Consider the following 57,671-nt stretch of genomic DNA (forward strand, 5'->3'; position numbering starts at 1 on the left):
TCTCCATTCCAAGGGATTTTCAACTGGGAACTATACGAAGATGCTTATGATTCAGAAATTTTAGCATATGCTTCAAATGTGATTTTTGAAACAGATGGAAACTTCCTTGTTACAGACAAAGGTATTGCTAAATTAGATGTTGATCCAGAAGCAAAAACAGCTACTGTCACAATTCAAGGTGATTATAAATGGTCAGATGGTACACCTTTAACAGCTGATGATTTAATTTTCCCATATGAATTAATTGGTCACCCAGATTATACAGGTGTTCGCTATGATGATGATTTCAAAAATATTGTTGGTGCAGAAGAGTACCATAATGGTAAAGCAGATACAATTTCAGGTATTACAAAAGTTGATGATAAGAGCATTAAAATCCAATTAAAGAAAGTTTCACCAGCAATTTACTCAATTGGTGATGGTTTATGGGCATATGCAGAGCCTAAACATCAATTAGAATCTATTCCAGTGAAAGATTTACTTGCTTCAGATGCAGTACGTAAAAACCCAGTTACACTTGGAGCATTTAAAATTGATAAAGTTGTAAATGGTGAGTCTGTGCAATTTGTCGCAAACGAACATTATTTCAAAGGTAAGCCAAAAGTAGATAAAGTTGTACTTGAGGTTGTTCCACCAACTTCAATTGGCGAAGCATTACGTACTGGAAAATATGATGTTGCAACATCATACCCAACTAATCAGTATGATAGCATTAAAGATTTACAAAACTTATCTATATTAGGTCGACCAGAATTATCATATTCTTATATCGGCTTTAAATTAGGGAAATATGATACAACAAACAAGGTAAACGTGTTTGATGAAAAATCAAAAATGAATAATGTGGAATTACGTCAAGCTGTTGCTTTTGCAATGGATGTTGAAGGCGTTGCTGAAAAATTCTATCAAGGATTACGTGAGCGTGGAAATTCTTTAATTCCACCAGTATTTTCATCATATTATGATTCAACATTAGAAGGGTATAAATATGATCCTGAAAAAGCAAAAGAATTATTAGATAAAGCAGGCTTTAAAGATGTTGATGGTGATGGCATTCGTGAAGATAAAGATGGAAAAAAATTCTCGATTCGTTTAGCTTCAATGCAAGGATCAGAAACGGACGAAGCGATTGTTGAATACTTCCGTCAAAATTGGAAGGAAGTAGGTTTAGATGTACAATTAGCTACTGGTCGTCTTATCGAATTTAATGCTTTCTATGATAAAGTACAAGCAGATGATCCAGAAATCGATATGTATCAAGCTGCATGGGGAACTGGAACAAATCCATCTCCTAAAGGTTTATATGGAGAAGGAGCTGAGTTTAACTTTAGCCGTTATGTATCTCCGGAATTAACAAAATTATTAGATTCTATTGATTCAGAAGAGGCTATGGATCAAGATACTCGTACAAAAGCTTTCCGTGCGTGGCAAGAATATATGAGTGAAAAAGCAATGGTAGTACCGACTTTCTTCCGTACAGAAGTTATTCCTGTTAATAAACGCGTGAAAAACTGGAATGCATCTTATGAAAATGATACTAATAGTAATCTCCAAACGGTAGAATTATTAGCTGATCAACCTATAAAATAGTTTATGTTTAAGCTAAAAACAGCTTTTCTTCATAGATGAAAAGCTGTTTTTTTAATCAGGTACGGTAATGACAGTTTTGTGAGAAGCATTCAAAGCAAAAACAACAGCCTAATTTTGTAGGCTGTTGTCTAAAAATAATAATTAGTTAAGGTCTTTCTAAGCAAGGCGCTTAGGCCCATATATAGAGGCGATACACTGCCTGCTGAGGACGTAATCGGACTTGTTCCACAATAAAAGCAATTAGACAAAAAGCAGAAATAATCGTTTTAATACTTTTTATTATATGTTCTATTACTCCTTTATAGGTATTAATAACATAATAAGGAATAAAAGAGGATTTTTTAGAATATATTAATAAAAAGCTATACATATAGGATTTTATATCCTACTAGCTTATGAATTGTGGAAGTTAATGAGAGTTTTAAAAAGCAAAAAACTCCCATCACAGTAGTTATACTGTTGATAGGAGTTAAAGCTTTTATCGATCAGCAACCCAAGTTTTTACTAAATCAGCCGTACCATAAACATAATGTTGTTGGCCTACTTCATGGTAAGATGCACTTTCGTCAACCTCTGTATGCTTGTATTGAATACGTTGACGGCGCTTCTCTGACATTGGATCAGGAAGTGGGATAGCTGATAATAAAGACTTTGTATACGGATGAACAGGGTGATTATAAATATCATCTGCTTTACCGATTTCCATGATTTTCCCACGGTACATAACAGCAATACGGTCACTGATGTATTTTACCATGGAAAGGTCATGGGCAATGAAAAGATAGGTTAAGCCACGTTCTTTTTGTAATTCTTTTAATAAGTTAACAACTTGTGCTTGGATCGATACGTCAAGCGCAGAAATAGGCTCATCAGCAATGATGAATTTAGGATCTAGGCTTAATGCACGGGCAATTCCGATACGTTGACGTTGACCACCAGAGAATTCATGTGCGTAACGATTTGCGTGCTCTTTATTTAAACCGACAGCTTCAAGTAACTCTTGAATTTTCGCACGACGTTCCTTTTTATCCTTGTAAAGACCATGAATATCAAAGGCTTCACCAATGATTTCACCAGCTGTCATACGAGGATTTAATGAAGCGTAAGGATCTTGGAAAATCATTTGCATTTGACGGTTAAATTTCTTTAAATCAGTTTTTGATTTTTTTCCATGGACATTTTCACCATCGAAAACAATTTCGCCACCTGTAATGTCATATAATCGAATGATCGAACGACCAGTTGTTGACTTACCACAACCTGATTCACCCACAAGACCAAGTGTTTCACCTTCGTAAACATCGAAGCTAATACCATCTACGGCTTTGATAGGATTACTTGGTGAACCAAAATGCTGCTTTAAATTTTTGATTTCAAGAATTTTTTTCGCACCAGTTTTAGTCATTTTCTTGTGCCTCCTTTGCTAAATACCCTTCAATACGTTTAGCAACCGCATCTGGAAGAGGGATTTTTGGTGCATCAGGATGCAACAACCAAGTTTTTGCAAAATGCGTTTCACTTACTTGGAACATTGGTGGCTCTTGTTCGTAGTCAATTGCCATTGCGAATTCGTTACGAGCAGCAAATGCATCACCTTTAGGTGGATTCGTAAGATCCGGTGGTGAACCTGGAATTGTGCGTAATAGTTCATCAGTGTCATTGTCTAAATCAGGCATTGAACCTAGTAGACCCCATGTATATGGGTGCTTCGGATTATAGAAAATATCATTAACAGTACCATATTCTACGATTTGTCCAGCGTACATTACTGCTACACGGTCAGCAATATTCGCAACAACACCTAAATCGTGTGTAATGAAAATGATAGATGTTTTCGAATTTTTCTGGATTTCTTTCATTAGCTCTAAAATTTGCGCTTGAATTGTAACGTCTAGGGCTGTAGTCGGCTCATCGGCAATTAATAGCTTAGGATCAGCTGCTAGGGCAATAGCGATTACAACACGCTGACGCATACCACCTGAAAACTCATGTGGGTATTGGTTATAGCGTTTCTCAGGGAAGGGGATACCTACCTGTGTTAAAAGCTCAATAGCACGTTTTTTTGCATCAGTCTTGGAAACTTTTTTGTGTTGTAAAATTACTTCAGTTATTTGACGTCCGACCTTCATAGTTGGATTCAAACTTGTCATTGGATCTTGGAAAATCATTGCAATTTCATTTCCGCGTACTTTTGACATTGCCTTATCAGTTAACGGAACTAAATCACGGCCATTAAATAAAATTTGTCCTGACTCATAAATACCAGGTGGCTGTGGAATTAGTTTCATTAAAGCATTACTCGTAACACTTTTACCAGAACCCGATTCACCTACTATAGCGAGTGTTTCACCCTCTTTTAAATCAAAGTTAACACCACGTACAGCACGGACAAGCCCTGCATATGTTTTAAAGTTAATTCTTAAATCTTTTACTTCTAGAATTGTTTTACTCATTTCGGCCACCTCCTTATTTACGTAGTTTTGGATCTAGAGCATCACGTAAGCCATCACCAACTGCGTTAAACGCAAAAATTGTTAGTGAGATAAATACCGCTGGGAAAATCAAGCGCCATGGAGCATTAGCAATAGCTTTATTTCCGTCTGAAGCCATTGTACCCCAAGAAGCTGTTGGAGCAGGAACCCCAAGACCAAGGTAACTTAGGAATGATTCAGTGAAAATAGCAGATGGAATTGTTAAAGTCATCGTTACTAAAATGGCACCAAGAGCATTTGGAACTAAGTGTTTAATAATTAAGTGACCTGTACTAGCACCTAATGTACGAGCAGCAAGAACATATTCTTGGTTTTTAATAGATAATACTTCACCACGGACAATACGTGCCATATTAATCCATCCAGTGATGGAGAGAGCGATAATCATCGGGATTAAGCCAGGTTGCATAACAACTAAAAGCACGATTACTACTAAAAGGTAAGGTACAGCTGTTAAAACGTCAGCAATACGCATCATGATGTTATCAACGCGACCGCCTGCTAAGCCTGAAATACTTCCCCATAAAACACCGATAATTAAGTCAATAATCGCTGCAGCTATTCCGATAAATAGGGAAATACGCGCACCTTCCCAAATACGAACGAAAATATCACGACCAAGGTCATCTGTCCCAAACCAAAATTGTGCAGATGGTGGTGCATTGTAAACGCCAAGTTGATCACTTGCTTTGTATTGAGAAAACATTGGTACGAAAGTTGCCATTAAAATAACAATGATTAAAATAATTATCCCAATAATGGCTAATTTATTATGAGAGAAACGGAGAAATACTTCTTTCCAAAAGGAGACTGATTTATCAGCTAATTTTTCCGTTGCTTCATGATTTCCACCAACAATTTTAAACTTATCTTTTTCAATTTGTTGCTGTGTCATTATTTTTTCGCTCCTTTCAGTTTAATACGCGGATCAATCACGCTATAAAGAATATCAACGATTAATACCGCAAATAAAAGGATGATGGAATAGAACACTGTCGTACCCATGATAACTGTATAGTCACGGTTTGTAATACTTTGTACAAAGTGTTTCCCAAGTCCAGGAATAGCGAAAATTTGCTCAACAATGAAACTACCTGTTACAACACCAGCTGTTAATGGTCCAAGGTATGTTACGACTGGTAGGAGGGCATTACGTAAAGTGTGACGGAAAACGATCGTCCATTTACCAATACCTTTCGCACGAGCCATTTTTACATAATCACTATTGTTTTGTTCAAGCATACTTGAACGTGTTAATTTTGCGATAAAGCCCATATGTGAGAAAGCGATTGCAAGGGCTGGTAATATACTATAAACAAAGCCCTTCCACCCACTGATTGGGAACCAACCTAGCTTAAAGGCTAAGAAATACTGCATTAAACCCGCTAATATAAATGAAGGTACTGAAATACCTAACACCGCAAAGGACGTTGCCAAATAATCCGGGAACTTATTATGATATAGCGCGGAAACTACGCCAATTAAAACTCCGAATCCAACTGCTAATAGCATAGCTTCAATCCCTAATGTTAAAGAAACAGGGAAACTTTCAGAAATCATATCATTTGTAGAACGCGCTTTATATTTCATTGACTCACCGAAATTGAAAGTGGCCGTATCGATTAAATAATCTTTATATTGTATATACCAAGGGTTATTTAATCCATACGTTTCGTTTAACTTCTCCTCGATTTGAGGTGGGAAATTACGTTCACTCGCGAAAGGACTACCAGGAGCGAGACGCATTAAGAAAAACGTAACCGTTACGATGACGAAAAGCGCGAGAAGTATATACATCAGCCTTTTCAAAATATATTTAATCACATAAAACTCCTCCTTCTATTTGTCAATTTTCAGACAAATATATGCCTTCGTATTTTAAAAAGAGCTGACTCGCGCCGTAGTGGCTACGAGGCAGCTCTTCGCTGTAGAGCTAAATAAGCGAAATGATGTTGATTATTTCTCTTCTACTACAACCTCTTTAAGAGAGATGTTACCAAGGATGTCTGCCTTCATGTTTTTCACGTTATCATGTACTACAGAAAGGTTCGTGTAGTAGTAGATTGGAATAACTGGGAAATCAGAAACAGCCACTTTTTCAGCTTGTTTTAAAAGCTCAAGACGTTTAGCTGGATCTGCTTCTGTATTAGATTGATCTAATAATTTTTTGTATTCTGCACTTTCCCAACCAGTATCGTTGTTACCGTTTGCAGCAGTGTCATACATTTCTAGGAATGTATAAGCATCGTTGTAGTCACCAACCCAGCCCATACGTCCAACTTGGTAATCTAATTGGTTAAGTTTCTCTAAGTAAACTTGCCATTCAGAGTTATCTAGACCTACAGTGATACCAAGGTTTTTAGCCCAACCTTCTTGAACGTATTGAGCGATAGCAGCGTGTGCTTCACTAGTGTTGTAAGAAAGGTTAATTTTAATATCTGCTGGGTTTGTAATACCAAGTTCTTTCATACCAGCTTCAAGTGCTGCTTTAGCACCTTCGATATCATTGTCTTTGTAGTAACCGCGGTCTTCTTCAAAACCGTGAACTGCGATAGGAACCATACCTAATGCAGGTTTTTGCTCACCTTTAGTAATGTTGTCAATTAAACCTTGACGATCAATAGATAATGCTAACGCTTTACGGATGTTAGCGTTTCCAGTGATTTTATCTTTTGTATTTAGCTTGTACCAATATACAGAAGCTTGGTCATTGATATTTAATGAACCATCAGCTTTAAATCCATCGATTGAGTCAAGTGCAACAGATTGGAATGGTGCACCTAAGTAGTCAATTTCACCAGCTTTAAAGCTTGTAGCTGCAGTTGCTTCAGATTCAACCATACCGATATTAACAGTTTCTAAAGAAACTTTATCAGCATCCCAGTACTCTGGGTTTTTCTTTAATACGACTGCATCGTTGTGTCTCCATTCAGCTAAAGTGAATGGTCCGTTAGTTACATAGTTTTCACCAGCATCTGCATACCACTCATCATTACCTTCAACTACTTTTTGGTTTAATGGTGCATATGTTTTGAATGCTGTTAATTCTAAGAAGTAAGGTGTTGGGTTTTCTAAAGTTACTACTAATGTTTTGTCATCTTCAGCTTTAACGCCTACATCATCAGCAGAACCTTCACCATTGTTGTATGCTGCAGCACCTTTAATTGAGTAAAGGATTGAAGCATATTCAGAAAGATTGTCTGGGTTTAATGCCCATTTCCAAGCGTATTCGAAGTCACCAGCAACTACTGGATCTCCGTTTGACCATTTAGCATCACGTATTTTGAACGTGTATGTTTTTAGGTCTTCGCTAACTTCCCAGCTTTCAGCCGCAGCTGCAACTGGTCTAGCGTCTGCATCAAGTGTTGTTAATCCTTCAAAAGTATTTGTAAGAATAACACCAGAAGTTGTGTCTGTTGCTAATGCAGGATGAAGTGATGGTGGTTCAGAAGCTACGACTACATTTAATTCGCCACCTGATGAAGCTGTTTCAGATGAACCAGAATCTTTTCCGCCGTCTTTTGATTTTTCAGACGAATCTCCACCGAAGCCACATGCAGCAAGTACTAAAGAAAATACTGCAAGGACTGTAAGTAATAAAAACTTTTTGTTTTTATTCATGTGAATCCCCCTTATACAATTTTTAAGCCTTTTGTGAAGCTCCTATTTAATATACCAAAAAAATCATTGTGCACAAAATAAAAAAGATTCAAATTTATATAGTATTATCTGACATTTAATAGAGTGATAATTTTTTCTGATTTATCACTCTAATGAAAGAAAGTGTTTATATGATAATATTTTGATAATTATCTATTTTGAATATCAAAAATAAATCAAAAATAAAAAAATGATTTACTATATAGAAAATTCCTATTTTTTTGATAATATTATCGATATTTGAAAAATGAGTCAAAAGTCACGGATGTAATACCTTGAGGAATTTGTATAGATTTGTAGAAAATCTAAGTAAAACTCAGTGAATTAGTTTCTTTTCTAGGTAATTTCTTGTAATTTATGATCGCAAAACATGAATATTTTTATCTAATAATGATATATAAGAAACTTGTTTTGTATTTTTCTAGGATTATCCAATTGTGGATATAGAAAAGAAAAAGTAGAGTAATTGTATGAAAAAGGTACCCATTCTAAGGAGAAATTGGATATTGTGAGAAATCAGTTTAGTAAATTATATTTTTTTGAAATAACTTCCGGGTTTGTTGTATATACATGCATATATGCATTTGCATTCTGATTTATTCATCAATCCAATGAGGAAGGGAATGCTTAATGAAAGTCCATGTTCTTCCAAACTAACGCGCTTTGACAACATTGTTTTTTTGAGGATGTCATTTGTCTTACTGACGAGGATTGATTATGCAGATAATTACTAAAAATCTGATTATTAACCTATTGAAAACACCAACAGTAGCTAGTAAGAGAGATAGTAATCCGAATTCTAAGGGGTATTGTGTGAGAAATGAATAAAAAACAGTGCATTCATAATATAAAATGCACTGTTTTATTCGTTAAAGTTTAAAATGATTGATTTGGTTCTGTAAATCTAAGGACTTTTCGCTTAAATCTGAGGCAACTTGATTTACTTGTTGCATCGTTATAGATTGTTCTCTGCTTGCTGTAGCTACGATTTGTGTATTCTCCGAGCTAGTCGAAGCGCCGTGAGCGATTTCTGCGACAGAGGCAGCTACTTGTTCTGCGCTAGCTGAAATTTCTTCAGAAGTCGCGGAGATATCTTCTATTTGATCCGTCATGGTATTGATCGCTTTAACAATCGCTTCAAATGCTTGTCCAGCATTATCGATAATTTTCACACCTTCTGTGACAGAATGAAGACCGTCTAAAACAGCAGTCTCTACATTGTGTGTATCTTCTTGAATCTCACGTGTTAATTCTACAATTTGATTAGCTGATAACTTAGACTCTTCTGCTAGCTTACGTACTTCATCTGCGACAACCGCAAATCCTTTACCGTGCTCCCCTGCACGTGCCGCTTCAATGGCTGCATTAAGTGCCAATAAATTTGTTTGATCCGTAATTGCGGTAATGACGGCCGTGATCTGACTAATTTCTTCTGATTGTTTACTTAATTTCTGCACAAGATGATTGATCACTTGTGTTGATTCTTGAATCACATTCATTTGTTGTTGAGCTTCTTCTACTGTACCGTTACCATTTGTCGCTAAGTCAGATGTTGTAACAGCATTGTGATGAAGTTGTTGAGTTGCTTCCGCTATACGTTGAACACCAACTGCAGTTTCATCCATTGCGTGTGCACTTTCATTGGCTGCAATTGTAGCAGCTACAGAGGCAGTAGCTGTTTCGTTAATACGTATTGTTATCTCATCAGTAGAGGCAGTAATTTCTTCGGTAGAGGCGGAAAGCTCCTCTACTGAAGCCGTTAAATGTTCTGCATTATCCTGTATATGCGTTAACAAATTTTTCAGGTTCCCTTTCATGTCATTAAAGGCAATTGAAAGTTGACCGATTTCATCTTTAGATTGGTGTGTAATATCTTGATGATATAATTCACCGTTTGCAATATTGTTAGCCGCTTGTACTACCGATTTCAAAGGGCGTGTGATCGTTCGCTGTATATAAATCATCAAGAAAATACCAAGGATGACACCGATAATAATGGCGATAATTGAAATAACTTGAGAATTAAAAACTGCTTGTTTAGAATCTTGAGAGACTGCTTCAAGTTGTTCCTTTTGGTAGTTTACAATTTTATCAGAAACATCTTGTATGCCTTTATTTGCTTGTTGCACTTCGCCATTAACCTTTTGTAGAGCTTCATCTAGCTTACCTGCTTCAAAAAATGCCAACGCTTCTGTAGCTGATTTATTAAATGCGTCATTATATGTAGTTAAGTCTTTTGCATATGTTTCCATTTTAGAGGAATTAGATTTTTCCGTGATTTCTACAACATGCTCATCAAGCATATTTGCATATTTTGTAAAGCTTTCTTTGTTAGCAGGATTGTCTTCGATAATAATGGCACGTATGAAAAGACCTTGCATGGCCATTTCAAATTGAATATTATCTGCTAATTCTACAAGTGCAACATGATCACCCAATGCGTTTTCTATCTTTTTTTCAATGTGTGAAAACAGCATGAACATAATCATCAATGAAATGATTAGCGTGAGAATAATAGAAAAGAAACCAAAGCTTAATTTTTTGCCTACAGACATATAGATACGTCCTTTCTGATGCAATTCAAATTTTATATTTAAATATTGCTTTTCTGAAAGGAAGAAGTCAATAACTGTTGTAAGAAACAGTTCAGATTATTCATGTGTTTTTTAAACGATAATATAATAAGGAAGATTGTCTGTAATAATCAATCAATATAGGGCTGTTTTCATCGTATTATAGTACGGATTACGTGCTCATATTGTAAAAAAAGAAGAAACCGAGAAGATTTGTCTCGGTTTCTATCTTTATGACTGTTTTTTTAACTGTAAAATGATTGCTTCGTCAGGGTCAATATACAGTGTTTTTTGTTCAAAGTAAATCACAAAACCAGGTTTTGCACCATTTGGTTTTTTTACCTGACGAATTTCTGTGTAATCTACTGGCACAGAAGAAGATTCTCTTGCCTTAGAGAAATAGGCAGCTAGTGTGGCCGCTTCTCGTAATGTCGTTTCATCAGGTTCACTTGAATGGATGACAACGTGAGATCCTGGAATATCCTTTGTGTGTAACCAAATATCTGTACGTTTTGCTAATTTAAATGTCAGCATATCATTTTGTTTATTATTTTTACCAACAGAAATCATTACACCAGTAGAAGAAACAAAGCGCTCTGGGTCAGGCTTCGTTTGTTTTTTCTTTTTCTTAGCATGGCGTAGTTTTAAGTAACCTTGTTCTGCTAGCTCTTCGCGAATTTCCTCAATATCTCTCGGGGAAGCTTGTTGAACTTGTTGTGCCAGCATTTCAAAGTAGCCAATTTCTTCTGTCGTTTTTTCAAGTTGTTCTTGAACCATAATCAATGCATTTTTAGCCTTTGTATATTTCGTATAATAGCTTTGAGCATTTTCAATTGGTGTTTTACGTTCACTTACCGGAATCGTAATCTCTTCGCCAGTTTCACTATAATAGTTTGTGACTGTTACTTCCTTGACACCTTTTTCAAAGGCATAAATATTCGCCATTAATAGCTCGCCATACAGTTGAAATTGATCGAGCTTTGAGGCACGTTCATAGTCTTTCGTTAGCTTTTTTGTCTTTAAAGATAGTTTATCAATTTCATTTTGTAGCCATCGTTCCAAATCACCTGCTTGTTGTTTCACACGGTCCCGCTCTGCGCGTGCAAAGAATACGCGATCGAGAAGTTCGTGAACATTAGGGTAGATTGTTACTTCTCCCTGCATGTGACTTAACTCAATAGGTGAAAAGTACGTTTTGTTATTAGAAAGTACAAACATTTGCTTTATGCCACCGTTTGCAAAGGATGCCATAAATTCCTTGAAACAAGTTAGTGTATTCGATGTTGTTGTTATGCGGTACAATAATTCTTCTGCGTGAAGAGGTGAGAAACCGGCGAACTGTGTTACTACCTCTTTAGTAGTTTTTGCTTCAGTGAAAAACGTTGTTAGCTCTTCGTCTGTAACCGTTAAAGGGTGCCATTTATTTTGCGCAGGTGGCGCAATATATGGCTGACCAGGTAAGACAGTACGGAAACTATTTACGGATGGAGGTAAATGCTTTAAGCTATCAATAATTTTTCCTTGTTCTTGATCAATCAAAAGTAGATTACTATGTCTACCCATAATTTCAGCATGTATTTCCCTTACAATAGGATCACCAATTTCATTTTTGCTTTGAATTTCTACTATTATAATACGATCAAAATCACGCTGTTTAATGGATGAAATAAAACCTCCCTCTAAATGTTTACGCAAAAGCATACAAAACATAGGAGGCTCTGCTGGATTTTCAATTGCATGCTCCGTAATGTGGACACGTGCATAAGAAGAATGGATCGAAAATAGTAATTTGTGATTCTTTCCGTTTGCCCGCACATGTAACACAACTTCTTGCGTATTAGGTTGATGTATTTTGGTAATCCGACCAGTGACAAGCTGTTGTAGGTCGGCAGTTACTGAATAAGTAAATAAGCCATCAAATGCCATATGAATTCCTCTTTCCAATGATAACAAGCATCTTGGTACTTTCGTATTTTTTCATGATGTATTTGCTCACGCTGTTTTCAAGCAGCTCCTGCAAATACACTTTTTGTATGTTTATCATAGCATTTTTTAGGTGAATATTAAAATATAGCTTCAATTGTGGTAGAATTAGCTTTTACTCTATCCAATTTTTTTTGGAGAGTCGTCATAATCGACAGAGCTTATGTTATAATAATCCCAGTATGCAAAGAAAGGTGTGACGAACCTTGGTGCGTAGTATGACTGGTTTTGGCAGAGGTGTCACAACAACTAGAGACTTTCAATTAACCGTGGAAATGCGCTCGGTCAACCATCGTTTTTTAGAAATTAACGCAAAATTTCCGAAAGAATGGCTTGAAGCAGAAATTTTTGCAAAGAAACTAATTTCTAAAGCCTTGTCACGTGGCAAAATTGATGTGATGGTATATGTGAAGGACTTAGAGAATGTAGAGCAATCTATTGAGATTAATTGGTCATTAATTGAAGCGTATCGTAAGGCAAAAGAGCAATTAGCAAGTAAAGTACCACTCGAAGAAAAATGGACGATGCAAGAGCTTTTATCGTTAGAGCAAGCACTTGTACAAGAAAAGCCACAGCTTACACCAGAGGACTTGCTCAGTGCTGTTGAACAGGCGATTTCACAAGCTATTGAACAGCTAGTACAAATGCGTGAGCGTGAAGGGCAAGAATTGCAAGAAGTTGTTGTACAATATAAAGAACAGTTAATGGAACAAGTGAATCAGATTCGTTTGTGCTCTTCTCTTGCTGTTGAAAAATATCGTACACGATTAATAGAACGGATTGCTGAAGTTGCAGATGGAACATTTTTAGAAGATCGTTTACTAGCAGAGGTCGCGATTTTTGCAGAACGAGTAGACATTTCCGAAGAACTAGACAGATTAGATAGTCACTTTAATCAGCTGGAGGAAACATTACTTGAAACGATTTCAGTTGGACGTAAATTAGACTTTTTAATGCAGGAAATACATCGTGAGATCAATACAATTGGTTCAAAAAATCAATCTACAGAAGCAGCTGTTGCCGTTGTTCAGGCGAAAACAATTTTAGAAAAGATGCGTGAGCAAGTACAAAATATCGAATAACTTGCGCGTGTCTGTTATAAATTAAGGGAGATATAGAGAATAAATGATAAAAGAACGTGGATTATTAATTGTTCTGTCTGGCCCATCTGGTGTAGGTAAAGGGACAGTGCGAAAAGAATTATTTTCTCAGCCGAATACGAATTATGAGTATTCCATCTCGATGACAACACGAAATCCTCGCGAAGGTGAAGTAGATGGTGTAGACTATTTTTTCAAGACACGTGAAGAATTTGAAACGTTAATTGAACAGGGTGGCTTATTAGAGCACGCTGAATTTGTCAGTAACTATTATGGAACACCACTAGCCTATGTGAATGAAACACTGGATGCAGGTCGTGATGTTTTTTTAGAAATCGAAGTGCAGGGTGCAGCACAAATTCGTAAAAAGGCACCAGATGCCTTATTTATTTTCTTAGCCCCTCCAAGTTTAACGGAATTAAAAGATCGTTTAGTTGGACGCGGGACAGAAACAGAGGAGATCATTGCGAAACGCATTGCTACTGCAAGTGAAGAGCTTGAAATGATGAGCTTGTATGATTATGTTGTGGAGAATGATGAAGTGACGAATGCCTGTGATCGTATTAATGCGATTATAAAAGCCGAGCATTGTCGTAGAGAACGTGTTGAAAAAAGATATTTGTCAATGTTGAGAGGAGAATAAAACAATGCTATACCCATCCGTAGATGCTTTAAAAAAAGAAATCGATTCAAAATATTCATTAGTGAGCCTTGCCTCTAAACGTGCTCGCCAAATGCAAGAGGAACAAGACACAGAACGCTTACACAAATACGTTTCCCATAAATACGTAGGAAAAGCACTTGAAGAAGTAGCGGCAGGTGTACTGACGAAAGTATCACAGGATGAATCAACTGTGTATGAAGACGAAATCTAACATTTTTGTAAAGCACTTCGCTTACATGAATGCTAGTCAGCAGTAGATTTTGATTATACAGAATGCCGAGAGCTCCCAGGGAATCCTTCTTTGGGAGCTTATCATTTGAAAGGACGACTCCTAGTATGAATAAAAATATTTTACTATGTGTTTCAGGTGGGATTGCCGTATATAAGGCTGTTGCTCTCGTTAGCAAGCTATCACAAGCAGGAGCAAATGTAAAAGTCATTATGACAACCTCTGCTAGACAGTTTGTGAATCCATTAAGTTTTCAAGTGATGTCCAAAAATGATGTTTATTTTGACACGTTTGATGAAAAAGAATCAAGTGTGATTGCTCATATCGACTTAGCGGACTGGGCCGATTTGATTTTAGTTGCACCTGCTACGGCAAATATTATTGGAAAAATAGCCAATGGCATCGCGGATGATATGGTTACGACGACTTTGCTTGCTACTACGGCACCTGTTTGGATTGCACCAGCTATGAATGTGCATATGTACGACCATCCAGCAGTAAAACGTAATTTAGATAGATTAGCAACAGATGGGTACCAATTCATTGAGCCTTCAGAAGGATTTTTAGCATGTGGTTATGTTGGTAAGGGACGTTTAGAGGAACCTGAAAAAATAACGGCACTTGTAACGGCGTTTTTTTCACAACAAGTCAAACCACTAATAGGTAGAACAGTTATAGTGACAGTAGGTGCCTTGCATGTACCATTGGATGATCAACATATTATTAGTCCGCAGGCAAATGGTGCCATTGGACAAGCTCTAGCGAATGAGGCAAGGATGCTTGGAGCACATGTCATTCAAATAGAAAATAGCAACTTATATGATGTTATCGAACAACTTGAAGCTTATAAAATCCAGTATCCTCAATCGTTATTCATACATGCAGCAAATGTGCCAAGCATCAAAGAAACACCTACTGTTTCCGTAGAAGGAATAAATGCAGTGACATTCGGACAAAAAGTGCATGGTAAACCAATGATCAGTATTCTATCTGATAGCTGGATTGACTTTAGTGAAAAAGCTCAGCTAAACGGACAGTTTTTGGATACTAGAAATCCCAAGTTTTTTGCGCAAACACTTTGGTCCCACATTATAAAGGATGAGGAGCAATGAGCTTTTTAATAGCAGAGGTCATTGTAGATGTCTCTACATACCATGTAGACCGTCCATTTGATTATCAAGTACCTTCAGAATGGGTAAGTGTAATAGAATTAGGATGTCGTGTTAAAGTACCATTTGGTCCAAGAAATGTCTTGGGCTTTATCGTTGGATTGAAAAAAGAAACAGATGTACCACTCACTAAATTAAAGTCAATCACTCAAATTTTAGATATGGAGCCAGTATTAACAGAAGAATTGTTGCAAATGGCGAAGTGGTTGAAGAACAATACTATCTGCTATGAAATAGACGCCTTACAAGTGATGTTACCATCTGCACTCCGAGCTAAGTATGAAAAAATGATTAAGCTACAAAAAGCTCAAAATTTACCGGAAGAAGTACAGCTCATTTTTGGTAAACGTCAACAAGTTAATTTTAAAGAATTTGAGCGAGCAGATTTACTTCCACTATTAAAGCAACTGGTTGCAGAAAACGTTGTTACAATTGAAAATGTTGTGAAGCAGCAGGGCAATGTAAAAGAAATACGCATGGTTAAAATTACAGAAGACCAGCAACTTATTGAGCAGGCGATAGAACAATCATCTAGAGCTGCTAAACAACGTCTATTACTGCAATGGATGTGTCAGCACCTAGGAGAAGTTCGACCACCCCAACAAATTTGTGAGGAAACAGGCGTATCTTTATCGGTATTAGAAGCAGTTATTGACAAAGGAGCTGCTCAGTTTGTTCAAGAGGAAGTTTTTCGTGATCCATTTACGAAGGATGTTTCGCGTACGCATGCCTTACAATTAACGGATGAGCAGCAGGTTGCTCTACAAGCGCTCACTACAGCTATGGAGCAGCAACTAGCACAAACATTTTTGTTACACGGTGTAACAGGGAGCGGCAAGACGGAGGTTTATTTACAGGCTATACAAAAGGTGCTAGATGAAGGGAAAGATGCCATTATGCTCGTACCTGAAATCGCTTTAACACCCCAAATGACCGAACGATTCCGTAGTCGCTTTGGCGAGATGGTTGCTGTTATGCATAGTGGACTATCTGTTGGCGAGAAGTATGATGAATGGCGCAAAATCCAACAAGGGAAAGTAAGAGTAGTGGTTGGTGCCCGTTCTGCTATTTTTGCACCTTTTACGAATATTGGTCTTATTATTTTAGACGAGGAGCATGAATCAACCTATAAACAAGAAGATTCCCCGCGTTATCATGCAAGAGATGTAGCCATATGGCGGAGCGAATTTTATAAATGTCCTATTATTTTAGGCAGTGCAACACCGGCATTAGAGTCATTTGCTAGAGCTAAAAAGGGTGTATATACGCTACTCTCTTTAAAACAGCGTGCTTTACATCAGGCATTGCCGACTGTTTTTATTGCAGATATGCGTGAAGAGCTTCGACACGGAAATCGTTCTATGTTTTCAGAATCACTTATTGAAGCAATCCGTGTAAGACTTGAAAAAAATGAACAGATGGTGCTGTTTTTAAATCGCCGTGGTTATTCGTCGTTTGTCCTATGTCGGGATTGTGGTACAGTCGTACAATGTCCAAATTGCGATATATCCTTAACCTATCATCGCACAACTGAAAAATTGAAATGTCATTATTGTGGTTATGAGGAGCATGTTCCTCAAATATGTCCGCAATGTCAAAGTGATCATATTCGTTATTTTGGTACTGGTACTCAAAAAGTAGAAGAAGAACTTTTTAAGCTGTTCCCTGAAGCGAGAGTGTTACGTATGGATGTAGATACAACGAAACATAAAGGTGCACATGAAGAGATATTGGAGGCATTCGGAGCTGGGCTAGCAGATATACTACTAGGTACTCAGATGATTGCAAAGGGCCTTGATTTTCCTAATATTACGCTTGTTGGTGTACTTAGTGCTGACACGTCCCTGCATTTACCTGATTATCGTGCAGCTGAGCGCACATTTCAGCTTTTAACACAGGTAAGTGGAAGGGCAGGACGGCATGATAAACCAGGGGAAGTAATTATTCAGACCTATACACCTGAACATTATGCAATTGAGTTAGCCAAAACACAGGAATATGAACCATTTTATGAACGGGAGATGTTTTTACGACGCCGTTCGAGCTATCCACCTTATTATTTTGTGGCCCTTGTTCAATTATCCCATGAAGATGTGATGATGGCTGCTGAGTATGCTGGACGTGTGGCAGATTGGCTGCGAGGAAATTTATCACATCAAGTTTCTATTATTGGGCCAACAACTGCGAGCATTGCTCGTCTCCAAAATAGATATCGTTATCAATGTTTGATAAAATATAAAATTGAACCAAATCTAATTCCGGTGTTACAGCGCCTGCTTGCTATGTATCGAGCAGAATGGATTAAACAAGGAATATTAATGACGGTAGATTTAGATCCGTCTACTATATAGTGTGAAAATAACAGCAGTATCATTTTTATTCAACAACTTCTTTTAGCGTTATGTAATTATAAAATGGCAATTAGTTTAAATCAATTAGTTATAAAGTAGAAATGAGGAAATAACAATGGCAATTAAAAAGGTAATCGAAAATCCAGCAAAAGTACTATCAACACCATGTGCAGAAGTGACAGAAATAAATAATGAAATTATTACTTTACTTGATGATTTATATGACACAATGGTGGAATATGATGGCGTTGGCATTGCCGCACCACAAATAGATGTAGGCTTACGAGTAGCAATTGTGGAGCTTGGTGAGGAACGTGATATTTTAGAAATGATTAATCCAACTGTCATTGAAACAGATGGAGCGGAAGTAGATATTGAGGGTTGCTTGAGCTTTCCTGAGTTATATGGTGAGGTTGAGCGTCCTAGCTATGTGAAAATTGAAGCATGTGACCGAGAAGGACGTGTTTATGAATTAGAAGCAGGGGGCTTTGATGCCCGCGCAATCCTACATGAGATTGATCATTTAGATGGCGTGCTTTTCGATTCAAAGATTAAGCGTATTGTCACAGCAGAAGAGCTTGAAGAAATGTACGCGGAAGAGGAGGAGTAAAATGACGTCTATAATTTTTATGGGGACACCTGACTTCTCCGCACCTATTTTGCGTATGCTACATGATGAAGGATACGACATAAAAGCAGTTGTGACACAGCCTGATCGTCCAGTTGGCCGTAAGCGTGTAATGACACCACCACCTGTGAAAGCAGCTGCTTTGGAACTGGGCTTACCAATTATTCAACCCGAAAAGTTGCGTGGCTCTGAAGAGTTACAGCAGATTCTTGCTTTACAGCCTGATTTAGTAATAACAGCAGCGTTTGGACAAATACTACCAAAGGAATTATTAGATGCTCCAACTCTTGGTTGTATCAATGTCCACGCTTCTTTATTACCTAAGTATCGAGGAGGTGCTCCTATTCACCAAGCCATTATTGATGGTGAAAAAGAAACAGGCGTAACAATCATGTATATGGCAGAAAAGCTTGATGCAGGTGATATTATCTCTCAAAGAGCAATACCTATTGAAGAAAACGACCATACAGGTGGACTTTTTGATAAGCTAAGTATTGTAGGGTGTGAATTATTAAAGGATACACTTCCTTCTATTATTAATAGAACAAATAGCCGTACAGTTCAAGATGAAGCACAAGTTACCTTTGCAAGCAATATTTCGAGGGAACAAGAACGTATCGATTGGACGAACGATGCTGCCACTTTATACAATCAAGTGCGCGGTCTTCATCCGTGGCCAGTTGCTTATACAACTTTTGAGGACGGTAATTTTAAAATTTGGTGGGCATCGATGGGCAATTGCAAACACGAGGCTAGTCCAGGTACAGTTGTTGCGATTGAGAAAGATCATTTTGAGGTAGCGGCTGGCAATGGGACAACTTTAGCATTATATGATGTTCAACCATCTGGGAAAAAGCGCATGACTGCAGAGGAATATTTACGTGGTACAGGTTCTAAATTACAGATAGGGGACCAATTTCAATGAGTAAAAAAAGTGTAGTTATTTGGGATGGAAATGTGCGAGATGCCGCATTATCTATTCTGTTAGCAGTCGATAAAAATCAAGCCTATAGCAACCTATTGCTACATGAAACGATTAAACGACATAAAATTGAAGCGAAAGATCGCGCCTTATTAACTGAAATTACGTATGGACCATTACAGCATAAAATGACTCTTGATTATTATTTGGAGCCTTTTATTCGTGGCTCAGTCGATCATTGGGTACGTTGGTTATTAAGAATATCGTTGTATCAAATACATTATTTAACACGTATACCACCGCATGCAGCTGTAAACGAAGCAGTAGAAATTGCAAAGCGTCGGGGGCATCGTGGAATTGCTTCGATGGTCAATGGCATTTTAAGATCTGTGTTGCGCAGTGGCGTTCCTTCGACAAAAGACATAGCAGATCCAATCGAGCGTCTTGCTATAGAAACTAGTCATCCAGAGTGGTTAGTGCAACGATTTGTAAATAACTACGGTCTAGAAGTAGCAACAGAAATGTTACATGAAAATAATGTGCCACCTGTGCAAACAGTACGTGTCAATACAACAAAAACAACGGTCAATCAAGCCATTGCTGAGTTAGAAGAAGAAGGGTTAACAGCGCAGCAAAGCGAAATCATGCCAGAATGTTTACATGTATCTAATGGGCAGCCAGCACGCACAAAGGCATTCAAAGAAGGTCTTATTACCATACAAGATGAAAGTTCAATGATACCAGCTAAAGTGCTAAATCCATCTCCAGGTATGCGTGTTTTTGATATGTGTGCAGCTCCAGGTGGAAAAACAACGCATTTAGCTGAAATAATGAAAAATGAAGGCTCTATTTTAGCAACTGACCTTCATCCACATAAATTAGATTTAATCGACCATAATACTGAACGTCTAGGGCTTGATATTGTTGAAACTGCCCCGATAGATGGACGTAAAGCCCCAGAGTTTTTACAAGCAGCGTCTTATGATGCTATTTTAGTTGATGCACCTTGTAGTGGGCTAGGGGTTATGCGACGTAAGCCAGATATTAAATATACAAAGCGAGAAGAGGATTTTGAAAATCTTCAAACGATTCAATTAGCTTTACTTGATGCAGCAACAAAAGTATTGAAAACAGATGGTAAGCTTGTGTACAGTACATGTACAGTCGATAGACAAGAAAATGAAGGCACAGTAGAAGCATTTTTAACAGCGCATCCAGAAATGGAAGCTATACAACTAGAATCTTTACCAACAAAATTAGCGGAAAAGCAAGCTAATGGCATGCTTCAAGTCTTCCCACAAGACTTTGGCAGTGACGGTTTCTTCGTTGCCGCCTTTCGTAAAAAAGGAGAATCCAACTAATGGTGGATCAAGAGAAATTTAATGAACGTATTAGCGATTTAGTTGAGGAAGCGGAAGACAAGCCCGTTCGACGAGTAAAAAAAGAAAAACCAAATTTAAAAGAATCTATTTATTCTTTACAGCCACATCAATTAGAAGAATGGTTGAAGGAAAACGGTGAAAAACCTTTCCGTGCGGCTCAAATCTTTGACTGGCTGTATAATAAACGTGTCAAAACATTTGAAGAAATGTCCAATCTTTCAAAGGGATTGCGTGAAAAGTTAACTGCAAATTTTGCGTTATCCACATTATCAACCATAATTAAGCAAGAGTCTAAAGATGGTACCATCAAATTTTTATTCCAATTGCAAGACGGCTATTCAATTGAGACAGTATTAATGCGACATGAATATGGAAACTCTGTTTGTGTAACTACTCAAGTAGGTTGTCGAATTGGTTGTACGTTTTGTGCCTCCACTTTAGGTGGTTTGAAGCGACATTTATTAGCAGGAGAGATCGTGGAGCAAGTTGTCAAAGTGCAGCAAACTTTAGATGAAGTGGAAGAGCGAGTATCACATATTGTCATTATGGGTATTGGTGAACCTTTCGATAATTATGATGCGATGATGAACTTCTTAAAAGTGATCAACCATGAAAAAGGATTAAATATCGGTGCACGTCATATTACCGTTTCTACATCAGGTATCGTGCCAAAAATTTATGAATTTGCTGATGAACAATTACAAATTAACTTTGCCGTATCTCTACACGCACCAAATCAAGAGGCACGTCAAAAACTGATGCCAATTGCACGGGCTTATAAATTGGAAGAATTAATGGAAGCCGTTCGTTACTATACTAAAAAAACAGGTCGACGTGTGAGTTTTGAGTATGGGTTGATGTCTGGTGAAAATGATTCAGTAGAAATTGCAGAGGAATTATCTGCATTAATTAAAGGAATTAAGTGTCACGTAAATTTAATTCCTGTAAACTACGTACCAGAACGTGATTATGTTCGTACGTCTCGTAGTCAAATTTTTGCTTTTGAAAAAACATTAAAAAAGAATGGGATTAACGTAACGATCCGCCGAGAGCAAGGTTCAGATATCGCAGCTGCGTGTGGACAATTACGTGCACAAGAGAGATCTGAAGAAACGAGGTGACCAGTGTTGGAATACACAGTCGAAAGTGATATTGGTTTAAAACGATCAATTAATGAAGACCGTGCTGCATTTTTTAAACGTCCAGACGGGCTTGCGCTAGCACTTGTAGCGGACGGCATGGGTGGTCATAATGCTGGTGATGTAGCAAGTGATATGGCAATAAAACAAATGGAATCCTTTTTTTTACAGGCAGACACACATCATTTTGTATCAACAACATCAAAAAAAGAATGGTTATTGCAAACAGTTAAGCAATTGAATACAACTATTTATGACTATTCTTTATCACATGAAGACTGTAAAGGAATGGGCACGACGTTTATTGCTGTGTTAATAGAAGAACATCATTGTTTCATTGCACATGTTGGTGATAGTCGTGTGTATTATTTCTTTAAAGATGGTGCACAACAAATAACAAGAGATCATTCATATGTTAATGTCCTAGTAGAAAATGGTGAAATAAGTGAAGAAGAAGCTTTGACACATCCAAAGAAAAACTTCATCTTAAAAGCTGTTGGAACAGAGGAAACAATAGAGCCAGACTTTTATGAAGTAGATTTATCATCAGAATCGTATTTACTCATTTGTTCAGATGGATTAAGCAATAAACTAACTGTCTATGAAATGGCTTCAATTATAACGTATCCAGATTCCATTGAGGAAAAGGGGCGTAAACTTGTAGAATTAGCAAATGCCAGCGGGGGAGAAGACAATATCTCCCTCGTGCTACTAACAAAAAAGGATGAGGAGGTGTAAGAATGCTTGTAGGTAAAAGAATAAGTGACCGTTATAAAATTTTAGAACTCATTGGTGGCGGAGGTATGTCGAATGTTTATTTAGCTCACGATATGATATTAAACCGCGATGTAGCCATTAAAATATTACGCTATGATTTTTCCAATGAGGATGAATTACATCGACGTTTTCAACGTGAGGCACTGTCTGCTACAAGTCTTACACATCCAAATATTGTTAGTGTTTATGATGTAGGTGACGATGGAGATCTACATTATATTGTGATGGAATATGTTCAAGGAAAAACTTTAAAGCAGTACATACAAGAATTTGCACCAATTTCTCCTGCGCGAAGTGTGCATATTATGAAGCAATTAACGTCTGCCATTGCCAATGCCCATGAAAATCATATTATTCACCGCGATATTAAACCGCAAAATATTTTAATGGATGCGGAGGGCGATGTAAAAATAGCTGATTTTGGTATTGCCATGACGTTAAGTGCTACTTCGTTTACCCAAACGAATTCAGTGCTAGGGACGGTACATTATTTATCGCCAGAACAAGCTCGAGGCGGTACAGCTACAAATAAATCCGATATTTATGCACTTGGCATTGTGTTATATGAATTATTAACAGGTGAGTTACCGTTTTCTGGTGAATCCGCTGTTTCAATTGCACTCAAGCATTTACAAGCAGAAACACCTTCTGTTCGTGCATTCGATGCAACCATTCCTCAAAGCTTGGAAAATGTAGTACTAAAGGCTACAGCCAAAGACGCATCCCATCGCTATAATACAGTGGAAGAAATATATGATGATTTGGAAACAGTGTTATCGCCATCTCGAATAAATGAGCCAAAATTTGTTATACCTGTTGATAATGATGCGACGAAAGCCATACCAATCATTAAAGAACATGTTCTAATAAAAGATGAAGATTTAACGAAAACAAGAGTTATGGAACCGATTGTGGAAGCTAAATCTCCTTCTCAACCACAACTTAAAAAGTCAGCTCCTGTTAAGGCAAAGAAGAAAAAATGGCCAAAAATTATTGCTGGATTATTCATTGCAGCGATTATCATTTTCCTATTCTTTTTATTTGCCACAGATTTATTTAGCCCGAAAAAAGTGGCTGTACCTGATGTGGCAAATTTAACAATTGATGAAGCTACAAAGAAATTAGAAGCTGAGGGATTTATTGTTGGTGAGGAACACCAGGAGCGAAATCACGAGGAAATTGAAAAGGATAAGGTTATTGAAACTGATCCAGCAAAAAATTCATTGCGCGAAAAAGGCACAGAGATTGATTTAATCGTCAGCTTAGGTGTGGAGATGACGACCGTTGATAATTATGTCGGACAAAATTATAGTCAAGTAGAGGCTCTAATAAAAGGAAAGTATAAAGAAGTAAGAAAAGAGGAAGTTCCTTCTCGTGAACCTGAAGGCAGAATTATTGAGCAAAGTATTCCAGCAGATACGGAAGTGGTAGCGAAAGAGGAAACGATCACCTTTAAAGTAAGTCAAGGAGTTAGAATGGTACGGGTAGAAAGTGTTGTGAATTATACGAAAGCGGATATGGATGACTATGTGAGGAGAGTTGGCCTTAAATGGCGTACTTCACGTGAAGAATACCATGAGTCGATTCCTGCTGGCAGTGTGATATCACAATTGACAAAAGCAGGTACTATGGTGGAAGAAGGTTCCTTCATATCCGTTGTGATCAGTAAAGGACCAGCGAAAAAGCCTGATAAACCACTGGTCATACCTGTAGTCATTGAGTATAAACCTACAGAAGAGGGTATAGCTCAAAACATTCGCATTGAAATTCAAGATAAAAATCATACATTTTCTGAACCAGTAGAGTTTCCAATTTTGGATGATACACCTTACAATATACAGCTTGTTATTGAAGAAGGCAAAGATGCAAGTTATAGAATTATCCGTGACTCAGAAATAATCTTAGAAGACAAAGTTAAATATGAGGATGTCAATTAAGGGGGAATTGGATGGCGCAAGGCCAAATAAGAAAAGCATTAAGCGGTTATTATTATGTTTATGATGGTCATCAACTTATTCAATGTCGAGGACGTGGGGTCTTTCGCAATCGCGGAGAATCCCCTCTAGTCGGCGATATTGTAGAATATACAATGGAAATAGAAGGTTCGGATGGAACCATTCAAAAGATTTTGGAACGTCAAAATGAATTGGTTCGTCCGCCAATTGCCAATATTGATCAAGGTATTTTAGTGTTTTCTGTAAAAGAACCTACTTTCAATACCATTTTACTGGATCGCTTTTTAGTTGTTTTAGAATCATTCCATGTACATCCGATTATTTGTTTAACAAAAATGGATCTGCTTGAAAATGACGAACGTGAGGGATTACAGCATTATATAGAGGATTATCAAAGAATGGGCTATACGGTTTTACAAACTTATAAAGATGAAGAAGAATTAGTTCAACGGTTACAGCCTATTTTGAAGGGAAAAACCACTGTATTAGCTGGCCAATCTGGCGTTGGGAAATCAACATTGCTCAATACATTAATTCCTGAATTGAACTTGAAAACAGGCGTTATTTCACAAAGTTTAGGGCGAGGAAAACATACGACTCGTCATGTTGAGCTTATTGAGGTCTGTGATGGTTTATTGGCAGACACTCCTGGGTTTAGTTCGTTTGATTTTGATGAAATTGATAAAGAAGAATTAGGCGCATGTTTTCCTGAAATGGCTAGTATGGCGGATGATTGTAAATTCAGAGGCTGTTTACACTTGAAAGAGCCAAAATGTGCAGTAAAGGCAGCAGTTGAATCAGGGGAAATTCGGGACTACCGCTACAAGCATTATGAACAATTTATGCAAGAAATTATGGATCGAAAGCCGAGGTATTAATGATGATACAAATAGCACCATCAATTTTAGCAGCGAATTTTGCAAAATTAGGAGAAGAAGTAAGGGAAGTAGAACAAGCAGGTGCACAACTACTTCATATTGATGTAATGGATGGTCACTTTGTGCCGAATATTTCATTTGGCTCTATCGTATTAGATGCGATCCGTCCATTAACAGAATTACCGTTAGATGTACATTTAATGATTGAAAATCCAGATCAATATATTGAACAATTTGCACAAGCTGGAGCAGACTATATTACGGTACATGTTGAAGCGTGTCGTCATTTACACCGAACAATTCAATTAATCCGTTCGTATGGTGTGAAGGCTGGTGTAGTATTAAATCCTCACACACCAATAGAGTCTATTCAAAACATTTTAGAAGATATCGATATGGTATTATTGATGACTGTTAATCCAGGATTCGGTGGACAAAAGTTTATTCATTCTGTTGTGCCTAAAATTGAAGCATTATCTGCAATGATCAAAGAACGAGGTCTCGATATTGCGATTGAAATTGATGGAGGTATTACTGCTGAAACGATTGTTCCATGTGCACAGGCTGGAGCGACTATTTTTGTAGCAGGATCAGCCATTTATAGTAAAGAGGATCGAACAGCTGCACTCCAAGAGATTTTAGCGGCTGGTGAGGCAGCGATAAAAGGATGACGACAGTCGTTGTTTGTGCAGGTGGTCCAAAACAAGAGCTTTGTTCATTCACAGCTTTTCAACAACAACATGATGTAGTGTTTATTGGAGCAGATCGTGGAGCTTTATATTTAATTGAGCAGGGGATTATCCCTCATGCCATTGTTGGGGATTTTGACTCCTTAACCGACGAGGAATATAAGCTAGTGATGGCACAGACAAATGATCAGCAGCGTTTTCAAGAAGAGAAAAATGAAACAGACACGGATTTAGCTTTGCTCAAAGCATATACTTACGTACCTCAAGAAATTGTCCTGACAGGTGTTACTGGGGGGCGCTTAGATCATTATGAGGCAGCTGTTCGTTCCATTTATCGATTACAAAAAGAACACCCTCAAATTGAGCTGAAGATTATCAACCATACAAATATGTTGCAATTTCTACTACCAGGTACTCATACTATTTATGCAGATGATCGATACCGTTATTTGTCTTTTTTTGCTCATGAGGAGCCCATTCAAGATGTGACATTACGGCAAGTAAAATATGAAACAACGAATGAGGAAATTTCTCTAGGAACATCTCGATTTACAAGTAATGAAATAATAGGAACTTCAGGGTCTATATCTTTCTCAAGAGGCATATGTTTAATGATAAGAAGCATAGATTAGCGTAAGGGGGAGAGAGTCCTGAAAGTATATACGTTCCAGCTACCGAAATTTGTGAGTAGTATCACGCGTACGTGTATTAACCTATTTAAAAAAGATAAGAAAGTAAAAAAATCCGACTAACATTAGTCGGATTTTTTTACTTTAAGCAATAGTTGCTTATTCTTTATTGAATACAAATCAATGAAAAAAATCGATTTGCGCTCAATGCGAAATCGATTTTTTAGAAGCAGCGATTAAACGCGCTCGATTTTACCTGATTTTAATGCACGAGCAGAAACCCATACACGTTTTGGTTTACCGTCAACTAAGATACGAACTTTTTGAAGGTTAGCACCCCAAGTACGTTTGTTAGCGTTCATAGCGTGGGAACGGTTGTTACCAGTACGAGCTTTACGTCCAGTGATTACACATTGTTTTGGCATGTTGTATTCCCTCCTTACTGTTAATGCTGAAAGATTATTATTTCAGTTCGGTATTTCACATACCATAATAATTTAACATACGATGGCGTTCAGCGCAACAGTTTTCACATAACCTTTCAAGAAAAAAACCTTTACAGACATAAAACATTTATTAAAAAGAAGGGAAACCTTAGGAAAGTAGTTCTGCTATCATTTTCCTCTATAACCAAGTTTCGTCGATACCCGTTTACCAGTATCAACTAAATGCTCAATTAATGTATTGATATGTTCCTGAGAGACATTAAAGTTCACAAAGCCAATACTCACTGCACCTACCACTTCCCCAAAACCATCTAAAACAGAGACCGCTATGGAGGAGGTACCTGCTGTTCGTTCTGCATGACTAATCGCATATCCTTGTTGTTGAATTTGACGAAGTTGTTCCTCCAATTCATCCATTTCATCTTTAGTTACTAATTGTTCTAAAATTTCTTTTGCTTTTGCGTCAGACATTGAGGCAAGAATGACTTTATTGGCCGCACCGATATGCATAGGTATGCGAATTCCGAGTTGGTCATAAATACGAATTTGATTTGCAGCACTGTCAATTCTTTCTATAATAATCGTATCTAAACCTGCGGGCTTACTTAAATAGACGCTTTCTTCAACCTCTCTTGCTAAGCGTTCTAACTCAGGTCTAATTTTACTAATATAATCCATCGTATCATATACTTGTAAGCCGAGTTCTAGCCAAATTGTTCCGAGTCTATAATGTTTGGTCTGTTCATCTTGCTCAATCATACCTTGTTTAATCATCGCTTTTAAAATTCTATGTAAAGTACTTAGGGGTAAATCGCATTTTGTAGAAAGCTCTGAAATGGACAAGCTACTGTCATTTGCTTCAGAAGCTAAAACCTTCGCAATAGTCATAGCTCGCTCTAATAATTGCATTTGTCCCACCTCCCTTCAACCTATTTTATTTTTATTCTCCATCTACGTCTAGTTCCAATATTTCCGCGCGTACAGAAGTTTATGCAAAGCTTTATCTTTTTTCTATTCGTGATGAGATGAATACCAGTATAGCTTTTCATAGTAGAAGCAATTACGACAAAATGGTATTGAGTTTATTTTAGATTAAAAGAAAAATAAAAAGTTTTCTAAATATATTGACAGTATAGCATAAAACGCATATATTTTTCATATAAACTTTCCTCTTAACGGAAACGTTTTCCACTACACGGAAAGGGGTGAAGGGAATGCATTATTGTTCATCAATGTATGCACCTTTGAAACACGTTATAGTAAAACATCCGAAAGATGCTTTCCAAAGCCAAGCACATCTTAGTGATGAATGGAAAACTTTTAACTACTTATCGGAGCCTCACTATGAAGAAGCGCTAAGAGAATATGCTGAATTTATTGGAATTCTTGAAAAGTATGTTGAAACTATTGACTATCTGCCAATAGCAGATAAAGCAGGGTTAGATTCGCTCTATGCACATGACCCAGTTAAATTCACACCAAATGGTGCCATTATACTGAAATCTGGTAAAAAATTAAGACAGCCAGAAGCAGCAGTATACAAAACTTTTTTACAGAATAAAGGTATTCCAGTCATTGGAGAACTAACAGGAGAGGCTGTTTCCGACGGAGGAGATATTGTTTGGCTTGATGATCGAACACTCGTTGTTGGTAGAGGATATCGAACAAACGATGAAGCCATTCGTCAGTTAAAGGAAATGACAGCTGATATGGTGGATGAATTTATTATTGTGCAGCTACCACATGATTTAGGTGAAGCGGAATGTTTACACTTAATGTCATTCATTAGTATGGTAGATCGGGATTTAGCTGTTGTGCATTCACGCTTAATGCCGGTATTTTTCCGACAACTGCTAATAGAGAGAGGTATTCAACTAATAGAAGTACCGAAGGAAGAATATGATGCACTGGGCTGTAATGTGTTAGCGCTTGCACCAAGAGTTTGCGTCATTCCTGAAGGGAACGAAGAAACAAAACGACAACTACTCGATGCTGGAGCTACGGTTTTTGAATATAAAGGCGATGAAATTACTGTTAAAGGAACAGGTGGACCAACATGTCTAACTTGTCCAGTAGTAAGAGGATAAAGGAGAAGAAGAAAATGTTTAAAAATGTTATTGTTAAAAATCCAGGAAATAGTTTTGTAAACGGTTTAACGACTAGTGATTTAGGAAAACCCATTTTAGAAATATTGTTTGAACAGCATGAAAAATATGTAGACGCTTTAAAGAAATGTGACGTAGAGGTAACACAATTACCAGCAAATGAATCATTTCCAGATGCAACATTTGTAGAGGATACAGCTGTATTAACACCTGAATTTGCTATTATTTCAAACCCTGGAGCAGAAGCGCGTAACCGTGAAATTGAAGAAATCGAACCAGCTGTGAAGCAATTCTATGAAAAGATTTACTATATTAAAGGCTCTGGAACACTTGATGGTGGAGATGTATTGCAAGCAGAGAAGAAGTTTTACGTAGGGATTTCAGATCGTACAAATGAAGAAGGGGCGCAACAATTTAAAGAAATTGTCGAGCAAGAGGGTTATGAAGCAACCATTATTCCATTAAAAGAATTCTTCCATTTAAAAACAGGGATTGCCTATGTTGGGGAAAATCGCATGGTGGTAGCTGGTGAATTTGTTGATCATCCTGCATTTGAATCTTACGAAAAAATCGTGATTCCAAAAGAAGATGAGTATTCAGCTAACTGTATTCAAGTAAATGATTATATTATTATTCCAGCTGGCTATCCAGAAACAAATCGTAAATTACTGGAACTAGGCTATCAAACTATTGAACTTGAGATGTCTGAATTTAGAAAACATGACGGTGGCTTGAGCTGTTTATCATTACGCTTTTAAGTAATTCTAACAGTGCCCAATCAATTTAAAAGGGAAAATTGATTGGGTACTTTCGTTTTATAAAATCAGAATATTTAATATATTTACAATATATGGGAAGTAGGGATGGATGTTGGATAAAGGGGATCAGCTTCACAATAATCAATTAAATCGTTCGATGAAAAGCCGTCACTTGTTAATGCTTTCACTTGGGGGCGTTATCGGGACAGGCCTATTTTTAAATGTAGGCTATACCATTAATCAGGCCGGTCCTGGGGGTGCTTTAATTGGGTACTTGTTTGGTGGCTTAATTTTGTTTATGGTGATGAACTGTCTAGGGGAATTGGCTGTTTACATGCCTGTCACGGGCTCATTTCAAACATATGCAACACGCTTTATTAGTCCTTCAGCTGGATTTTCATTAGGCTGGATGTATTTTGTCGGGTCTGCTGCCACAGCAGGTGTTGAATTTACGGCTGCGGGTATCTTAATGCAGCATTGGTTTCCAACGGTACCAATTTGGATATGGTGTGCTGTGTTTATGGTCCTTTTATTTGTCTTAAATGCTTTAACAACGAAGGGTTTTGCTGAAGCTGAATTCTGGTTTGCTAGTATAAAAGTAGTTGCCGTGATTGCATTTATTATTATAGGTGGGGCAGCTATTTTTGGTTTAATTCCATTAGCAGATCGTCCGACACCACATTTGACAAATTTAGCACCGACTGGCTTATTCCCAGCAGGTATTTCTATTATTTTTGTCACAATGATGAATGTTATTTTTTCCTATCAGGGATCAGAGCTTGTTGGAATTGCAGCAGGTGAAACTGAGAGCCCTGAAAAAAATATCCCAAGAGCGATTCGTACAATCCTTTTTAGAATCATTGTTTTTTATATTGCCTCCATCATTGTCTTATCAGCGATATTCCCGTCATCTGAGCTTGGTCTTATGGAAAGTCCATTTGTTACGTTGATGAATTTAGCTGGTGTTCCTTATGCGGGTGGTATCATGAATTTTGTAATATTGACTGCTATTTTATCAGTTGGTAATTCATGTCTCTATGCGTCAACACGTTTATTATGGTCAATGTCAAAAGAGGGTATGGCACCAAAAATGTTTGGTCGACTCACTAAAAATAAAGTGCCATTAAATGCATTAATTTTTACAATGGCTTTCTCCCTTCTATCTTTATTAACAAGTGTGATGGAAGCAGATGCAGTATTTGTTCTACTAATGTCGGTGGCAGGAATATCCGTCACAATTTCATGGATGGGGATTTGTGCTTCTCAACTAATGTTCCGCTATCGTTATATAAAGTCTGGAGGAAAATTGGATGATTTAAAATTTAAAACACCACTATTTCCACTCATTCCGGTATTTTGTATCATTTTTTGTGTTTTAATTTTAGTATTTTTAGCGTTTGATCCAACGCAAAGGCTTGGTTTACTTTACGGGGTTGGCTTCTTTATCGCTTGTATGATTTTTTATCAATTAAAACTAAAAAACGCGAAGACTGCTGCGACAGAAAGCAAAAATGAAGAGTCATTAGAAATTCGTTAACAGACCCCTAACGAATTGGAGTTAAAGGAGAATATTTATGAGTAATTATATGTGGAATACACCTGAGAAACTGCGTGCATTACTATGCGAAATTGTTGGCTGGGAAAGTAGGACATTGACGAAAGGTGAAAATGAGTTTGCCTATAAATTAAAAGATAAATTGTTAACGCTTCCATATTTTGAAAAACATCCTGAGCTCATTGAATTACATGATGCAGGGCTTGGAAGAAACGCTGTTACGGCATTATATAAGCACCCGACAGCAACTGAAACAGTGGTGTTAATCAGTCACTTCGATACAGTGCATACAGAAGAGTATGGAGAACTAGAGCCATTCGCTTTTCATCCAGAAGAATTGACAAAAAAGCTGATGGAGCCTAAATACAAAAAGGATTTACCAGAAGCGGCTAGAATTGATTTGGAATCAGGCAACTATTTGTTTGGCCGTGGCACAATGGATATGAAAATGGGACTTGCCTTACATATGCAACTCATTGAAAAGGCAAGCTTTGAACAATGGCCAATAAATTTAATTTTAACCGCAGTGCCTGATGAAGAAGTAAACTCTGCTGGAATGAGAACGGCTGTTGTGGAGCTTGTGAGACTTCGAGAACAACATAGTTTAACCTATAAGTTATTTTTAAATAGTGAACCATCCTTTTCACAAGGGCCATCTGATACTAATGAATATATTTATTCAGGCACAATTGGGAAAATAATGCCTGCTGCTTTGTTCTATGGAAAAGAGACACATGTTGGCGAACCTTTAAAGGGCATGACAGCAAACTTTATCGCTTCTTATATGACACAGTTTATGGAGTGGAACCCTCTTTTCCGTGAAACAGATTTGGGTGAAAGTACGCCGCTGCCAGTATCTTTACAATTAAAAGATTTGAAAATGGAGTATTCCACACAAACACCTTATCGTGCTGCAGCACTTTACAATGTTTTTTTATTAAAACGTACAGCTTCAGAAGTAATGACTATTTTTGAACAAGTTGCATTACAAGCTATGGCTGCATGTAATGAGCAATATCAGCAAATATGTACTCGAGAAAAAGTACACGGTGTGGGGGAAATAAAGGTACTACGTTACGAGGAGCTATTGGAGCATGCTATCAATAAATTAGGCGTTGAAGAAGTACATGCCATTAAACTTCAAGTTCTTCAGCATCGTTCATGGGACGATCGCGAAAAGTCTATACGCATTGTTGACCAGCTTATGATTCGTTGTCAGGAGTTAGCACCAGCGACGGTGTTGTTATATGCACCACCATATTATCCAGCTATTAATTCATCCAACCATCCACTTGTTATTCAATCGATTGAATTAATGAAAAAAACGGCTCAAACATTTGGTATTGAAGTGGAGCAGATTCACTACTTTAACGGTATTTGTGATTTAAGCTATGTGAACTATACAGATGAGTCAAATGAGTGGATAGCATTTGAGCGTAATACGCCTGTATGGGGCGAAACGTATAGTATCCCATTTAAAGAAATGACCGCATTACAAGGTCCTGTATTAAATGTTGGCCCGTTTGGGAAAGATGCACATCAAAAAACAGAAAGATTGCATGTGGATAGTGCATTTAAAGAAATGCCTGTGATGATTGACACGCTGATTAAAAGTCTATTTTAGTCACATAAATTTTTAAATATTGAACTGAATATAATATAAACAAAGTTGATGCTATAAAAGCATCAACTTTTCATGTTGTTGAAAAAAGATGATGTTAATAGCAGAAAAAGAACCTTTAGCAAGGCGAGGGGTTGATTTCCGTTCCGCCAGCGTCCTTTCCAGGGGGCGTCCGATGAGCCGCTTCACTCACTGCGTTCGCTCCAGGGTCTCAGCTGTGACGCTAAATCCCCTAGGAGTGACGCTGGCTCCACTCCAATCAGCAACCATGTGCAAAAGTGTCTTTTCCTTCTCTTTCATACGAGCCATAGTGAACAAAATAGCCCATTATTTGTATGATTAGAGAAAGGATAGGCTCTTATTTTCAATGTGGAGAAGTGATGAGTGACAACAGCCCTCCATAAAGAGTAGTGAATACCTTCACTTTATTTTAAAACCTTTGCTAAAAAGAAACATTTTTATGGATTGGAGTGGAAGGCTACTTGACTCCCGTGGGATAGCGAGACAGGCGAGCCCCTGCACGGAGCGGTAGCGGAGGAAGCGGCTCGGCGCTCGCCCACAGGAAAGCAAGTAGCTTGCAACGGAAATCCTTTTTCACCTTTCACAAAAATTCTATTGATGGTTTTGTTTTTTAACACTATGCAAAGTTGATGCGATAAAAAGTATCAACTTTTTTTATTTATCAAAAAAATTCCGACAGACTTGTATTTTCCCATCTTTAGACGATACATATAGAACATTATAAATATCTGAAAGCCGACACTAGGAGCGAGAATTATGGGAAATCAAGAAAAAATAGCTTTTTCCATTCGTAAAGAAATGGTTCAATCGAATTTAAAAAGAATGAGAACGGTTGCTTGGACACTCATGTATGTATCAGCTATTATTTCGCTTATTCATTATGGAGAGGTTTTCTTTGTGAAAGCAGAGAGAGTCATGGTCCCTGTCTATATTGCCATTCACATCGCCATGTTTTATATAGATTTAGCCGTATTGTTGTTTGTTAGAGAAAAACGAATCCACATTACTACTTTCAATATACAGAAGTATGAACATCTGGTTGTCGTATATATTTACACGATTATGCTATTGATTACGGCTATTTCGGTGATGGATGTTTATTTTTTTCATCATGCGGCATTATATGAGGTGATTTTAATCATCATTTGTACGGTATTTGCCCTACCTTTACGAAAAATTTGTTGGATTATTTTACTTTCTGCACCAGCGATTATTGCGAGTGCCCTGATGCGTGTTGGCATGTCCAGTGACAATATAAAAGTCATATTACCGATGTCTCTATTAATTCCGATTAGTATCATAATTCAATACCAGACCTACAAGGTCCGGAAACAAATCACGACACAGCATATTTTATTAGATGAGGAAATGAATAAAACGAAACAATTATCAGAGCAGCTGGCTGTCAAAAATAAAGCGTTAGCTGAGCAAGCATTTAAAGATTCCTTAACGAATCTGCCAAATCGACGTGCATTCAATCATCAATTGATTACAATAGGACATCAGCTTCATCAACCACAATCATTAACAGTAATGATGATTGATATTGATTACTTTAAAAAATTTAATGATTACTATGGACATTTACAGGGTGACGCAGTCATTGTCAAAGTAGCTTCCTTGTTGGCTGAAATTGCAGAAAGGTATCATGCGTTTGTTGCTCGTTGGGGAGGCGAGGAATTTATTATGATCAGTCAGCATACTGAAAAATTTGCAGAGCCTGTATGTGTAGAAATTTTAGAGAAAGTGCGTGACTTAAAGATTCCGCATGAACAATCAGATGTTGTTCAATATGTAACGGTCAGTATTGGAATGTGTCATGCTAACCTGACAACGTATGCGCAGTTACAAACATGCTGTGATCTAGCTGACCAAGCGTTATATGTAGCTAAGCAGAACGGACGAAATAACTATTTTCATAAAATGGCAACATTTGATGAAAAAGTAAATGCGTCTATTTGAAGTCAGTAAACGTTGCTACAAAGCCTTTCAATACCGCCTTAGGTTGCTTAAATTATAACGAAAGTGTTACAATATAATTTAGTCAAAAAGAGCCAAGGGGGCATTTCTATGTCAATTGAATTAAACAATGAATTCGGCCAAATTGATATTTCAACAGATGTACTTGCACAAATTGCTGGTGGCGCTGCTGTAGAATGCTACGGTATTGTTGGCATGGCATCTAAACATCAAATTCGTGATGGTCTAACTGATATTTTACGTAAAGAAAACTTCGCAAAAGGTGTTGTAATTCGACAGCAGGACGACGATTTACATATAGATATGTACATTATTGTTAGTTACGGGACAAAAATTTCGGAAGTTGCTTACCAAGTACAATCGAAAGTGAAATATACAGTAGATAAAACATTAGGTATGAGCGTAAAATCTGTCAATATCTTTGTACAGGGCGTTCGTGTAGCGAATTAAGAGGAGGAACTAAATCGAATGCAGTCTTTAGACGGTATTAAGTTTGCTGAAATGGTACAAATGGGTGCGCATCACCTGTACCAAAATGCAAATTATGTAGATTCATTAAATGTTTTCCCAGTACCGGACGGTGATACAGGGACAAATATGAACTTATCGATGACATCTGGTGCTAAGGAGACCGAGCATGCTGCTACAGAGCATATTGGTAAAACAGCGCAGGCATTATCAAAAGGCTTATTAATGGGTGCGCGCGGAAATTCAGGCGTTATTTTATCGCAGTTATTCCGTGGCTTTGGGAAATTTATTGAAAAAGATGCAACAATTGATGCAAAAGGTTTTGCTGGGGCTTTCCAAGCAGGTGTTGATACTGCATATAAAGCTGTTATGAAGCCTGTAGAAGGAACTATTTTAACAGTGGCACGTGAAGCCGCAAAAAAAGGTGTAGAGGTGGCAGAAACTGAAACCGATATCATTGCCGTAATGGAAGCTTTTACAGCAGAAGCAAAGGCTTCGTTAGACCGCACACCTGACCTGTTACCTGTTTTAAAAGAGGTCGGTGTTGTGGATAGTGGTGGTCAAGGCTTACTATTTGTCTATGAAGGGTTCCTAGCATCTTTAAAAGGTGAGCCTCTTCCAGAGAAAAATGATGCAACATTAGATGATTTAATCAATGCAGAGCATCATAGAGTACAGGATTTCATGAACACTGAAGATATTGAATTTGGCTATTGTACTGAAATAATGGTGCGCTTAGAAGAAGGGAAAGAACCTTTCGATGAGGAGCAATTCCGTAATGAGTTAAATCCTTTAGGGGATTCCTTACTTGTGATTTCAGATGAGGAAATCGCGAAGGTTCATATCCATTCCGAGCAACCAGGCTCTGTTTTATCCATCGGACAAAAATATGGTAGTCTTATCAAAATAAAAGTTGATAATATGCGTGAACAGCATTCTGCAATCGTTGGTGAGGAGCAGAAGGCATCAACGACTGCCAAAAAGGTCGAAAAACATCCATACGCTATTGTAACGATTGCGATGGGTGAGGGTGTGGCACAATTACTGCGCTCTATCGGTGCTTCATATGTCATTGAAGGCGGTCAAACAATGAACCCTTCAACTGAAGATATCGTCAAAGCTGTACAAGAAATTGGTGCAGAAAAAGTATTAATTTTACCGAACAATAAAAATATCGTCATGGCAGCAGAGCAAGCAGTTGAACTGTTAGAGATTGATGCAGCGGTTGTCCCAACGAAGACGATTCCACAAGGGATGGCAGCGATTTTAGCGTTTAACCCTGAGGCGGCTGTCGACCTAAATAAAAAGACAATGACAGATGCATTCGCGAACGTGAAGACGGGTCAAGTAACGTATGCAGTACGTGATACATCTATTGATGGTGTTGAAATCCGTAAAGATGATTTTATGGCATTAGCAGAAGGTAAAATTGTCCTTTCTACACCAGCGTTAAAAGATGCAGCTGAAAAAGTAATCAAGGATTTAGTCGATGAAGATGCTGAAATTGTAACTGTCATCTATGGTGAAGATACAACTGAACAAGCTGCTTCAGCGTTAGTAGCATTCATTGAAGAAAACTATCCTGATGTGGAAGTTGAATTATTTGAAGGAAAACAAGGGTTATATCCATATATTATTTCAGTAGAATAATTACATGCTACTTTGCTATTCCGTAAAGAAAGCAGTGCACAAAACGTGTACTGCTTTTGTTTATGCTACAAAGAAAAGGATGTATAATAATTAGTAAAAACGTGCTAACTATTAATAGCTAAATGTACGTGTCCAGAGGATATAAAATTTGGAAATATTGGAATATCAACAGTTTGATTGGTATGTATTTATGGTGCGGACAAAAAATAAGCCTATAGTGTTGTAATAAATTATAGTAGTGGTAATTTTCTGAAATCTGATAAATTAAATGCTTTACTTTTATAGTGACTATCAAGCATGATATAAGTAAAAATAAATATTATTATAGGAATAGAATAGAGGGGTGTTTGTATGAAGTTTACTTCGGTATTTGATATTATTGGACCAGTCATGATTGGGCCTTCCTCCTCTCATACGGCAGGTGCAGCTCGCATCGGGCGTGTTGCAAGGGATTTATTCGGTAGACAACCTAAATGGGCAAAGATCCATTTATATGGATCATTTGCAGAAACGTATAGAGGGCATGGTACAGATGTTGCGATAGTGGGGGGCTTATTAGATTACGATACATTTGATGACCGTATTAAAACGGCATTTGAAGATGCTGAAAAAGCTGGATTATCATATGAATTTATTCCAGAAACGGCTAATACGGAGCATCCAAATACGGCTAGACTTGTCATTGGAGATGACGAAGGGGAAATGTCTGTAGTCGGTATTTCAATTGGTGGCGGTAAAATTGAAGTCAGTGAAGTTAATGGCTTTAAGCTACGCTTAACAGGAGGTATGCCAGCCATTCTTGTGGTACATGATGATCGTGCTGGCTGTATTGCGAATGTAGCAAATTGCTTAGCGATGCATGAAGTCAACATTGGGCATATGGAAGTTTCACGTATCGAACGTGGTTTAACGGCTCTAATGGTGATTGAAATCGACCAAAACATTGAAGAAAAAGTGCTACAGCAAATATCTTTAATTCCACATATTACAAAAGTATCTAAAATTAATAACTAAAGGGGGTGTCCCGTGATGGACGTTTTATTTCATAATGTTCGTGAGCTTGTGGAACGAGCAGAGCAAGAAGATAAATTAATATCAGAAATTATGATTGAACAGGAAATATTGATAACTGGCAGAACGCGAGAAGAAATCATCCAACAAATGGATCGAAATCTGACAGTTATGGAGGAAGCAATTGAACGTGGATTAAAAGGTGTGCAATCAGTAACAGGTTTAACTGGTGGGGACGCCGTTTTGCTTCAAAATTATATTGCGCAAGGCAAATCATTATCGGGTGATTTATTATTAGATGCAGTAAGTAAAGCGGTTGCAACAAATGAAGTAAATGCAGCAATGGGGACAATATGTGCAACGCCAACAGCAGGTTCAGCGGGTGTCGTACCCGGAACACTTTTTGCGGTAAAAAACAAATTAAATCCAACTCGTGAGCAAATGATTCGCTATTTATTTACGTCAGGAGCATTCGGGTTTGTGGTAGCGAATAATGCTTCCATCTCAGGTGCTGAAGGTGGCTGCCAAGCAGAGGTTGGTTCAGCGGCAGGTATGGCAGCGGCAGCTATTGTAGAGATGGCTGGAGGTACACCACAGCAATGTTCAGAAGCATTTGCCATAACGTTAAAAAATATGCTTGGTCTTGTTTGTGATCCAGTAGCGGGTCTTGTTGAAGTACCATGTGTCAAACGAAATGCAATGGGTGCATCTAACTCGCTTGTTGCGGCAGATATGGCACTTGCTGGCGTGACAAGTCGTATCCCATGTGATGAAGTAATTGGCGCTATGTATCGCATTGGGCAATCTATGAGTCCAAACCTTAAAGAGACTGCACGAGGTGGTCTTGCGGCAACACCAACTGGTAAGGCTATTAGTAAGGCCATTCTTGAAAATGGTGGCTTACAAAGTATTAAAGCTCTTCAATAAAACTGGAGAAACATGCTATCTACTCTGTAATATGAAAGACAAGTAATGGTAATATATGATAATTTTTCCTACACTTGTTTATATTTTACACAAGATAAAAAATGTACATTACTAAAATGAACTTTTAGTGGTGTGCATTTTTTATTTTAGTTATATTAATTCAACAAATGAGGATTGCATGTACCCTTCCTACTATGCGAAAAAATATGTTCAAAGTAAATGTCGATTATAGGTATAAAAGGCATACGAATCATTCTTGTTATGACGGATTAATTGTTTAGGGAGAATCAGTAAAAGTGCGGCTATGCCTATTTTCATTATTGAACTAAAGGTGCAATATGCAGAAATGTATCTTTGTAAATAAATAGTGGTAAATAGAGAACTAGGGATTTAAGTGTGAAATAATTTAGATTGAGGTGAAATAATGTATGGAGATAGTTTACCAAGGGTTTTGAATAATAAACTACTTTTTTAATAGCAACATTGGAAACTGCAATATTTAATGTTACTTGAATGAAAATGATAAGTTTGTACATTATTCCTATGGTTATCATAGTAAGTATTATGGTAATTTGGTATATATAGTAGTACTATGTAATTTATTTTATTTTAAAAATCTTAAATATGTATTGAAAATAATACTGAAAATGGATTATGATGGTAATAGGATTAAGTGTTGATTAAATTTTTCAGGAATATTTCTATACATGAAATTATCAATATTTTTGTGGATTTTTGTCTTCAAATTTATTTTATTATAATATTTTCTATTCAATTATTTCTCATTAGCATTGGACATATTTACTATAAATTAATAAGTTATTGAAAAGTGCGAACATATAAACTGATAAATGATAACTTTAGTTAAAAAATAATGAAATACAGATAATTATGCGTATCACTTTTCAATTCTTAAATAAAAAACATTTTATTTATTATTAAAAAGGAGGAAGTAGTATGAAGCGATTTGGTTTATTAAAGTTATTAGTCATTGCGATTCTGGTTTTTTGTGTAACAATGCCTAGTTTTCAGGGGAATGCTTACGCAGCAAGTGCAAATAGCCCAGAAAAGACTGTTACTGTAAATGGTTATTCTTATACATATTATTCTGGAGTTCATAATAATTCAAACGGTACTTGGGGTCGAGGGGTAGTTAAATTAAATCAAAGTTATCTGCCAGTAGGCTATGTTGGAATTAACGCAAAGTTATATGATAGTTCAGGAAGACTTTGGTCAGCTAGCGGATGGTCATATAATAATAATTCTGGTAACTTTGAAAGTATTGTCGTAGATACAATAACAATTGTTTCAAAAGGAACTTACTATGCCAAATCTGAAATGCAATTTTATAATGGAAATGGATACACTACCTATACTAGTAATGCAACACCGAATCTTCAACGTTCTACAGTTAATAGTATTCCAAACAATGCATATGAAGTTAATGAAAATAATTTAACTTATGGTTCAGATTATTATGCACAGTCAATAGAAGATAGTCCAGATTTAATACAAGCAATTGGAAAAAATGGAGTTGAAGGATATGTTTACTCTAAGGATATTAATTTAGAGTTAAACACACTGAGTGAGGTTTTAGCTTACATTAATTCGGAGCAATCGAATTTTACTTTACCCGTTTATGCTAAAGATGGGATTACTATTATAGATACTTTTGAATTAATTGCTGAATTATAATTATTTCATAAAAATAACGTAATATGAATTTCATTTCGCTATAGGTTTAACAATAGTAACTCATAGTCCCTAACATCCGAAATAGGTGTTAGGGCTATTTGTTTTCAAAAGAATAGGAAGTTGATAAAGGTAATTGCAGTTAAACGATTAATTACTGGAGAAGAAATAGGAAAGGTATTTGAAGCGAATCCATGATGGTGAATTTCCTCCATTGACAGGGATTATGCGATGTCCACAATGCGGGGCTAGAATGTTCTTGGTTGCACAACAAACCGTACAAAGTAGGGTGAAAAAAGAATGCTAAAATACTATGTATGTGAAGCTTGGAAAAACAACGTGACAAATATTTGTCGTTCGAATGCTATACGAACAGACTATGCCGATCCATATGTTCTCAATAAAATTGTGGAGTTACTCCATAATGAGCATTAGAATTAGTGAATGGCATTAACGATAAACAATCATCCATGTAGGTGCATATTAAATCGTTGTGAAAAATTTAGTATTATTGAAACGGAAGCTGGAGAAGATATGGGAAGCCTATTTAGATGAGTTGATTACAATTGTTCAATATATCGAGAAATCGCGATATATTGAACAGCATATTTTCAAAGAGGATAAATTGACTAAGAATAAGAGTAAACGAAAAATTGCTTCATTGAATCCAGAGATTTTTTTGCTTGAACGTGGAGAAGTGCAATTAATTAAACGCACTAGATTTAGAGGATCTTAGAGATATATTTTCAGAATTCGGTTTGAATCTATCTAAACGAGTTATTAAATGGAAGATGAAAGATAATGTTGTAGATTACATTGTAGAGGTTTTGCAAAATCGTTCGACCAAATTAAATGCATTTCGTAGTTAAGCTCACTTGGTGCATAAGGGTTGACCGAACAACTATTTTCCCTTAATAATAGTTTAGAAATTATAGGGGATATTCAACTCTAGGAATAGCCCTTTTAAATTTCGTCATTTAGATCAATCAAGTTGAACCTTAGAATAATAAAGCCGGTGTTTACAGAGATAGTAGTAAATTTGATATTTAGCTAGATATTAAGATTTCAAAAGAATAATTTAATCAGAAGGTATTTAGGTTTAGCACAATCAAAAAATACCTCAACCATAAAAGTTGCATACTTCAAAACTGCATCCTATATAGCATGATTCTTTATAAGTTGCACGAATCAGTAAAATTTGATTTACCTTATCAACTAATATACTTTTGAATTTCATCTGTTATAGAATCAATAAGTTTTGCAAATTCTTTTACTTTTGTTAAGTACCCATTTAGTATGTGGATTTACAAGACACGCTATCCTCTGCTGGAACGCCCAAGATAAATTAAAAGGAGTTTTTTTAGTGGGAATTACTAACTTGCAATTTTTAACGAAACAAGCAATAGAAGATCGCCGCTATCTTCATCAACACCCAGAGCTTTCTGGTCAGGAATTTGAAACAAGTCAATTCATTCGCAAAAGATTAGAGCATCTTAAAATAGAAGTAATAGACTACGATTCTCCAAGTGTAGTGGCCATGATTCAAGGGACAAAAGGTACAAAGACAATTGCTTTACGAGCTGATATAGATGCATTACCAATAGTTGAAGAGGGAGATAAACCCTATATCTCTCAAAAACCAGGGGTAGCACATATGTGTGGACATGACGGCCATACAGCCATCTTATTAGCAGTGGCAGAGTGGATATCCGAAAATAAAGATAAAATTGACCCAAATATTATGCTCATTTTCCAATCAGCTGAGGAAATCACACCAAGTGGAGCAGACTTTTTAATTCAACATGGTGTTTTAAAAGGTGTCGATGCTATTTTCGGTATTCATTTATGGCAAGGTTTAGAGAAAGGGAAAATTGGATTAACACATGGACCAATGATGGCTTCAGTTGATGATTTTGAAATTGAAATTCAAGGTCATGGTGGACATGGTTCAATGCCGCATGAAACCATTGATCCGATTTGTATCGCGAGTCATCTAATGCAATCCTTTCAAAGTATAATTAGTCGAAATATAAACCCTATTGATGCAGGCGTTATTACAGTTGGCAATATTCAAGCAGGAACAACGTATAATATAATTCCTGATACAGCCAAATTAACAGGGACGATTAGGGCCTTAACACCTGAAACAGTTGGTACCATTCAAACGAAGATGGTAAATTTAACGGAAGGGATTTGCCGTGCGTTCGGTGCTGAAGGGAAAATTGACTTTATTGTAGGGACCCCTCCTCTTATCAATGATCCTAAGCAATCCCGCTTTGTTGAAACGATCGTTTGTGAACAATTTGGAGAAGCTGTATTTGAATTAGTAAATCCTGTGATGGGTGGAGAGGATTTTTCTTATTATCTAAAGCATAAACCTGGTGCATTCATTTTTGTAGGGATGGGTGGCGAAAAAAGCCAATATCCACATCATCATCCAAGATTTGATTTAGATGAAGATGTATTCCCTGATGCCATTAAGCTTTTTATTGATATTATTATGCAGTACAAATAATGTTTAAAATGCATGTTTAAAACCCTATCACTTAATGGTAGGGTTTTTTGCTTATGTGTAGGGGGTGGGAAATAATTTATGGTACATTAAGATAGAGAAAGCTAAGAAGATTACATACAAAATCAATGAAGGGAGTTGTGGGATAGGATGACTGAATTATCTAGTCCCGTCACTGAATTAAAAGGCATCGGGAAAGAAACAGCAGCACATCTTGAATCACTAGGCATCGATACAATAGCTGATTTATTTTGGACGTTCCCACATCGACATGAGGATTTTCGTTTAAAAGATTTAGTACAAACACCGCACAACGAACGTGTTACGGTTGAGTGTAAGGTAGAACGTGAGCCTACGATTTTATTTTTAGGTCGCAATAAATCAAGACTCCAGGTAACGGTTTTAGCAGGTCGCCACTTAGTGAAAGTTGTATTTTTCAATCAAGGTTATTTAAAGCAAAAGCTTGTACCTGGCTCTATTATTACGGTGACTGGAAAATGGGATCGTGGGAGACAGGTAATCAATGGCACAACAGTCACATTCGGCCCTAAAACAGATCAAGTTGACTTTGAACCTGTATATAGTCTTAAAGGTTTGATTCCACAAAAAAGATTCCGAAAATATATGCGTCAAGCGTTAGATGACTTTGGAGCAGAGTTGCCAGATGCTATTCCTCATCATTTACAAGAATCGTATAAGCTTGTTCCAATACGAGAGGGTTTGGAGGGTATCCATTTTCCACTGGACGCTGGACATGCCAAACAAGCAAGAAGACGCTTTGCCTATGAAGAGCTATTAAATTTCCAATTACGTATTCAAACATTACGGAAAATACGAAAGGATAGTGAACATGGCACGGTCATTCAGTTTGATGTGCATAAGCTACGAGAATTTATAGCTTCATTACCATATGAATTAACGAATGCCCAAAAACGTGTTGTTAATGAAATTTGTAAAGATTTAAAGGAGCCACATCGAATGAATCGCTTGCTGCAAGGTGATGTAGGTTCAGGGAAAACGGTTGTAGCGGCAATCGGGTTATACGCAGCCGTAACAGCAGGTTTTCAAGGAGCGTTAATGGCGCCAACAGAAATTTTAGCTGAACAGCACTTGGAAAATTTGAAAGAATGGTTTCAACCATTTGGAGTTCGTGTTGCTTTGTTATCTGGGTCAACTAAAGCAAAGGAACGACGTGCGATTTTAGCGGATTTGGCAAATGGGGAACTTGACATTGTCATTGGCACACATGCATTGATCCAGCCAGATGTTGTTTTTCAAAAACTAGGCTTTGTGATTACAGATGAACAGCATCGCTTTGGTGTTGAGCAACGTCGTATATTGCGTGATAAGGGGGAAAACCCAGATGTACTCTTTATGACGGCGACTCCTATACCCCGAACACTCGCTATTACCGCATTTGGGGAAATGGATGTATCGATGATTGATGAAATGCCGGCTGGGCGTAAGCAAATTGAAACCCATTGGATGAAGAAAGAGCAATTCGGTTCTGTTATGTCGAACCTAGAATCGGAGCTAGCAGCTGGAAGACAAGTCTATGCCATTTGTCCACTTATTGAGGAATCAGATAAGCTTGATGTTCAAAATGCTGTTGAAATCTATGAGCAGCTAGCGATTTATTTTAAAGAGCGCTATCGTGTCGGGTTAATGCATGGACGTTTATCGGCTGATGAAAAAGATGCAGTTATGCGTGCTTTTAGTGAGGGGTCCATTCAGGTTTTAGTTTCTACAACGGTTGTGGAGGTAGGTGTTAATGTACCAAATGCGACTTTTATGATTGTCTATGATGCTGAACGGTTTGGCTTAGCGCAGTTACATCAGCTCAGAGGGCGTGTTGGGCGTGGTGAGCATCAATCATACTGCATTTTACTTGCTGATCCTAAGTCAGATGAGGGGAAAGAGCGTATGCAGTCGATGACAGAAACGAATGATGGCTTCCGTTTAGCTGAAAAAGATCTAGAACTAAGGGGACCAGGGGACTTTTTTGGAAGAAAGCAAAGTGGTTTACCTGATTTTAAAGTAGCTGATTTAGTACATGATTATCGTATTCTTGAGACCGCTAGAAAGGATGCGACAGAGATGCTTGAAACAGAAACGTTTTGGCATGATGACGACTATCAATACTTGCGTGAAATGCTAGAAAAGACTGGTGTCTTACAAGGAGAGCGCTTCGATTAGTGATAGAAGCTTTATATCAATGAAAGAATGTAAGCACTTGAATTCAAAACAAGTCTTGCATTCTTTTTTTATACTCTATATACTGATATTAGTACCAAGTGCTAATAACAACTCAAAAGGTGGCGAATGATGTTGAGACGAACGAAAAAAGAGCGACAGCGACTACTAACTGAAACGATAGCTGAAAACCCATTCGTCACAGATGAACAGTTAGCAACACAGTTTCAGGTTAGTGTCCAAACAATTCGTTTAGACCGTATGGAATTATCAATACCAGAATTACGGGAGCGAATTAAAGATGTTGCTTCAAAAAACTATGAAAATGAAGTGAAATCTCTACCGATTGATGAGGTCATCGGAGAAATTGTTGATATTGAATTAGATAATCGAGCACTATCGATTTTTGATGTACAAGAAGAGCATGTTTTTCAGCGCAATGGCATCGCACGTGGACATCATTTGTTTGCACAGGCAAACTCATTAGCGGTTGCAGTAATTGACGACGAACTAGCATTAACAGTACATTCCAATATTACGTTTGTGAAACCTGTACATGCTGGAAATCGTGTTATTACAAAAGCGATTGTTATCGGACGAGATGATAAAAACCATCGTACAAAAGTCGAGGTAACATCTACCGTTAATGGTGAAACCGTTTTTGTTGGTGAATTTGATATGTACCGCACGAAAGGTAAAGGTGAGTAACAATGAAATTAGCGCTTGATGGAATGGGTGGAGACAATGCACCAAAATCGGTTGTTGAAGGTGCACTCTTAGCATTAGAACAAATTCCGAACTTAGAAATTCAATTATATGGTCAACAAGATAAACTTGAGCCATTTATAAAACAGCATGATCGATTAACAATCATACATTGTGAGGAAGTAGTAGAAGGAACTGATGATCCTGCTCGTGCTGTTCGTAGAAAAAAGGATTCCTCCATGGCACGCATGATGGACGCAGTGGAAGAAGACAGAGCAGATGCTTGTCTTTCTGCTGGGAACACGGGCGCATTAATGGCAGGTGGCTTATTTAAAGTAGGTCGTATTGAAGGAATTGCTCGACCAGCTTTAGCTACGACACTACCTACATTGGATGGTAAAGGATTTTTAATGCTTGATTTAGGGGCCAATGCAGATGCCCGACCAGAGCATTTAGTGCAATATGCAATCATGGGTGATATTTATGCTAAAAAGGTTGGTGGCTTACAAAAACCACGAATTGGCTTATTAAATATCGGTACTGAGGATAAAAAAGGCAATGAATTAACGAAAGCGGCCTTCGAATTATTGAAGGAAGCTGATTTGAATTTTATTGGTAATGTAGAAGCGCGTGATTTACTTGAAGGAGTAGCGGATGTTGTTGTAACAGATGGCTTTACAGGCAATATGGTGTTGAAGTCTATTGAAGGGACGGCGGGCGCTTTATTTTCAATGTTAAAAGAGGCTTTTATGTCATCAACGAAAACGAAAATTTCGGCAGTACTCATGAAAAATAATTTACGTGACTTGAAAAATAAAATGGACTATACAGAGTATGGTGGTGCAGGGTTGTTTGGCTTACAAGCTCCTGTTATTAAGGCACATGGATCATCTAATGCAAAAGCAATTTTCAGTGCTATCCGTCAAGCCAATACGATGGTAGAGCATACCGTAATTTCGACGATTACTGAGACAGTACGTCACTTAGAAATTGATTAAACAAAGGGGATTATTCAAATGACGAAAATAGCATTTATTTTTCCAGGACAGGGTTCGCAAGTAGTAGGAATGGGTCAAGAGTTTGTTGAAAATTCACAGGAAAGTAGAGACTTTTATGATCGCGCAGATCAAGCTCTAAATTTTGACTTATCTAAGTTAATGTTAGAAGGTCCAGCAGAGGAATTAACACTGACATATCATGCTCAGCCAGCACTTCTTACTACTGGTGTAATGGTGGCCGAGAAGTTGCGTGCAGCAGGCATTCAACCACATTACGCAGCGGGTCATTCACTTGGAGAATATAGTGCATTGGTTATTGCGGGCGTAATGTCATTTGATGATGCTGTGTCTATTGTGCATAAACGAGGACTTTATATGAATGAAGCTGTACCTGCTGGACAAGGGGCAATGGCAGCGATTTTAGGAATGGAACTAGAGGCATTGAACGAAGTAACTGAGCAGGTTTCGGTAGCAGGTGATTCTGTTCAGGTTGCCAATGTGAATTGTCCAGGACAAATTGTGATTTCAGGCACAAAAGAAGGCGTTGACAAGGCCATTATCGCTGCAAAAGAAGCAGGGGCAAAACGAGCAATACCTTTAGTTGTAAGTGGTCCTTTCCATTCTGAGTTGATGCGACCATCCTCACAGCAACTGAAAGCAGCGTTGGCAGATATCACTTTATCCGCACCTGAAATTCCTGTTATCGGGAATGTGATGGCGAAGGAATTAAAGGATGTACCAGCGATTCAACAGGAGCTAGTTGAACAGGTATATAGTGCTGTGCAATGGGAATCATCTATGCGTGAAATGATTGCGCAAGGTGTTGATGTCTTTATCGAATGTGGACCTGGTAAAGTATTAAGCGGTCTCTTGAAAAAAATCGATCGCTCTGTTGGAGCGTATTGTGTCTATGATGAAGCATCGTTAGAAGCGGTTTTAGAAGCGTCGAAGGAGTGGTCAATCAATGCGTAAATTAGAAGGAAAAGTAGCTGTTGTAACAGGAGCTTCACGTGGAATTGGACGTGCAATTGCTTTTAAGCTTGCTGACGAGGGAGCTAAGGTTGTTGTGAACTATAGTGGCTCACAAGCGAAAGCAGAAGAAGTAGTTGCGATGATTCAAGAAAACGGTGGAGAGGCAATTGCTGTGCAAGCAAGCGTTTCAAAGACGGAAGAAGTGACAGCATTAATGGATGCCACAGTGAAAACTTTCGGCTCACTTGATATTTTAGTCAATAATGCTGGTATTACAAGAGATAATTTGATAATGCGTATGAAAGAAGACGAATGGGACGATGTATTAGATACGAACCTTAAAGGTGTATTCCTTTGTACAAAAGCTGTAACACGTCAAATGATGAAGCAACGTGCAGGTCGCATTATTAATATTTCTTCAATCGTTGGTGTAGCGGGTAATGCTGGTCAAGCAAACTATGTTGCGGCTAAAGCAGGTGTTATTGGACTAACGAAAACGACTGCAAAGGAATTAGCATCTCGTAATATTTTAGTCAATGCTATTGCACCAGGCTTTATCGAAACAGAAATGACGGAACAGCTACCAGAAGATATTAAACAGGGAATGCTAACACAGATTCCACTTGCTAAACTTGGACAGCCTGAGGATATTGCAAAGGCAGTAGCTTTCCTTGCATCGGACGACGCTAACTATATGACAGGACAAACGCTTCATATAGATGGCGGTATGGTCATGTAATTTCAATTAGGCATAAACGCTGATTTTTTGTATAATCATTTGAGGGGAGGTGAATCATTTGTCTACAGTATTAGAACGCGTAACAAAAGTAATCGTGGACCGCTTAGGTGTTGAAGAAAGTGAAGTAACGCTTGAAGCTTCTTTCCGTGATGATTTAGGGGCTGACTCATTAGACGTTGTTGAGCTTGTAATGGAGCTTGAAGACGAATTCGATATGGAAATTTCTGATGAAGATGCTGAAAAAATCTCAACAGTAGGTTCTGCAATTTCATACATCGAAGGTAAATTAAACTAATTTCGTTAGTACTTTATTTAGCGAAAATGTCTCACCTCTATTGGTATGACGGTCATCGTAATTACACAATGGTATTTATGATAGCTTGAATAAAGTAGAAATTGTTTTTCTGCTTTTCTTTGATAGTAGGAGCAGATGTAATGAACGAAGATGTATTTAAAGGGGACGAAATAGATCGTTTATCGATCTATTGACGTCCCTTTTTTTATTTTGAAAATAGATCATGGCTCAGCGTAATCGCGTCCAGATAATTTCGAGCTTTCTCGAAAGGCTTCTTTGCAAATCTAACATCTGCAGGAGGCTTTGGGGCAACAAGATGTTAGTTACATTGTCTTTGTCACAGGACGTGGAGTTTTTAGACGGTGTGTTTCTATTTCAATAGGTGTAAACAAGCACTCATCTCCTCCTTATAAAGGGGTCTTTAGCTGAATCAAGATAAATTTTCGAAAAAATTTCCAAAACATTGTGTTTAAGCCGAAATACTTTTGCATAAACGCCTTGAAAAAGGTACACTAAAACGGTAGAAACTATTAGGAAGGCAGATTTGTTCAATGGCTATGAAAAGAAAAGGAACTATGCAGAAATCTGGCGTACTTCCTGAAAAAGTACGCAATCAATTCGAGCTGTTACAGCATGAATTAAATATCACATTTATTAATAAAAATTTATTGTATCAAGCATTCACGCATTCATCTTATGTGAATGAGCATCGCCGTAAACTATTTACGGATAATGAGCGTCTTGAATTCTTAGGAGACGCAGTACTTGAACTGTCTGTTTCTAAATATCTTTTTGAGAAATACCCAAATATGAGCGAGGGTGAGTTAACAAAGTTAAGAGCATCCATTGTGTGTGAGCCATCACTAGTTATTTTTGCTAATGAATTAGGCTTTGGACGCTTTGTTTTACTTGGAAAAGGTGAGGAATTAACAGGTGGACGGGAACGCCCAGCGCTACTTGCAGATGTGTTTGAATCATTTGTAGGTGCTCTATATTTAGATCAAGATTTACAAACGGTCGTATCATTTTTAGAACGTATCGTGTTCCCAAAAGTAGAAGTCGGTGCTTTTTCGCATGTGATGGATTTTAAAAGTCAATTGCAAGAAATGGTACAGCAAACCAATAATGGACTTCTTCATTATGAGATTATCGATGAAAAGGGCCCAGCACACAACCGTACCTTTGTATCAAGCGTATTATTGAATGGACAAGAGCTTGGTATTGGTCGTGGAAAATCAAAAAAAGAAGCCGAGCAGCAAGCTGCACAATGCGCAATGAGAATGATGCGTGAAGAAGCTGCAAAAGAGGAGGCTTAATAGATGTTCCTAAAACGACTAGAAGTGATTGGCTTTAAATCTTTTGCGGAACGCATTGGAATTGACTTTGTACCAGGTGTTACAGCGGTTGTTGGACCAAATGGAAGTGGAAAAAGTAATGTCACGGATGCGATTCGTTGGGTACTTGGGGAGCAATCGGCAAAGTCGTTACGCGGAGCAAAGATGGAAGATGTTATTTTTGCTGGAAGTGACTCTCGTAAGCCACTCAACTTTGCAGAGGTAACACTTATTTTAGATAATACGGACGAGCAACTTGCTTTTTCCTATACGGAAGTCAGTGTAACAAGACGCGTATACCGTTCAGGTGATAGTGAATATTTATTAAATAACCAGCAGTGTCGCCTGAAGGATATTACGGACTTGTTTATGGATTCAGGGCTTGGAAAAGAGGCATTTTCAATCATTTCTCAAGGCCGTGTTGATGAAATTTTAAATAGCCGACCTGATGACCGTCGTTCGATTTTTGAAGAGGCAGCTGGCGTATTAAAGTATAAAATAAGGAAGAAAAAAGCAGAGCATAAGCTTGTTGAAACAGATGAGAATTTGTATCGTGTATTAGATATTCTCCATGAATTAGACAACCGATTAGAGCCACTTGAAATGCAGGCATCTAGTGCAAAAGACTATGTACAAATGTCTACCGAGCTAAAAGATTTTGATATTGCGATCCTTGTGCATGATTTTAATAATTGTGCACAATCTTTGCATGCACTAAAAGCTGAATTTACCGAGCTGTCAGCAACAGAGCAAAAACAAGCTCAAAATATTGCTACTATCGATCAACAGACAACAAATATTCGTAAGCTATTGAAAGAACTCGATGATTATTTGGACGCTTCACAGGCTGATCTTGTCAATGCCACAATGGAGGTAGAACGTTGGGATGGTCGTAAGGCATTGATGGCTGAAAAACGACAAAATGCATCCAACCAACTACTACAGTTGAATACGACATTACAAGAAGCCAAAGCTGAAGTAGAGGTACTGCTTGTTCAAGAACAGGAGAAAAAAGAAGTATTCTCTGAGAAACAGCAAGCAGTTTCAGTGCTAAAACAGAGCATCAAACAGTTAGAACAATCATTAAATCGCTCTGTTACAGAGATTGAGAAAGAAATCGAAGAGAAAAAAAATCGATATATCGATTCATTGAATGAAGAAGCAACAATCAAAAATGAATTGAAAAATATAGATCAGCAATTAGCTCAGCAAAAGGCAATGGCAGCAAGAATGTCTGACCAAACGGATGAAATTGGACAGGAGCTTATACAAATTGTTGCTGAAAAGGAACAGCTAGTGGCTGAGCACACTTCAACAACAAATGACTTGCAAGAAAAACTCGAACACTACGAAACAGTACAAATACAGCTGAAAAATGTCAATGCAACCTTTGCTGAAAAGCAGGATATGCTGTATAAAGCTTATCAGCATCAACAGCAACTAAAGGCTAGAAAAGATACGTTAGCTGAGCTTGAAGCGGATTTTTCTGGATTTTTCCAAGGTGTTAAGGAAGTCTTACTTGCTCGTGATAAAGGTGAATTACTAGGTATTGAGGGAGCTGTAGCTGAGTTAATTCAAGTTGAGGGAAAATATTCACAAGCTATAGAAACAGCTTTAGGTGCTGCCTCCCAGCATATTGTCACAACCAATGAACGTCATGCACAACAGGCCATTCACTGGTTAAAGCAAAAGCGTGCTGGACGCGCTACTTTTTTACCAAAAACAGTCATGAAATCACGCAAAATTAATCGAGCGACTATCCAACTAGCCACTGAGCACCCTGCTTTTATTCAAATGGCGGATGCACTCGTTACTTTTAATGAAGATAATCAAACAATTGTTGAAAATCTTTTAGGTAATGTCATTGTGGCAGCAAATCTTGAGGGTGCTAGTCAAATTGCTCGATTATGTGGTTTCCGATACCGAGTGGTTACACTTGATGGAGATATTGTTAATGCAGGGGGTTCTTTAACGGGTGGTGCTCTGAAGCAGCAGTCCTCACTCTTTACAAGAAAAGCCGAGTTAGACGGCTTAATCCTTAAGCTAGAGTCGTTACAAGCGTCTATTTATAGTGCGGAACAGGCTGTTGCTGTAGAAAAAGAGAAACTTGCAACACTTCGTGATCAAGTAGACCAGTTAAAGCTTGAAGGCGAGCAACTACGAAAAGATGAGATGCACCAGGCTAGCCGTATTCGAGAGCTAGAGGTTGTTGAAAAAAGCTTATCAGCCAGAGTGTCTTTTGCTTCTACTGAGTCACAAGATGTAAAAACACGTGAGGAAGCATTATTGACACAAAAACAAGCTGCAGTGGAGAGATTGAATGCACTAGCAATAGAGCTTGTCGAAATCAATGAAACTGTAGAACAATTAAGTAAGGTCAAGCTACAAAGTGAGACGGAGAAGGATGTTTTACGTGAGCAACTAGCTGAAAAACGCTCGCAGTTAGCAGTAATGCAAGAACAAATGTCACAAGTTCAAATTTCTACTGCAGAGCTAGCGCTACAATTAAACAAAGCTCAACAAAAAGTTGAAAATATTTCTCAGGAAATATTGTGGCTTCAATCTGATGAATCGACAAATCATTTAAGTGATGAAGAGGTAGATGAGCAGGTTGTTACATGGAAAACAAGAAGAGATGCTTTACAAGAATCTATTTCTCAAAAGAAAGAGGAAAAAGTAAGTCAACAACAAGAACTCTCAACATTAGAAGAGCAGATGAAGGAATTGCAACGTATACATAAAGGATACCTTGAAGCAATACGTGCAAATGAGTTGAAACAAAATCGCATAGAATATGAGATGGATAATTTTACTGAACAACTCGAAGAAAACTATCAGTTAACATTGGAAGAAGCAGAGGTAGAAGCTCTTGCAATAGAAGATGAAGAGTTTGTGCGACGACGCGTGAAACTGCTAAAAAAATCAATTGAAGAGCTGGGGCCAGTTAATTTAGGTGCGATTGAGGAATATGAACGAGTACTGGAACGCCATACTTTTTTAACCGAACAACGAGAGGATTTACTTGCAGCACAGGAAACATTGCACGAAGCCATTAAAGAAATGGATGAAGAAATGACGTTGCGCTTTAGTGAAACGTTCTATGCAATCCGAGAGCAATTTAAACGTGTTTTCCGTGAATTGTTTGGGGGTGGGCAAGCTGATTTAGTGTTAATTGATCCGCAAAATTTACTAGAAACAGGCATTGAAATTGTGGCACAACCTCCAGGGAAGAAATTACAAAACCTAAGTTTGCTTTCTGGCGGTGAGCGAGCACTAACGGCCATTGCTTTATTATTCTCCATCTTAAATATACGACCTGTACCATTCTGTATTCTCGATGAAGTAGAGGCGGCTTTAGATGAGGCAAATGTTGTGCGCTATAGCCAATATTTGAAAAAATTTAGCCGTAACACTCAATTCATTGTCATTACACATCGTAAAGGAACGATGGAGGGAGCAGATGTTTTGTATGGTATAACAATGCAAGAATCTGGTGTGTCGAAACTGGTATCAGTAAAATTAGAAGATGAACCCGTACTTGCGGAGCAAAGGAGCGAACAAGCATGAGTTTTTTTAAACGTTTAAAAGATAAATTAATGGGCAATCCAGCAGAGGAAGAAAAATTACAATCAGTTGACAATGATGCGCAAGATCCTAATCAACAAGAGCTAGAAGAATCAAACGAACCTGCTGCCATTGAGACTGCTGATGTAGAATTGCATGAACAAGTAGAGAAATTTCCAGAAATTGAAATTGTGAAAGAAGCAGAGCTTTCACCTGTAGTAGAAGAAGATCAGCAAGAAGTACAAGAGCTAGCAGTAGTTGAAAACAATCTAGCAGAGGAGAAAAAGCCTTCTGCTTGGTCGATTACACAAAAATTCAAGGTGGGTCTTGAAAAAACACGTAATTCCTTTACTTCAAAAGTGAACGACCTTGTTGCGCGTTATCGTAAAGTGGATGAGGATTTCTTTGAAGAATTAGAAGATTTATTATTACAAGCTGATGTCGGCTTTGAAACAGTCATGGAACTCATGGATAAACTACGTTTCGAAGTTCAGCGTAAAAATATAAAAGATACGAATGGCATCCAAACAGTGATTTCTGAGAAACTTGTAGAAATTTATGAGCAAGGTGAAGAAGATTTAATTGAGCTAAATATGCAGCCTGATGGTGAGTTAACAGTGATTCTATTCGTTGGTGTAAATGGCGTTGGGAAAACAACGACGATTGGCAAACTCGCACATCGATTAAAATCGCAAGGGAAAACGGTTGTTTTAGCTGCAGGTGATACGTTCCGTGCTGGTGCAATTGATCAATTACAAGTGTGGGGAGATCGAGTAGGTTGTGAGGTTATTAAACAATCAGAGGGCTCTGACCCAGCGGCAGTCATGTATGATGCAATTCGTGCTGCGAAAAACAGAAAAGCGGATGTATTAATTTGTGATACAGCTGGACGCTTGCAAAACAAAGTGAACTTAATGAACGAGCTCGAAAAAGTACATCGTGTTATTTCACGTGAGATTCCAAATGCTCCACATGAAGTATTATTAGCATTAGATGCAACAACTGGTCAAAATGCACTAGTCCAAGCACAAACATTTAAAGAAGCAACGAATGTAACAGGCATTGTCCTAACGAAGCTTGACGGTACAGCTAAGGGTGGTATTGTTCTTGCTATTCGTAACAAATTACACATTCCTGTGAAATTTATTGGTCTTGGTGAGAAAATGGATGATCTACAGCCATTCGATGCAGAACGATATGTTTATGGTTTATTTGCTGATGGTTTGGATAAAGAATTACAAAATAGCGAAGATTAACAGCGAACATCGCTTAGGAATTTATAAAACGCTCGACTGTATTTAGATGAATTGACGTGTTTAAAAGTGTAATACTAGCTAAAGGCGTAAAATGTGCCTGCAAGCAGACATTTAGGCTTTTAGACAAGGAGATTACCTTGACACAGACGGGCGCTTTTCGTTATGATACAAATGACTAAGAACGGGAGGAGAAACTTTCGATGCTACTTGAAAAAACAACACGCATGAACTTTCTCTTCGACTTTTATCAAGCATTATTAACAGATAAGCAACGCAGTTATATGGAGCTATATTATTTAGACGACCACTCACTTGGTGAAATCGCTGAATCATATGGAATATCACGCCAAGCTGTTTATGATAATATTCGTCGAACAGAAGCAATGCTTGAGGAATATGAAGAAAAATTATGTTTACTTGAAAAATTTCAACAACGTACCAAAATGTTGGCACAGTTAACAGTGGCGATTACAGAAAAAAGTATGACAGTTGAAGAGCAATTAGTGCTTATTGAACAGCTGAAAGAATGGGATTAGGAGGCGAAAGCAATGGCTTTTGAAGGATTAGCGGAACGACTCCAAGGAACGATCCAAAAGATTAAAGGCAAAGGGAAAGTATCAGAACAAGACGTCAAAGATATGATGCGAGAAGTCCGATTTGCTTTAATCGAGGCGGATGTTAACTTAAAAGTAGTCAAAGAATTCGTAAAAAAGGTAAGTGAACGGGCTGTCGGTGTCGATGTAATGCAAAGCTTAACGCCAGGACAGCAAGTTATTAAAATCGTACAAGACGAATTGACGCAATTGATGGGTGGCGAACAAAGCCCAATCAAATTTAATACTAAGCCACCAACTGTCATCATGATGGTTGGCTTACAGGGTGCAGGTAAAACGACGACTTCAGGAAAACTGGCAAATGTATTACGTAAGAAATATAATCGTAAGCCATTACTAGTTGCTGCAGACGTTTATCGCCCGGCGGCTGTTCAACAGCTACAAACATTAGGAAAGCAATTATCACTACCTGTGTTTGCGTTAGGAACTGAAGTTTCGCCAGTAGAAATTGCACGTCAGGCAATTGAATTGGCAAAAGAAGAGCATCATGATGTGGTTATTATCGATACAGCTGGTCGACTTCATATCGATGAAGATTTAATGCAGGAATTAAAGGATATTCGTGCCTTAAAAGAGCCCGATGAAGTATTTCTTGTTGTAGATGCTATGACTGGGCAGGATGCTGTAAACGTGGCAGAAAGCTTTAACGAGGCTATTGGCATTACAGGTGTTGTTTTAACTAAACTTGATGGTGATACACGTGGTGGTGCGGCATTATCCATTCGTTCTGTAACACAGAAACCGATTAAATTTGTTGGTATGGGTGAGAAAATGGATGCCCTTGAACCTTTCCATCCGGAACGTATGGCGTCTCGTATATTAGGTATGGGAGATGTTCTATCCCTAATAGAAAAAGCCCAAGCAAATGTAGATGAAGCAAAGGCCAAAGAATTAGAAGAAAAGTTCAAGTCTCAATCTTTTACATTTGATGATTTCGTTGAACAATTACAGCAAGTCAAGAAAATGGGACCACTTGATGAAATTTTAAAAATGCTCCCTGGTGCAAACAAAATCAAAGGCTTAGATAATGTAAAAGTTGATGATAAGCAAATGGGGCGTGTAGAAGCTATTATTTACTCTATGACGCCTGCTGAAAAGACCAACCCGGAAATCATTAATGGTAGCCGTAAAAAGCGTATTGCCAAAGGTTCTGGGACGTCTATTCAAGAGGTCAATCGTCTAATCAAGCAATTTGATGAAATGAAAAAAATGATGAAGCAAATGACTGGAATGGCAAGTGGTAAAGGGAAGAAAAAAATGAAATTACCAGGCTTTGATTCATTGTTTAAATAATAATTTATAGGTGTTAAGAAAAAACACTTTACAAACAACCTAAACATTGATAATATACTATCTTGTGTGAAACTTATTCGGAGGTGCTATTAAAATGGCAGTTAAAATTCGCTTAAAACGTATGGGAGCTAAAAAATCTCCTTTCTATCGTA

General features: G+C 37.6%; 50 protein-coding genes (2 of these 50 only partly in view). 41 read left to right on the forward strand and 9 right to left on the reverse strand.

Annotated elements, in window-relative coordinates; all coding sequences use genetic code 11:
- Positions 1-1,590, forward strand: partial view of an oligopeptide ABC transporter substrate-binding protein gene (locus tag GJU32_RS01430; protein ID WP_155590172.1) — the 3' portion only. Its footprint begins 246 nt before the window's first position; only the last 1,590 of its 1,836 coding nucleotides appear in the window; its start codon lies off the left edge, out of view; its stop codon occupies positions 1,588-1,590.
- 478 nt (positions 1,591-2,068) lie between these two features.
- On the opposite strand, the gene GJU32_RS01435 is transcribed toward GJU32_RS01430, so the two are convergent.
- From GJU32_RS01435 to GJU32_RS01465, 7 genes are all read right to left on the reverse strand, one after another.
- The gene (locus GJU32_RS01435; protein WP_155590173.1) at positions 2,069-2,995 is read right to left on the reverse strand and encodes an ABC transporter ATP-binding protein; all 927 of its coding nucleotides are present in this window, start codon (positions 2,993-2,995) and stop codon (positions 2,069-2,071) included.
- On the reverse strand, positions 2,988-4,043 hold the full coding sequence (locus tag GJU32_RS01440) for an ABC transporter ATP-binding protein (protein ID WP_155590174.1): 1,056 nt from the start codon (positions 4,041-4,043) through the stop codon (positions 2,988-2,990). The genes GJU32_RS01435 and GJU32_RS01440 overlap by 8 nt, the downstream gene beginning before the upstream one ends.
- A gap of 13 nt (positions 4,044-4,056) precedes the next feature.
- Positions 4,057-4,977: an ABC transporter permease gene (locus GJU32_RS01445; RefSeq protein WP_048395384.1), complete on the reverse strand. Its 921-nt coding sequence runs from the start codon at positions 4,975-4,977 to the stop codon at positions 4,057-4,059.
- Positions 4,977-5,906 carry an ABC transporter permease gene (locus GJU32_RS01450; protein WP_155590175.1) on the reverse strand — a complete coding sequence of 310 codons (930 nt, stop codon included), beginning with the start codon at positions 5,904-5,906 and terminating at the stop codon, positions 4,977-4,979. Before GJU32_RS01450 ends, GJU32_RS01445 begins: the two co-directional genes overlap by 1 nt.
- Positions 5,907-6,038: 132 nt before the next feature.
- The gene (locus GJU32_RS01455) at positions 6,039-7,703 is read right to left on the reverse strand and encodes a peptide ABC transporter substrate-binding protein (RefSeq protein ID WP_155590176.1); all 1,665 of its coding nucleotides are present in this window, start codon (positions 7,701-7,703) and stop codon (positions 6,039-6,041) included.
- Between the two features lie 908 nt (positions 7,704-8,611).
- The gene (locus GJU32_RS01460) at positions 8,612-10,297 is read right to left on the reverse strand and encodes a methyl-accepting chemotaxis protein (protein WP_155590177.1); all 1,686 of its coding nucleotides are present in this window, start codon (positions 10,295-10,297) and stop codon (positions 8,612-8,614) included.
- A gap of 249 nt (positions 10,298-10,546) precedes the next feature.
- Entirely contained in the window at positions 10,547-12,241 is a 1,695-nt protein-coding gene (locus tag GJU32_RS01465) for an Rqc2 family fibronectin-binding protein (RefSeq protein WP_155590178.1), read from the reverse strand.
- A gap of 263 nt (positions 12,242-12,504) precedes the next feature.
- Here GJU32_RS01465 and GJU32_RS01470 point away from each other — a divergent pair, with 263 nt between their 5' ends.
- From GJU32_RS01470 to spoVM, 15 genes are all read left to right on the forward strand, one after another.
- Complete coding sequence (locus tag GJU32_RS01470) at positions 12,505-13,380, forward strand: YicC/YloC family endoribonuclease (RefSeq protein ID WP_155590179.1); 876 nt, start codon at positions 12,505-12,507, stop codon at positions 13,378-13,380.
- 43 nt (positions 13,381-13,423) lie between these two features.
- A complete protein-coding gene (gene gmk, locus GJU32_RS01475; protein ID WP_155590180.1) occupies positions 13,424-14,041 on the forward strand; it encodes a guanylate kinase in 618 nt (205 codons plus the stop codon).
- Between the two features lie 4 nt (positions 14,042-14,045).
- A complete protein-coding gene (gene rpoZ, locus GJU32_RS01480; protein ID WP_004227380.1) occupies positions 14,046-14,273 on the forward strand; it encodes a DNA-directed RNA polymerase subunit omega in 228 nt (75 codons plus the stop codon).
- A gap of 125 nt (positions 14,274-14,398) precedes the next feature.
- Positions 14,399-15,403 carry a bifunctional phosphopantothenoylcysteine decarboxylase/phosphopantothenate--cysteine ligase CoaBC gene (gene coaBC / locus GJU32_RS01485; protein ID WP_155590181.1) on the forward strand — a complete coding sequence of 335 codons (1,005 nt, stop codon included), beginning with the start codon at positions 14,399-14,401 and terminating at the stop codon, positions 15,401-15,403.
- Positions 15,400-17,811, forward strand: coding sequence for a primosomal protein N' (priA, locus tag GJU32_RS01490; RefSeq protein WP_155590182.1), 2,412 nt, complete (start codon positions 15,400-15,402; stop codon positions 17,809-17,811). Before coaBC ends, priA begins: the two co-directional genes overlap by 4 nt.
- Before the next feature lie 115 nt (positions 17,812-17,926).
- Positions 17,927-18,421 carry a peptide deformylase gene (gene def, locus GJU32_RS01495; protein ID WP_155590183.1) on the forward strand — a complete coding sequence of 165 codons (495 nt, stop codon included), beginning with the start codon at positions 17,927-17,929 and terminating at the stop codon, positions 18,419-18,421.
- A 1-nt stretch (position 18,422) separates the two neighbouring features.
- A complete protein-coding gene (gene fmt / locus GJU32_RS01500; RefSeq protein ID WP_155590184.1) occupies positions 18,423-19,364 on the forward strand; it encodes a methionyl-tRNA formyltransferase in 942 nt (313 codons plus the stop codon).
- Positions 19,361-20,722: a 16S rRNA (cytosine(967)-C(5))-methyltransferase RsmB gene (rsmB, locus tag GJU32_RS01505; protein WP_155590185.1), complete on the forward strand. Its 1,362-nt coding sequence runs from the start codon at positions 19,361-19,363 to the stop codon at positions 20,720-20,722. Before fmt ends, rsmB begins: the two co-directional genes overlap by 4 nt.
- Positions 20,722-21,864, forward strand: a complete 1,143-nt coding sequence (rlmN, locus tag GJU32_RS01510) for a dual-specificity RNA methyltransferase RlmN (RefSeq protein WP_155590186.1) — start codon at positions 20,722-20,724, stop codon at positions 21,862-21,864. Before rsmB ends, rlmN begins: the two co-directional genes overlap by 1 nt.
- 6 nt (positions 21,865-21,870) lie before the next feature.
- The gene (locus GJU32_RS01515) at positions 21,871-22,620 is read left to right on the forward strand and encodes a Stp1/IreP family PP2C-type Ser/Thr phosphatase (protein WP_155590696.1); all 750 of its coding nucleotides are present in this window, start codon (positions 21,871-21,873) and stop codon (positions 22,618-22,620) included.
- Between the two features lie 2 nt (positions 22,621-22,622).
- Positions 22,623-24,596, forward strand: a complete 1,974-nt coding sequence (pknB, locus tag GJU32_RS01520; protein ID WP_155590187.1) for a Stk1 family PASTA domain-containing Ser/Thr kinase — start codon at positions 22,623-22,625, stop codon at positions 24,594-24,596.
- Between the two features lie 11 nt (positions 24,597-24,607).
- A complete protein-coding gene (gene rsgA, locus GJU32_RS01525) occupies positions 24,608-25,492 on the forward strand; it encodes a ribosome small subunit-dependent GTPase A (RefSeq protein ID WP_155590188.1) in 885 nt (294 codons plus the stop codon).
- Positions 25,493-25,494: 2 nt separating this feature from the next.
- Positions 25,495-26,163 (forward strand): ribulose-phosphate 3-epimerase, encoded by a 669-nt coding sequence (gene rpe / locus GJU32_RS01530; RefSeq protein ID WP_155590189.1) that lies wholly within the window; start codon positions 25,495-25,497, stop codon positions 26,161-26,163.
- The gene (locus GJU32_RS01535) at positions 26,160-26,813 is read left to right on the forward strand and encodes a thiamine diphosphokinase (RefSeq protein WP_155590190.1); all 654 of its coding nucleotides are present in this window, start codon (positions 26,160-26,162) and stop codon (positions 26,811-26,813) included. Before rpe ends, GJU32_RS01535 begins: the two co-directional genes overlap by 4 nt.
- A gap of 18 nt (positions 26,814-26,831) precedes the next feature.
- Positions 26,832-26,933: a stage V sporulation protein SpoVM gene (gene spoVM, locus GJU32_RS01540; RefSeq protein WP_099805045.1), complete on the forward strand. Its 102-nt coding sequence runs from the start codon at positions 26,832-26,834 to the stop codon at positions 26,931-26,933.
- Positions 26,934-27,046: 113 nt separating this feature from the next.
- Here the strand turns inward: spoVM and rpmB are convergent, their stop codons facing one another.
- Both rpmB and GJU32_RS01550 read right to left on the reverse strand, forming a co-directional pair.
- Positions 27,047-27,235, reverse strand: a complete 189-nt coding sequence (gene rpmB, locus GJU32_RS01545; RefSeq protein ID WP_004227417.1) for a 50S ribosomal protein L28 — start codon at positions 27,233-27,235, stop codon at positions 27,047-27,049.
- 189 nt (positions 27,236-27,424) lie between these two features.
- Positions 27,425-28,165: an IclR family transcriptional regulator gene (locus tag GJU32_RS01550; protein ID WP_155590191.1), complete on the reverse strand. Its 741-nt coding sequence runs from the start codon at positions 28,163-28,165 to the stop codon at positions 27,425-27,427.
- 305 nt (positions 28,166-28,470) lie between these two features.
- Here GJU32_RS01550 and GJU32_RS01555 point away from each other — a divergent pair, with 305 nt between their 5' ends.
- The 25 genes from GJU32_RS01555 to rpsP form a co-directional block, all read left to right on the forward strand.
- Positions 28,471-29,343 (forward strand): dimethylarginine dimethylaminohydrolase family protein, encoded by an 873-nt coding sequence (locus GJU32_RS01555; RefSeq protein WP_155590192.1) that lies wholly within the window; start codon positions 28,471-28,473, stop codon positions 29,341-29,343.
- A 14-nt stretch (positions 29,344-29,357) separates the two neighbouring features.
- A complete protein-coding gene (locus GJU32_RS01560) occupies positions 29,358-30,119 on the forward strand; it encodes a dimethylarginine dimethylaminohydrolase family protein (RefSeq protein WP_155590193.1) in 762 nt (253 codons plus the stop codon).
- A gap of 109 nt (positions 30,120-30,228) precedes the next feature.
- Positions 30,229-31,656 carry an amino acid permease gene (locus GJU32_RS01565; protein WP_155590194.1) on the forward strand — a complete coding sequence of 476 codons (1,428 nt, stop codon included), beginning with the start codon at positions 30,229-30,231 and terminating at the stop codon, positions 31,654-31,656.
- Positions 31,657-31,693: 37 nt separating this feature from the next.
- Positions 31,694-33,298, forward strand: coding sequence for a M20/M25/M40 family metallo-hydrolase (locus GJU32_RS01570; RefSeq protein WP_155590195.1), 1,605 nt, complete (start codon positions 31,694-31,696; stop codon positions 33,296-33,298).
- Between the two features lie 774 nt (positions 33,299-34,072).
- Positions 34,073-35,278 carry a GGDEF domain-containing protein gene (locus GJU32_RS01575; protein WP_155590196.1) on the forward strand — a complete coding sequence of 402 codons (1,206 nt, stop codon included), beginning with the start codon at positions 34,073-34,075 and terminating at the stop codon, positions 35,276-35,278.
- Positions 35,279-35,386: 108 nt separating this feature from the next.
- Positions 35,387-35,746 carry an Asp23/Gls24 family envelope stress response protein gene (locus tag GJU32_RS01580; RefSeq protein ID WP_004269431.1) on the forward strand — a complete coding sequence of 120 codons (360 nt, stop codon included), beginning with the start codon at positions 35,387-35,389 and terminating at the stop codon, positions 35,744-35,746.
- An 18-nt stretch (positions 35,747-35,764) separates the two neighbouring features.
- Complete coding sequence (locus GJU32_RS01585; protein WP_155590197.1) at positions 35,765-37,414, forward strand: DAK2 domain-containing protein; 1,650 nt, start codon at positions 35,765-35,767, stop codon at positions 37,412-37,414.
- A gap of 351 nt (positions 37,415-37,765) precedes the next feature.
- Positions 37,766-38,428: an L-serine ammonia-lyase, iron-sulfur-dependent subunit beta gene (sdaAB, locus tag GJU32_RS01590; protein ID WP_155590198.1), complete on the forward strand. Its 663-nt coding sequence runs from the start codon at positions 37,766-37,768 to the stop codon at positions 38,426-38,428.
- 15 nt (positions 38,429-38,443) lie between these two features.
- Complete coding sequence (gene sdaAA / locus GJU32_RS01595; protein ID WP_155590199.1) at positions 38,444-39,352, forward strand: L-serine ammonia-lyase, iron-sulfur-dependent, subunit alpha; 909 nt, start codon at positions 38,444-38,446, stop codon at positions 39,350-39,352.
- 957 nt (positions 39,353-40,309) lie between these two features.
- Positions 40,310-41,047, forward strand: coding sequence for a hypothetical protein (locus GJU32_RS01600; protein WP_155590200.1), 738 nt, complete (start codon positions 40,310-40,312; stop codon positions 41,045-41,047).
- A 297-nt stretch (positions 41,048-41,344) separates the two neighbouring features.
- Positions 41,345-41,479, forward strand: a complete 135-nt coding sequence (locus tag GJU32_RS23520) for a hypothetical protein (protein WP_274381794.1) — start codon at positions 41,345-41,347, stop codon at positions 41,477-41,479.
- A gap of 76 nt (positions 41,480-41,555) precedes the next feature.
- A complete protein-coding gene (locus GJU32_RS23000) occupies positions 41,556-41,780 on the forward strand; it encodes a hypothetical protein (protein WP_196426555.1) in 225 nt (74 codons plus the stop codon).
- A gap of 627 nt (positions 41,781-42,407) precedes the next feature.
- Positions 42,408-43,559, forward strand: coding sequence for a M20 metallopeptidase family protein (locus GJU32_RS01605; RefSeq protein ID WP_155590201.1), 1,152 nt, complete (start codon positions 42,408-42,410; stop codon positions 43,557-43,559).
- 147 nt (positions 43,560-43,706) lie between these two features.
- Complete coding sequence (recG, locus tag GJU32_RS01610; protein ID WP_155590202.1) at positions 43,707-45,752, forward strand: ATP-dependent DNA helicase RecG; 2,046 nt, start codon at positions 43,707-43,709, stop codon at positions 45,750-45,752.
- Between the two features lie 132 nt (positions 45,753-45,884).
- Positions 45,885-46,457 (forward strand): transcription factor FapR, encoded by a 573-nt coding sequence (fapR, locus tag GJU32_RS01615; RefSeq protein WP_155590697.1) that lies wholly within the window; start codon positions 45,885-45,887, stop codon positions 46,455-46,457.
- A gap of 2 nt (positions 46,458-46,459) precedes the next feature.
- Entirely contained in the window at positions 46,460-47,452 is a 993-nt protein-coding gene (plsX, locus tag GJU32_RS01620; protein WP_155590203.1) for a phosphate acyltransferase PlsX, read from the forward strand.
- 18 nt (positions 47,453-47,470) lie between these two features.
- Positions 47,471-48,424, forward strand: coding sequence for an ACP S-malonyltransferase (fabD, locus tag GJU32_RS01625; RefSeq protein ID WP_155590204.1), 954 nt, complete (start codon positions 47,471-47,473; stop codon positions 48,422-48,424).
- On the forward strand, positions 48,417-49,163 hold the full coding sequence (gene fabG, locus GJU32_RS01630) for a 3-oxoacyl-[acyl-carrier-protein] reductase (RefSeq protein ID WP_155590205.1): 747 nt from the start codon (positions 48,417-48,419) through the stop codon (positions 49,161-49,163). Before fabD ends, fabG begins: the two co-directional genes overlap by 8 nt.
- Before the next feature lie 58 nt (positions 49,164-49,221).
- A complete protein-coding gene (gene acpP, locus GJU32_RS01635; protein WP_053993894.1) occupies positions 49,222-49,458 on the forward strand; it encodes an acyl carrier protein in 237 nt (78 codons plus the stop codon).
- A gap of 551 nt (positions 49,459-50,009) precedes the next feature.
- On the forward strand, positions 50,010-50,774 hold the full coding sequence (gene rnc / locus GJU32_RS01640; RefSeq protein ID WP_012293239.1) for a ribonuclease III: 765 nt from the start codon (positions 50,010-50,012) through the stop codon (positions 50,772-50,774).
- Positions 50,775-50,777: 3 nt separating this feature from the next.
- Positions 50,778-54,359, forward strand: a complete 3,582-nt coding sequence (gene smc / locus GJU32_RS01645; RefSeq protein WP_155590206.1) for a chromosome segregation protein SMC — start codon at positions 50,778-50,780, stop codon at positions 54,357-54,359.
- Positions 54,356-55,612 (forward strand): signal recognition particle-docking protein FtsY, encoded by a 1,257-nt coding sequence (gene ftsY, locus GJU32_RS01650; protein WP_155590207.1) that lies wholly within the window; start codon positions 54,356-54,358, stop codon positions 55,610-55,612. The genes smc and ftsY overlap by 4 nt, the downstream gene beginning before the upstream one ends.
- Before the next feature lie 200 nt (positions 55,613-55,812).
- Positions 55,813-56,148, forward strand: coding sequence for a putative DNA-binding protein (locus GJU32_RS01655; RefSeq protein ID WP_155590208.1), 336 nt, complete (start codon positions 55,813-55,815; stop codon positions 56,146-56,148).
- Between the two features lie 12 nt (positions 56,149-56,160).
- Complete coding sequence (ffh, locus tag GJU32_RS01660) at positions 56,161-57,519, forward strand: signal recognition particle protein (protein WP_155590209.1); 1,359 nt, start codon at positions 56,161-56,163, stop codon at positions 57,517-57,519.
- A 94-nt stretch (positions 57,520-57,613) separates the two neighbouring features.
- A protein-coding gene (gene rpsP, locus GJU32_RS01665) for a 30S ribosomal protein S16 (protein WP_053483320.1) crosses the window boundary here: on the forward strand, positions 57,614-57,671 show its start. It continues 215 nt past the right edge of the window; only the first 58 of its 273 coding nucleotides appear in the window; it begins with the start codon at positions 57,614-57,616; its stop codon lies beyond the right edge, outside the window.

Source organism: Lysinibacillus cavernae (genome assembly GCF_009724685.1).
In the GTDB taxonomy this organism is placed as follows: Bacteria; Bacillota; Bacilli; order Bacillales_A; family Planococcaceae; genus Lysinibacillus; species Lysinibacillus cavernae.

Excerpts from the sequence above, each read along its gene's own strand:
- GJU32_RS01435 (WP_155590173.1), bottom strand. The coding sequence starts at position 2,995 with ATGACTAAAACTGGTGCGAAAAAAATTCTTGAAATCAAAAATTTAAAG.
- GJU32_RS01440 (WP_155590174.1), bottom strand. The coding sequence starts at position 4,043 with ATGAGTAAAACAATTCTAGAAGTAAAAGATTTAAGAATTAACTTTAAA.
- GJU32_RS01445 (WP_048395384.1), bottom strand. The coding sequence starts at position 4,977 with ATGACACAGCAACAAATTGAAAAAGATAAGTTTAAAATTGTTGGTGGA.
- GJU32_RS01455 (WP_155590176.1), bottom strand. The coding sequence starts at position 7,703 with ATGAATAAAAACAAAAAGTTTTTATTACTTACAGTCCTTGCAGTATTT.
- GJU32_RS01460 (WP_155590177.1), bottom strand. The coding sequence starts at position 10,297 with ATGTCTGTAGGCAAAAAATTAAGCTTTGGTTTCTTTTCTATTATTCTC.
- GJU32_RS01465 (WP_155590178.1), bottom strand. The coding sequence starts at position 12,241 with ATGGCATTTGATGGCTTATTTACTTATTCAGTAACTGCCGACCTACAA.
- gmk (WP_155590180.1), top strand. The coding sequence starts at position 13,424 with ATGATAAAAGAACGTGGATTATTAATTGTTCTGTCTGGCCCATCTGGT.
- rpoZ (WP_004227380.1), top strand. The coding sequence starts at position 14,046 with ATGCTATACCCATCCGTAGATGCTTTAAAAAAAGAAATCGATTCAAAA.
- coaBC (WP_155590181.1), top strand. The coding sequence starts at position 14,399 with ATGAATAAAAATATTTTACTATGTGTTTCAGGTGGGATTGCCGTATAT.
- priA (WP_155590182.1), top strand. The coding sequence starts at position 15,400 with ATGAGCTTTTTAATAGCAGAGGTCATTGTAGATGTCTCTACATACCAT.
- def (WP_155590183.1), top strand. The coding sequence starts at position 17,927 with ATGGCAATTAAAAAGGTAATCGAAAATCCAGCAAAAGTACTATCAACA.
- fmt (WP_155590184.1), top strand. The coding sequence starts at position 18,423 with ATGACGTCTATAATTTTTATGGGGACACCTGACTTCTCCGCACCTATT.
- rsmB (WP_155590185.1), top strand. The coding sequence starts at position 19,361 with ATGAGTAAAAAAAGTGTAGTTATTTGGGATGGAAATGTGCGAGATGCC.
- rlmN (WP_155590186.1), top strand. The coding sequence starts at position 20,722 with ATGGTGGATCAAGAGAAATTTAATGAACGTATTAGCGATTTAGTTGAG.
- pknB (WP_155590187.1), top strand. The coding sequence starts at position 22,623 with ATGCTTGTAGGTAAAAGAATAAGTGACCGTTATAAAATTTTAGAACTC.
- rsgA (WP_155590188.1), top strand. The coding sequence starts at position 24,608 with ATGGCGCAAGGCCAAATAAGAAAAGCATTAAGCGGTTATTATTATGTT.
- rpe (WP_155590189.1), top strand. The coding sequence starts at position 25,495 with ATGATACAAATAGCACCATCAATTTTAGCAGCGAATTTTGCAAAATTA.
- GJU32_RS01535 (WP_155590190.1), top strand. The coding sequence starts at position 26,160 with ATGACGACAGTCGTTGTTTGTGCAGGTGGTCCAAAACAAGAGCTTTGT.
- rpmB (WP_004227417.1), bottom strand. The coding sequence starts at position 27,235 with ATGCCAAAACAATGTGTAATCACTGGACGTAAAGCTCGTACTGGTAAC.
- GJU32_RS01550 (WP_155590191.1), bottom strand. The coding sequence starts at position 28,165 with ATGCAATTATTAGAGCGAGCTATGACTATTGCGAAGGTTTTAGCTTCT.
- GJU32_RS01555 (WP_155590192.1), top strand. The coding sequence starts at position 28,471 with ATGCATTATTGTTCATCAATGTATGCACCTTTGAAACACGTTATAGTA.
- GJU32_RS01560 (WP_155590193.1), top strand. The coding sequence starts at position 29,358 with ATGTTTAAAAATGTTATTGTTAAAAATCCAGGAAATAGTTTTGTAAAC.
- GJU32_RS01565 (WP_155590194.1), top strand. The coding sequence starts at position 30,229 with ATGTTGGATAAAGGGGATCAGCTTCACAATAATCAATTAAATCGTTCG.
- GJU32_RS01570 (WP_155590195.1), top strand. The coding sequence starts at position 31,694 with ATGAGTAATTATATGTGGAATACACCTGAGAAACTGCGTGCATTACTA.
- GJU32_RS01575 (WP_155590196.1), top strand. The coding sequence starts at position 34,073 with ATGGGAAATCAAGAAAAAATAGCTTTTTCCATTCGTAAAGAAATGGTT.
- GJU32_RS01580 (WP_004269431.1), top strand. The coding sequence starts at position 35,387 with ATGTCAATTGAATTAAACAATGAATTCGGCCAAATTGATATTTCAACA.
- GJU32_RS01585 (WP_155590197.1), top strand. The coding sequence starts at position 35,765 with ATGCAGTCTTTAGACGGTATTAAGTTTGCTGAAATGGTACAAATGGGT.
- sdaAB (WP_155590198.1), top strand. The coding sequence starts at position 37,766 with ATGAAGTTTACTTCGGTATTTGATATTATTGGACCAGTCATGATTGGG.
- sdaAA (WP_155590199.1), top strand. The coding sequence starts at position 38,444 with ATGGACGTTTTATTTCATAATGTTCGTGAGCTTGTGGAACGAGCAGAG.
- GJU32_RS01600 (WP_155590200.1), top strand. The coding sequence starts at position 40,310 with ATGAAGCGATTTGGTTTATTAAAGTTATTAGTCATTGCGATTCTGGTT.
- GJU32_RS23520 (WP_274381794.1), top strand. The coding sequence starts at position 41,345 with ATGCTAAAATACTATGTATGTGAAGCTTGGAAAAACAACGTGACAAAT.
- recG (WP_155590202.1), top strand. The coding sequence starts at position 43,707 with ATGACTGAATTATCTAGTCCCGTCACTGAATTAAAAGGCATCGGGAAA.
- plsX (WP_155590203.1), top strand. The coding sequence starts at position 46,460 with ATGAAATTAGCGCTTGATGGAATGGGTGGAGACAATGCACCAAAATCG.
- fabD (WP_155590204.1), top strand. The coding sequence starts at position 47,471 with ATGACGAAAATAGCATTTATTTTTCCAGGACAGGGTTCGCAAGTAGTA.
- fabG (WP_155590205.1), top strand. The coding sequence starts at position 48,417 with ATGCGTAAATTAGAAGGAAAAGTAGCTGTTGTAACAGGAGCTTCACGT.
- rnc (WP_012293239.1), top strand. The coding sequence starts at position 50,010 with ATGGCTATGAAAAGAAAAGGAACTATGCAGAAATCTGGCGTACTTCCT.
- smc (WP_155590206.1), top strand. The coding sequence starts at position 50,778 with ATGTTCCTAAAACGACTAGAAGTGATTGGCTTTAAATCTTTTGCGGAA.
- ftsY (WP_155590207.1), top strand. The coding sequence starts at position 54,356 with ATGAGTTTTTTTAAACGTTTAAAAGATAAATTAATGGGCAATCCAGCA.
- GJU32_RS01655 (WP_155590208.1), top strand. The coding sequence starts at position 55,813 with ATGCTACTTGAAAAAACAACACGCATGAACTTTCTCTTCGACTTTTAT.
- ffh (WP_155590209.1), top strand. The coding sequence starts at position 56,161 with ATGGCTTTTGAAGGATTAGCGGAACGACTCCAAGGAACGATCCAAAAG.